This is a genomic window from Imperialibacter sp., assembly GCF_040222815.1.
In the GTDB taxonomy this organism is placed as follows: Bacteria; Bacteroidota; Bacteroidia; order Cytophagales; family Cyclobacteriaceae; genus Imperialibacter.
In genome coordinates this window covers 57,672-114,173 of record NZ_JAVKCH010000026.1, presented here as the reverse complement: position 1 = coordinate 114,173, position 56,502 = coordinate 57,672, and the positions used below count along the sequence as shown (strand labels likewise).

General features: G+C 46.6%; 59 protein-coding genes (2 of these 59 running past the window's edge). 20 read left to right on the top strand and 39 right to left on the bottom strand.

Features of this window, described 5'->3' with window-relative positions:
• Nucleotides 1–93, bottom strand: the 5' portion of a protein-coding gene (locus RIF36_RS14280; RefSeq protein WP_350122307.1) for a DUF4136 domain-containing protein. The gene continues 477 nt to the left of window position 1, outside the view; only the first 93 of its 570 coding nucleotides appear in the window; the start codon lies at nucleotides 91–93; its stop codon lies beyond the left edge, outside the window.
• 170 nt (nucleotides 94–263) lie between these two features.
• Between RIF36_RS14280 and RIF36_RS14275 the strand changes: the two genes are divergently transcribed.
• Entirely contained in the window at nucleotides 264–626 is a 363-nt protein-coding gene (locus RIF36_RS14275; protein ID WP_350122305.1) for a glutaredoxin family protein, read from the top strand.
• A 12-nt stretch (nucleotides 627–638) separates the two neighbouring features.
• Here RIF36_RS14275 and RIF36_RS14270 read toward each other — a convergent pair whose 3' ends face one another.
• From RIF36_RS14270 to RIF36_RS14255, 4 genes are all read right to left on the bottom strand, one after another.
• Entirely contained in the window at nucleotides 639–1,184 is a 546-nt protein-coding gene (locus tag RIF36_RS14270) for a hypothetical protein (protein WP_350122303.1), read from the bottom strand.
• Nucleotides 1,185–1,355: 171 nt separating this feature from the next.
• The gene (locus RIF36_RS14265) at nucleotides 1,356–1,892 is read right to left on the bottom strand and encodes a hypothetical protein (protein ID WP_350074000.1); all 537 of its coding nucleotides are present in this window, start codon (nucleotides 1,890–1,892) and stop codon (nucleotides 1,356–1,358) included.
• 160 nt (nucleotides 1,893–2,052) lie between these two features.
• Nucleotides 2,053–2,604, bottom strand: coding sequence for a hypothetical protein (locus RIF36_RS14260; RefSeq protein ID WP_350122301.1), 552 nt, complete (start codon nucleotides 2,602–2,604; stop codon nucleotides 2,053–2,055).
• A gap of 130 nt (nucleotides 2,605–2,734) precedes the next feature.
• Nucleotides 2,735–2,968, bottom strand: coding sequence for a DUF3820 family protein (locus tag RIF36_RS14255; protein ID WP_416865961.1), 234 nt, complete (start codon nucleotides 2,966–2,968; stop codon nucleotides 2,735–2,737).
• 33 nt (nucleotides 2,969–3,001) lie between these two features.
• Between RIF36_RS14255 and RIF36_RS14250 the strand changes: the two genes are divergently transcribed.
• Nucleotides 3,002–3,685 (top strand): MCP four helix bundle domain-containing protein, encoded by a 684-nt coding sequence (locus RIF36_RS14250; protein WP_350122299.1) that lies wholly within the window; start codon nucleotides 3,002–3,004, stop codon nucleotides 3,683–3,685.
• 2 nt (nucleotides 3,686–3,687) lie between these two features.
• Here the strand turns inward: RIF36_RS14250 and RIF36_RS14245 are convergent, their stop codons facing one another.
• Together RIF36_RS14245 and RIF36_RS14240 are read right to left on the bottom strand one after the other, a co-directional pair.
• Nucleotides 3,688–6,291 (bottom strand): M1 family metallopeptidase, encoded by a 2,604-nt coding sequence (locus RIF36_RS14245; protein ID WP_350122297.1) that lies wholly within the window; start codon nucleotides 6,289–6,291, stop codon nucleotides 3,688–3,690.
• A gap of 113 nt (nucleotides 6,292–6,404) precedes the next feature.
• On the bottom strand, nucleotides 6,405–7,766 hold the full coding sequence (locus tag RIF36_RS14240; RefSeq protein WP_350122295.1) for a PhoPQ-activated pathogenicity-related family protein: 1,362 nt from the start codon (nucleotides 7,764–7,766) through the stop codon (nucleotides 6,405–6,407).
• Between the two features lie 182 nt (nucleotides 7,767–7,948).
• Between RIF36_RS14240 and RIF36_RS14235 the strand changes: the two genes are divergently transcribed.
• Both RIF36_RS14235 and RIF36_RS14230 read left to right on the top strand, forming a co-directional pair.
• Nucleotides 7,949–9,325, top strand: coding sequence for a purple acid phosphatase family protein (locus RIF36_RS14235; protein WP_350122293.1), 1,377 nt, complete (start codon nucleotides 7,949–7,951; stop codon nucleotides 9,323–9,325).
• Between the two features lie 31 nt (nucleotides 9,326–9,356).
• The gene (locus RIF36_RS14230) at nucleotides 9,357–11,513 is read left to right on the top strand and encodes a hypothetical protein (protein ID WP_350122291.1); all 2,157 of its coding nucleotides are present in this window, start codon (nucleotides 9,357–9,359) and stop codon (nucleotides 11,511–11,513) included.
• Between the two features lie 67 nt (nucleotides 11,514–11,580).
• Here the strand turns inward: RIF36_RS14230 and RIF36_RS14225 are convergent, their stop codons facing one another.
• The 5 genes from RIF36_RS14225 to RIF36_RS14205 all read right to left on the bottom strand — a co-directional run bounded on the left by RIF36_RS14225 (nucleotide 11,581) and on the right by RIF36_RS14205 (nucleotide 14,660).
• Nucleotides 11,581–12,042, bottom strand: a complete 462-nt coding sequence (locus RIF36_RS14225) for a hemerythrin domain-containing protein (protein ID WP_350122289.1) — start codon at nucleotides 12,040–12,042, stop codon at nucleotides 11,581–11,583.
• Between the two features lie 117 nt (nucleotides 12,043–12,159).
• Nucleotides 12,160–12,882, bottom strand: a complete 723-nt coding sequence (gene ric / locus RIF36_RS14220; protein ID WP_350122287.1) for an iron-sulfur cluster repair di-iron protein — start codon at nucleotides 12,880–12,882, stop codon at nucleotides 12,160–12,162.
• An 18-nt stretch (nucleotides 12,883–12,900) separates the two neighbouring features.
• Complete coding sequence (locus RIF36_RS14215; RefSeq protein WP_350122285.1) at nucleotides 12,901–13,290, bottom strand: group III truncated hemoglobin; 390 nt, start codon at nucleotides 13,288–13,290, stop codon at nucleotides 12,901–12,903.
• A 145-nt stretch (nucleotides 13,291–13,435) separates the two neighbouring features.
• Nucleotides 13,436–13,870 (bottom strand): RrF2 family transcriptional regulator, encoded by a 435-nt coding sequence (locus RIF36_RS14210; protein WP_317492016.1) that lies wholly within the window; start codon nucleotides 13,868–13,870, stop codon nucleotides 13,436–13,438.
• A 148-nt stretch (nucleotides 13,871–14,018) separates the two neighbouring features.
• A complete protein-coding gene (locus RIF36_RS14205; protein ID WP_350122283.1) occupies nucleotides 14,019–14,660 on the bottom strand; it encodes an START domain-containing protein in 642 nt (213 codons plus the stop codon).
• Nucleotides 14,661–14,914: 254 nt separating this feature from the next.
• Here RIF36_RS14205 and RIF36_RS14200 point away from each other — a divergent pair, with 254 nt between their 5' ends.
• The 3 genes from RIF36_RS14200 to RIF36_RS14190 all read left to right on the top strand — a co-directional run bounded on the left by RIF36_RS14200 (nucleotide 14,915) and on the right by RIF36_RS14190 (nucleotide 16,807).
• The gene (locus RIF36_RS14200) at nucleotides 14,915–15,658 is read left to right on the top strand and encodes a helix-turn-helix transcriptional regulator (RefSeq protein WP_350122281.1); all 744 of its coding nucleotides are present in this window, start codon (nucleotides 14,915–14,917) and stop codon (nucleotides 15,656–15,658) included.
• A 79-nt stretch (nucleotides 15,659–15,737) separates the two neighbouring features.
• Complete coding sequence (locus RIF36_RS14195; RefSeq protein ID WP_350122279.1) at nucleotides 15,738–16,181, top strand: hypothetical protein; 444 nt, start codon at nucleotides 15,738–15,740, stop codon at nucleotides 16,179–16,181.
• A 98-nt stretch (nucleotides 16,182–16,279) separates the two neighbouring features.
• Entirely contained in the window at nucleotides 16,280–16,807 is a 528-nt protein-coding gene (locus RIF36_RS14190) for a DUF4442 domain-containing protein (RefSeq protein WP_350122277.1), read from the top strand.
• Nucleotides 16,808–16,882: 75 nt separating this feature from the next.
• On the opposite strand, the gene RIF36_RS14185 is transcribed toward RIF36_RS14190, so the two are convergent.
• A complete protein-coding gene (locus RIF36_RS14185; protein ID WP_350122275.1) occupies nucleotides 16,883–18,523 on the bottom strand; it encodes an ABC-F family ATP-binding cassette domain-containing protein in 1,641 nt (546 codons plus the stop codon).
• A 255-nt stretch (nucleotides 18,524–18,778) separates the two neighbouring features.
• Between RIF36_RS14185 and RIF36_RS14180 the strand changes: the two genes are divergently transcribed.
• The 9 genes from RIF36_RS14180 to RIF36_RS14140 all read left to right on the top strand — a co-directional run bounded on the left by RIF36_RS14180 (nucleotide 18,779) and on the right by RIF36_RS14140 (nucleotide 28,693).
• Nucleotides 18,779–22,720: an ATP-binding protein gene (locus tag RIF36_RS14180; RefSeq protein WP_350122273.1), complete on the top strand. Its 3,942-nt coding sequence runs from the start codon at nucleotides 18,779–18,781 to the stop codon at nucleotides 22,718–22,720.
• A gap of 267 nt (nucleotides 22,721–22,987) precedes the next feature.
• Complete coding sequence (locus RIF36_RS14175) at nucleotides 22,988–24,337, top strand: rhamnogalacturonidase (protein WP_350122271.1); 1,350 nt, start codon at nucleotides 22,988–22,990, stop codon at nucleotides 24,335–24,337.
• 212 nt (nucleotides 24,338–24,549) lie between these two features.
• Nucleotides 24,550–24,909 (top strand): VOC family protein, encoded by a 360-nt coding sequence (locus RIF36_RS14170; protein WP_350122269.1) that lies wholly within the window; start codon nucleotides 24,550–24,552, stop codon nucleotides 24,907–24,909.
• A gap of 4 nt (nucleotides 24,910–24,913) precedes the next feature.
• Nucleotides 24,914–25,375, top strand: coding sequence for an SRPBCC family protein (locus RIF36_RS14165; protein ID WP_151996859.1), 462 nt, complete (start codon nucleotides 24,914–24,916; stop codon nucleotides 25,373–25,375).
• Nucleotides 25,353–25,691, top strand: a complete 339-nt coding sequence (locus tag RIF36_RS14160) for an ArsR/SmtB family transcription factor (RefSeq protein WP_350122266.1) — start codon at nucleotides 25,353–25,355, stop codon at nucleotides 25,689–25,691. The genes RIF36_RS14165 and RIF36_RS14160 overlap by 23 nt, the downstream gene beginning before the upstream one ends.
• A 141-nt stretch (nucleotides 25,692–25,832) precedes the next feature.
• Entirely contained in the window at nucleotides 25,833–26,288 is a 456-nt protein-coding gene (locus RIF36_RS14155; RefSeq protein WP_350122264.1) for a hypothetical protein, read from the top strand.
• Between the two features lie 134 nt (nucleotides 26,289–26,422).
• Nucleotides 26,423–26,914: an RNA polymerase sigma factor gene (locus tag RIF36_RS14150; RefSeq protein WP_350122262.1), complete on the top strand. Its 492-nt coding sequence runs from the start codon at nucleotides 26,423–26,425 to the stop codon at nucleotides 26,912–26,914.
• Nucleotides 26,898–27,554: a hypothetical protein gene (locus tag RIF36_RS14145; protein WP_350122260.1), complete on the top strand. Its 657-nt coding sequence runs from the start codon at nucleotides 26,898–26,900 to the stop codon at nucleotides 27,552–27,554. The genes RIF36_RS14150 and RIF36_RS14145 overlap by 17 nt, the downstream gene beginning before the upstream one ends.
• A gap of 86 nt (nucleotides 27,555–27,640) precedes the next feature.
• Nucleotides 27,641–28,693 carry a glycoside hydrolase family 43 protein gene (locus RIF36_RS14140; RefSeq protein ID WP_350122258.1) on the top strand — a complete coding sequence of 351 codons (1,053 nt, stop codon included), beginning with the start codon at nucleotides 27,641–27,643 and terminating at the stop codon, nucleotides 28,691–28,693.
• Nucleotides 28,694–28,719: 26 nt separating this feature from the next.
• Here the strand turns inward: RIF36_RS14140 and RIF36_RS14135 are convergent, their stop codons facing one another.
• Genes RIF36_RS14135 through RIF36_RS14105 form a run of 7 tightly spaced genes read right to left on the bottom strand, consistent with a single transcriptional unit; the run spans nucleotide 28,720 to nucleotide 38,302 of the window.
• Entirely contained in the window at nucleotides 28,720–29,706 is a 987-nt protein-coding gene (locus tag RIF36_RS14135) for a C45 family autoproteolytic acyltransferase/hydrolase (protein WP_350122256.1), read from the bottom strand.
• 3 nt (nucleotides 29,707–29,709) lie between these two features.
• Nucleotides 29,710–31,233: a biotin carboxylase gene (locus RIF36_RS14130; protein WP_350122254.1), complete on the bottom strand. Its 1,524-nt coding sequence runs from the start codon at nucleotides 31,231–31,233 to the stop codon at nucleotides 29,710–29,712.
• Nucleotides 31,234–31,276: 43 nt separating this feature from the next.
• Complete coding sequence (locus tag RIF36_RS14125; RefSeq protein ID WP_350122252.1) at nucleotides 31,277–32,722, bottom strand: APC family permease; 1,446 nt, start codon at nucleotides 32,720–32,722, stop codon at nucleotides 31,277–31,279.
• Nucleotides 32,723–32,725: 3 nt separating this feature from the next.
• On the bottom strand, nucleotides 32,726–35,542 hold the full coding sequence (locus RIF36_RS14120) for an aminotransferase class I/II-fold pyridoxal phosphate-dependent enzyme (RefSeq protein WP_350122250.1): 2,817 nt from the start codon (nucleotides 35,540–35,542) through the stop codon (nucleotides 32,726–32,728).
• Between the two features lie 54 nt (nucleotides 35,543–35,596).
• Complete coding sequence (locus RIF36_RS14115; protein ID WP_350122248.1) at nucleotides 35,597–36,007, bottom strand: VOC family protein; 411 nt, start codon at nucleotides 36,005–36,007, stop codon at nucleotides 35,597–35,599.
• Between the two features lie 16 nt (nucleotides 36,008–36,023).
• Nucleotides 36,024–36,962, bottom strand: coding sequence for a carbon-nitrogen hydrolase family protein (locus RIF36_RS14110; RefSeq protein ID WP_350122246.1), 939 nt, complete (start codon nucleotides 36,960–36,962; stop codon nucleotides 36,024–36,026).
• Between the two features lie 2 nt (nucleotides 36,963–36,964).
• The gene (locus tag RIF36_RS14105; RefSeq protein ID WP_350122244.1) at nucleotides 36,965–38,302 is read right to left on the bottom strand and encodes an aspartate aminotransferase family protein; all 1,338 of its coding nucleotides are present in this window, start codon (nucleotides 38,300–38,302) and stop codon (nucleotides 36,965–36,967) included.
• A 507-nt stretch (nucleotides 38,303–38,809) separates the two neighbouring features.
• Between RIF36_RS14105 and RIF36_RS14100 the strand changes: the two genes are divergently transcribed.
• Nucleotides 38,810–40,165, top strand: a complete 1,356-nt coding sequence (locus tag RIF36_RS14100; protein ID WP_350122242.1) for an NAD-dependent succinate-semialdehyde dehydrogenase — start codon at nucleotides 38,810–38,812, stop codon at nucleotides 40,163–40,165.
• 185 nt (nucleotides 40,166–40,350) lie between these two features.
• Nucleotides 40,351–40,968 carry an MCP four helix bundle domain-containing protein gene (locus RIF36_RS14095; protein WP_350122240.1) on the top strand — a complete coding sequence of 206 codons (618 nt, stop codon included), beginning with the start codon at nucleotides 40,351–40,353 and terminating at the stop codon, nucleotides 40,966–40,968.
• A 51-nt stretch (nucleotides 40,969–41,019) separates the two neighbouring features.
• On the opposite strand, the gene RIF36_RS14090 is transcribed toward RIF36_RS14095, so the two are convergent.
• The 17 genes from RIF36_RS14090 to RIF36_RS14010 form a co-directional block, all read right to left on the bottom strand.
• Nucleotides 41,020–42,294, bottom strand: a complete 1,275-nt coding sequence (locus RIF36_RS14090) for a serine hydrolase domain-containing protein (protein WP_350122238.1) — start codon at nucleotides 42,292–42,294, stop codon at nucleotides 41,020–41,022.
• 115 nt (nucleotides 42,295–42,409) lie between these two features.
• Entirely contained in the window at nucleotides 42,410–42,859 is a 450-nt protein-coding gene (locus tag RIF36_RS14085) for a hypothetical protein (protein WP_350122236.1), read from the bottom strand.
• 91 nt (nucleotides 42,860–42,950) lie between these two features.
• Nucleotides 42,951–43,904: a sugar phosphate isomerase/epimerase family protein gene (locus RIF36_RS14080; protein ID WP_350122234.1), complete on the bottom strand. Its 954-nt coding sequence runs from the start codon at nucleotides 43,902–43,904 to the stop codon at nucleotides 42,951–42,953.
• Between the two features lie 162 nt (nucleotides 43,905–44,066).
• Nucleotides 44,067–44,282: a ribbon-helix-helix domain-containing protein gene (locus RIF36_RS14075; RefSeq protein ID WP_350122232.1), complete on the bottom strand. Its 216-nt coding sequence runs from the start codon at nucleotides 44,280–44,282 to the stop codon at nucleotides 44,067–44,069.
• 104 nt (nucleotides 44,283–44,386) lie between these two features.
• Nucleotides 44,387–44,941: a hypothetical protein gene (locus tag RIF36_RS14070; protein WP_350122230.1), complete on the bottom strand. Its 555-nt coding sequence runs from the start codon at nucleotides 44,939–44,941 to the stop codon at nucleotides 44,387–44,389.
• A 32-nt stretch (nucleotides 44,942–44,973) separates the two neighbouring features.
• Complete coding sequence (locus RIF36_RS14065) at nucleotides 44,974–45,369, bottom strand: HigA family addiction module antitoxin (RefSeq protein WP_350122228.1); 396 nt, start codon at nucleotides 45,367–45,369, stop codon at nucleotides 44,974–44,976.
• Entirely contained in the window at nucleotides 45,347–45,700 is a 354-nt protein-coding gene (locus tag RIF36_RS14060) for a helix-turn-helix domain-containing protein (protein WP_350122226.1), read from the bottom strand. Before RIF36_RS14060 ends, RIF36_RS14065 begins: the two co-directional genes overlap by 23 nt.
• An 11-nt stretch (nucleotides 45,701–45,711) precedes the next feature.
• Nucleotides 45,712–46,008 carry a type II toxin-antitoxin system HigB family toxin gene (locus RIF36_RS14055; RefSeq protein WP_350122224.1) on the bottom strand — a complete coding sequence of 99 codons (297 nt, stop codon included), beginning with the start codon at nucleotides 46,006–46,008 and terminating at the stop codon, nucleotides 45,712–45,714.
• 93 nt (nucleotides 46,009–46,101) lie between these two features.
• Nucleotides 46,102–47,484, bottom strand: a complete 1,383-nt coding sequence (gene mnmE, locus RIF36_RS14050) for a tRNA uridine-5-carboxymethylaminomethyl(34) synthesis GTPase MnmE (protein WP_350122222.1) — start codon at nucleotides 47,482–47,484, stop codon at nucleotides 46,102–46,104.
• A 179-nt stretch (nucleotides 47,485–47,663) separates the two neighbouring features.
• Nucleotides 47,664–48,113 carry a thioredoxin family protein gene (locus RIF36_RS14045; RefSeq protein WP_350122220.1) on the bottom strand — a complete coding sequence of 150 codons (450 nt, stop codon included), beginning with the start codon at nucleotides 48,111–48,113 and terminating at the stop codon, nucleotides 47,664–47,666.
• Nucleotides 48,110–49,006 (bottom strand): metal ABC transporter permease, encoded by an 897-nt coding sequence (locus RIF36_RS14040; RefSeq protein ID WP_350122218.1) that lies wholly within the window; start codon nucleotides 49,004–49,006, stop codon nucleotides 48,110–48,112. The genes RIF36_RS14045 and RIF36_RS14040 overlap by 4 nt, the downstream gene beginning before the upstream one ends.
• Before the next feature lie 3 nt (nucleotides 49,007–49,009).
• On the bottom strand, nucleotides 49,010–50,299 hold the full coding sequence (locus RIF36_RS14035) for a metal ABC transporter permease (protein ID WP_350122216.1): 1,290 nt from the start codon (nucleotides 50,297–50,299) through the stop codon (nucleotides 49,010–49,012).
• Between the two features lie 21 nt (nucleotides 50,300–50,320).
• Nucleotides 50,321–51,115, bottom strand: a complete 795-nt coding sequence (locus RIF36_RS14030) for a metal ABC transporter ATP-binding protein (RefSeq protein WP_317491972.1) — start codon at nucleotides 51,113–51,115, stop codon at nucleotides 50,321–50,323.
• 9 nt (nucleotides 51,116–51,124) lie between these two features.
• Nucleotides 51,125–52,057, bottom strand: a complete 933-nt coding sequence (locus RIF36_RS14025) for a metal ABC transporter solute-binding protein, Zn/Mn family (RefSeq protein WP_350122214.1) — start codon at nucleotides 52,055–52,057, stop codon at nucleotides 51,125–51,127.
• 2 nt (nucleotides 52,058–52,059) lie between these two features.
• Entirely contained in the window at nucleotides 52,060–52,716 is a 657-nt protein-coding gene (locus RIF36_RS14020; RefSeq protein WP_350073907.1) for a metal-dependent transcriptional regulator, read from the bottom strand.
• A gap of 129 nt (nucleotides 52,717–52,845) precedes the next feature.
• Nucleotides 52,846–53,073, bottom strand: a complete 228-nt coding sequence (locus tag RIF36_RS14015) for a hypothetical protein (protein ID WP_350149365.1) — start codon at nucleotides 53,071–53,073, stop codon at nucleotides 52,846–52,848.
• Nucleotides 53,052–53,633 (bottom strand): glycosyltransferase family protein, encoded by a 582-nt coding sequence (locus tag RIF36_RS14010; RefSeq protein WP_350149364.1) that lies wholly within the window; start codon nucleotides 53,631–53,633, stop codon nucleotides 53,052–53,054. Before RIF36_RS14010 ends, RIF36_RS14015 begins: the two co-directional genes overlap by 22 nt.
• A gap of 381 nt (nucleotides 53,634–54,014) precedes the next feature.
• Here RIF36_RS14010 and RIF36_RS14005 point away from each other — a divergent pair, with 381 nt between their 5' ends.
• Nucleotides 54,015–54,827 carry a 2,3,4,5-tetrahydropyridine-2,6-dicarboxylate N-succinyltransferase gene (locus RIF36_RS14005; protein ID WP_350122210.1) on the top strand — a complete coding sequence of 271 codons (813 nt, stop codon included), beginning with the start codon at nucleotides 54,015–54,017 and terminating at the stop codon, nucleotides 54,825–54,827.
• A gap of 94 nt (nucleotides 54,828–54,921) precedes the next feature.
• Complete coding sequence (locus tag RIF36_RS14000; protein WP_350122208.1) at nucleotides 54,922–55,527, top strand: tetratricopeptide repeat protein; 606 nt, start codon at nucleotides 54,922–54,924, stop codon at nucleotides 55,525–55,527.
• Nucleotides 55,528–55,533: 6 nt separating this feature from the next.
• Here the strand turns inward: RIF36_RS14000 and RIF36_RS13995 are convergent, their stop codons facing one another.
• Both RIF36_RS13995 and RIF36_RS13990 read right to left on the bottom strand, forming a co-directional pair.
• A complete protein-coding gene (locus RIF36_RS13995; protein ID WP_350122206.1) occupies nucleotides 55,534–56,247 on the bottom strand; it encodes a tetratricopeptide repeat protein in 714 nt (237 codons plus the stop codon).
• Nucleotides 56,244–56,502: the 3' portion of a DNA/RNA non-specific endonuclease gene (locus RIF36_RS13990; RefSeq protein WP_350122204.1), read on the bottom strand. The gene runs 776 nt beyond the window's last position; the window shows 259 of its 1,035 coding nt (coding positions 777–1,035); the start codon falls outside the window, past its right edge — the gene reads right to left on this strand; the stop codon is at nucleotides 56,244–56,246. The genes RIF36_RS13995 and RIF36_RS13990 overlap by 4 nt, the downstream gene beginning before the upstream one ends.

Sequence of the window (56,502 nt, the reverse complement as noted above, 5' to 3'; positions counted from 1 at the left end):
GTTTGTTCTGGGGTTCTCGAAAGACACCACCTTTACCGAGCAACTGAAGTAAATGGCAGATAGTAAAAGAAACAGACTGATCTTTTGCATCATTTTGATTGTATCGTCAGCGTTAATATACAAGGACTTTACCGGGCATTGCAAATGAATAATGAAATGATGACACGTGTTGACCAAAACGAGTTGTAACCCATCGTGTAATGCTCTCCTTACTATGTACAAAACCAGTATGGATAAAGATAAAAAATCCGTAAGATTGGGCTATGAAAAATAACATTACAGCGATTTCCATCCTTTCGGTATTTGTCTTATTGCTTTCGTGCGGACCAGTTACGAAGGATACTTCTGAAAACAAGGCAGCTGAAAGCGATACACAAAAGCAAATGATTGTGTATGGAGTTAATACATGTGATCATTGTATTAATTTCCGAAAGAAGATGGATTCACTCAACATAAAGTATACTTTTTATGATGTGGATGCGGACCAGGATAAGGCAGATGAGATGCTGAGAAAGCTTGAAGCAGCCAGATTCATGGGAAATATCTCATTGCCGGTAGTCGACATTGAAGGCAGGGTACTAGTTAGCCCCGAGCTGCCACAGGTACTGGCGTTCGTGAAGCGATAGAGGAAGGACTACTCAATCAATGTGCAAGTGGTGGATGTGATCATTAATATGGTCCATCAGTTTCGTAATATTTTTTACATACTTGTCGAGAGTAGCCTCCAGCAAAATTACCTGACTGTCGTACGAGTTCATGCCGATGTCGTTTCTTAGCTCATCTGAATTCTTCTCAAGAGACCTTTGATCGGAGCATTCCTCCGAGAGTGTTTTTGAAAAGTTGGCAGCTTTGTACTTGGTTTCAAATGCCTCAATTTGATGAATTACTTTCTTGATCTCATGGTTGTTGCTGAACCTGGCCTTTACAGCTAGTCTTTCGTATAAAAGGCTGTCGTAATGGTGGATGCCATTGAGGGTCTCTGCTACATTCCTTCTAAAGGAGTGATCTGCGCAATACTTCTTAAGCCCGTCGTATGTCCTGAGGTCGTAAGAGATCAAAGCCCACTGGTTGGTAAGGTCGTTGAATTTACTGACCAGAAGGGCACTTTCATTTTGGTCACCAGTGGCGTATGTACTTCCAGCCAAAAAGAGGCAAGAAATTGCAAGAGCTAGACGTCTGAGCATAGTATATGTTTAGTTGTGGTAATGGCAATGCCTTTGTAAACAAACTAGTACAGAACATGTGGTAGTGTTGCAGGAATACAACAAATGTAGGGAACGGAATTGGTGACCAAATATTGGCGAGCTGACAATTTTGGAAAATTACGTATTTCCCACATCGGATTCCTGCCCCACCTAATCTGCGTTGAGGTGATGGAAGTGGTCTTCTATGTTTTCCATGATTTTGTTGATCCGGTCAACGTGCTTTTTTAAGAAGACTTCTGTAACTACAATCTGGTTGTCGAAGGAGTGAGCGCCAAAATAGTTTTTTACCTTTTTGTACTCTCTTTCGAGCTGTCTTTGGTTGTGGCACTCACTGTACAACGTCTTCGACAGCGAGAGGGCATTTAGCTTGTGTTCCAAATGGCCGATTTGTCTCAAAGTCTTTTTCAACTCCTTGCTCGGTTCCTCCTTTATCATCGAAGATACACGAATATAAAGGGCGCTATCGTAGGCGTGAATCTCTTTTAATACACTTTTCACTTCATCTTGAAAAGTGGGATCGCCGCAGTATTTTGACAATCCTCTGTAAGTTACAAGCTTATCTGAGACGAAATACCACTTGTGGGTTAGCTCTTTAAAGTCTTTGAAAATCCCGTTTTCACCGTTGTTTGCCCGCAACGGTAGTATGGGAACTGCCGCAGTAATAAGTACAAGCAAATATTTTTTCATCTATGTCTAGTTTTAAAACAGCCCTGGGTTCGCTGGGTGAATTAACTAGAACAGGCTTCGGTTGGAAGGATGCAGGAATATACAAATATACGACAGGCAGGGCGTCAGGTTGACCGAAAAAGGGCCGGATTTCAGAAATTACGTATTTGCCACATGGCGGCTATTCAAGATGCAAATGGTGGATATGCTCCTCAATATGATCCATTAACTTGGTGATGTGTTGGATATACTTATTAAGATCCGCTTCCAGAACAAGCACTTGCCCATCGTAGGAGTTCATGCCGATGTCATTTCTGGTTTCTTTGTAGTCTTTCTCTATTTCTCTGCGGCCCACACATTCATCATGAAGTTTTTTCAAAAAGCTGGGTCCTTTGAACTCAGTTTCAAACTCTTCTATTTGTTTGAGTGTCTTTTTGAGTTCTGAACTCTTGTCGTACCGTGCTTTCTTTGCAAGCGTTTGGTAGAGCAGTGTATCATAATGGTGAATTTCTTCAAGCGTCTTGATTACATTGTCCTGGAAGGGCTTATCAGTGCAGTACTTGTCCAGGCCTTCGTATTTGCCAAGCTCAACGGCTAATAAATCCCACTTTAAAACCAATTCATCAAACTTCTTGACGATGCTCACACTGTCCGTAGATTGTGCCGACAGTCCGGTAATACAGGCAGATGCGAGAATTGATATCAGGGTTAATTGAACAATTCTTAATTTCATACACAAAAATAATTTACACACCTAACGCAATTATTAAGCCAATTGGCATAGTAAATATAAGAAATCTTGGTTGTTTTTGTATTTACATAAGTGCAACGGTGCCGTTCGGGGGTTTAACGGCCTCTGTAACCTATGGGTTTCTGTGGATTTTTTTTAGTTGACTGAGCAGGTCGGTCAGCCCATTGAGCCGAATTTCATACATAGTAGAAAGCATCATACCAAGCCTCCCCTGCGGAAAGCCGGCACTCTTGAACCACTCAAGGTAGTTTTCGGGTAGGTCACATATTAAAACATTCTTGTATTTGCCGAACGGCATTTTTGTCTTAACTATGTCAGTCAGGATGCTGGGATCAGGTGAATTCACGTTAATAGCATTTTTTAAAAAAAAAACTATGTGATGAGGTGGGCTTTCAAAATAGGCAATCAGATGCGAGTTTCTGTCATTTTAGCAATAATAGTTGCCTTGCTTGTGATAAGCAACCTGGTAATGCAAAGAGACATAGACAGCATGGACAGGTCATTCACCTCCATTTATAATGACAGGCTTATGCCAGCGACTGAGTTTTTTTATATCACGGAAACTCTTTATCAAAAGCGGTTGCTCCTTGAAAAGAATGTATTGGCGCCGAGTATTGAGAAAACGGATTTAAGCGACAAGCTCGACACCTATGACAGCAGAATTGATTCACTGGTGACTGAAATTGAAAAAACCTATTTTGTACTGGATGAGGCGAATCTTTTAAGTGAGTTTAAGGAAAGAAGGGAGGCATACGACCAACTCGAGAACAAGGTGATAAACCTGGCGTATGCAAATGATTCAAGGCAGGCACTGGCAATGCTGGAAAACGAAGGAGGGGATCGCTTCAATGCTATGCTAAGTGACCTGCACCAATTAACAGAAATTCAATCGAACAATGGCAGGGAGTTGCTCAACGATTCTCACCATATTAAAGCGAGTGTTCATATGCTCACATTTTTAGAGGTAGGCGTGGCTATTGTGCTCAGCTTGCTTGTTCACGTGATTCTATTAACAACAAGAACAGTGCAAAGAAAGAGCAATCAGCCCTTTCATCTTAATTAAGATCAGAGATTTGATTGACTCTTCAGCAGCCTGCTGGCCCTGTTCAGGTCGTCGGTTGCTTGCAATATCTTTCCTTTCAGTTTCAGAGGATAATTAGGGCGGGCCAAAAGAAAGCTGTTGACGATTGATGCTGCTTCGTCGCTTTGGTAGGCTCCGAAAGTAGCGCTTAGCCATGCAGTCGGGAAAAATATATCACCAGTAGCCTGTATGTCAGAAAGCAACTCAAGGCTCTCCTTCAAGTAGCCGATAGAGACATGCTGCCTTTCCGGATGATGCAGGTAAGATACTGCGGTGCTCACCCACGATTCTTTTTCCCTGTTTTCGGCTAGTTTCAAGCCTTCAAAAAAAGCATTGCGGGTTGCTGTGTCGCTTGATAGTGCGGGAAGAAGAAATTCCCAGCGTTTTTTCCGATCACCATTTTTAATTCTCGCTAGCTGTTGCTGTTGAATTTCGACAGATTTTGGGTGACTCAGCAGGCTTAGCGTGGCTGCCAGGCCAGTGTAGTCGTCCTCAGATAGTCTAACATCCTTTGGTGGCGTTTCCGACTTCCAAATGCCATACAGCTTTTCCAATGCTTTTTCTGAGGTGGCAATCTCCTGGAATGCTCCGAATAGCATCTTTTTGATGCTGGCTGAGGGGGCTTGTTCCATAGCTGCCCAAACATCGCTTTCCAATGATTGGCTGAGCAGCTTCCTGTTTGATGGGGTAATAAACTGCCAATAGGTCGCAATTAGCTGACTGGTAAGTTGTCGAACCGAAAGCTCCTCTGTTTCCTGAGAGAGCAGAGCAGTATTCAGTGCTAGCAGCTCGGTGGGTGTAATGCCGTCGCCATTGAGCATGTTTTCGTAATTGTTGATATAGGCTGATGCTCTCGCAACCGGATCGTTCCATGTGCCTATGTAAGGAAGCATGGTGGAGTCGATTGGGAACACACCGTACCCTTCGCCAGAGGTGTTGAAAACGATATAATTTGGCTTAGGCCTGCCTGTAGCCTGGCTGACGTCCGCTACCGAACGATAGCAAAGCGCAGGCACCTGAATGAGGCTGTCCCCATGGCTCAGGCCAACTTTGAAGTATTGCGACCAAACTTTATCACCGGAGGATGTGGTAGTCGTTTTTTCTTCCTTTTGAGAGATGGTCAAGGCCGTTATCAAGCCCTCATCGTTCTTCATATCATAACTAAAAACGGGTCTGAATGGCTCTTCTACCCACACTTTATTCCATGCCAGCAGATCTTCATCGGTTAGTTGATCCAGTATATTAATCAAGTCAGTCCAGGTTGCATTTGAAAACGCAAACTCGGACAGGTACTGCTGCAGACCTTGTTGGAAGTCCTGTTTTCCCATCAGCATTTCCAGCTGTTTCATCACAATGGGTGCTTTATGATAGATGATGGCTCCGTACATGCTGCCAGCGTCCTTCAGATTATCAAGCTGCTGGCGTACCGGGTTAGCACCAGGCGTACGGTCAACTGCATAGGCTGCGGGGTAGTGAGCCAGCAGAAATTTGAGGTCGCTGCCTGTGTCTGGGAAGGTTACCTCTGATACCTTGTCGGCCATGAAGTTGGCAAACACCTCTTTCATCCACACATCGTTGAACCAGTCCATGGTGACCAGGTCACCAAACCACATATGAGCCGTTTCGTGCGCAATGAGATTGGCTCTGCCAATCTTGCGGCTCTGCGTAGCGGTTTTATCAAGAAAAAGAGAGGAAGCACGGTACTGAATGGCTCCTACATGCTCCATGCCACCATACTGAAAGTCGGGAATGGCAACGAAGTCGAACTTTTTGAATGGGTAGGGGATGGCCGTATACTCTTCGAGAAAATCGAGGGCTTTGTCGTGCAGGTAAAATATTGTGTCAATGCTTTCGGAGATCTTTTCCTCGTCGGTTTCACGGTGAAAGAGGCTCATGGTGCGGCCATCGACGGTTCGGGTTACCTTTTGAAATTTACCTGCCGCAAAAGCAAACAAATAGGTGCTGATGGTATCAGAAGGCATGAAGTTAAATGTCTTTCGCTCTCCGGAAATCACCGAATCGGCCAGGGGGCCGTTGGAAAGTGCCTGCCAGTGGCCAAGCATGGTGAGACTCAGTTGATAAGAAGCCTTCAGGTTGGGTTGATCGAAACAGGGGAAGACCGTGCGGGCTCTGTCAGGCACTAACAGTGTATAAAGATATTCGTCGTTGCGGTTAAGAGACAGGTTGCCTGCAACGAAAGTGATTTTGATGCTATTGGAGCCTGTCCTCAATGCGCTTTTCGGAACGATGATATGCTCCTCCCGGTGGTCTACAGCAATAGTCGTGCTGTTAACAACTACTTCTAAAACATGATCGGAATCCTCTTTGAAGTCTATCTGGAGATCAGCGTCGTTCTTGCTTAATTTGAAAGTGATCACCTCCGAGGCGGGGATGTCTTCTGATTTGTCGTCCGGGATGTCGAATGATAGCTGGTAGGCAAGTGCGCTGATGACCGTTTTTCGATAGTTGGCCAGCTCGAGCGATACGCCGGTTTCGACAACTGGCGGTGTGTCAGTGGTGCTGGCACATCCGTACCAAAGTAAGGAGGAAATGAACAGCACTGCTGGAGCGAGACTTCGCTTGGTCATGGTTGAGTCTTTTAAGTAAGTAATATTACTAAAAGCCCGCAGAGAGGTGAGAACCTTTGGTGTAAATGCCAGGTTGCTCTTGCGAAGAGTATGAGTCGTGGATACTACAGGCGTCAGTCGATAAACACTTTTTGAGGGTTTGCAACAAACATCCGGGTGCTCTCGGTGAATTCATTTCCCGCTGTGTCTAAATACTTCAGGTCAACGTAAAATGCTTTGAAACCGGAAGCAGGGTAGGCCTCTTTTACTACTACTTCCTTTGCCTTTGATGCATTCAGGCTTTTCCCCACCCATACTTCATCCCTGAAGTCCCGGTCATTGGATGTTGCCTGCCAAAGCGTGGCATCGACCAGTTTTTTTGGTGAAGGAGTGACTGTCAGCACGATTTCTTTCTCTTTGATATCGATGTCCCAATCACACGCAGGATACGATTTTCCATTAGCTGTCAAGCCGAAAAATGCATTTAATGCTTTAAAAGTCTGTGGGTGATCGTCAATATCGTGGCCGGCATTGGGCACATAGTGGATGAAATTTTGCCCAGGAATGCTGTCGATATAGTGCTTGACAGCATCCACTGGCCAATAGGGGTCGTTGGTGCCAATGAAGATCATCTTGGGCTTGTTAAGCTTTCCCCTGTAGGAGTACGGATCAACCATCGCATTGATTTTTTGCCCTGATTCTGTAGCGGATGCCTGTGGAATACCCAGGCTCACGTAGTCATTTATTTCCGGGCTGTATTCGTTCCACGCTTCCAGGTGGTATTGCAGGCTTACCGGCATGTTAAGCACGTCAATCACCATAGGAGCGATGGCAATTACCCGGTCGTCGTTGGCTCCGGTGAGCCAGGTTGTCCAGCCACGTTTGGAAAGCCCCGACAACACAAATTCATTTACCGGCTGGCGCAGTTGGTCTTTTGAGAACTCCTGTACTGCCCGCATTCCCTTCACCACGCTCTTTACCATAGGAAACAGCAGGGGCCATGTATAGTCGCCCGTCTCGGTGAAGTTGTGCAGGGTGTAGGAGATAAGCACGTCCTCTGTCTTGTCGCCGTAGAGCGGCTGATTAGGCACCTGGCGGATAAGAGACACGATGGCGCTATTGGTGGACGCAATATGCGCCAGGGCTTTGCTGAGTTCGTCCTGATTGCTTCTCGGGTTGGGCTGGCTGTCTTTGTTTGAACCGCCGGAGATAAACAGGAGGCTTTCGGTTTGGGTAGCCTTCTCCGGAACAAATACTGTTAACTGGTGCTTCCAGGTATATTCCCTCCATTTTTGAGAGGTTAAAATGAGCTGGTATCCCTTTACCCCCTCAGTTTCGAAGGTATCGGTCACCACCCATTCATAAGTTTGGTCGCCATTGTTCAAATAACTCTCCAGCGCATTGTCGGCAGAAGGGTTACTTTGGGCAACTGCCGTAGTGGATAAGCCAACAGCGAATAGCAGGAAAAGGATAAGGAATGGACGTTTCGGTGTCATTTTTTTGAGGGGTGGCGGTTAAAACAATGGCAAAACTTAGCTATTTAATCTGGAATTTCTTGCGACAACTTCTACTGCTTCTCTTCCTGTTAACAAATCTTCATATTCGCAGGAGGAAAAAATAGTTACTTTAGGACAGGAAAAAGACAAAGGAATTACCTTCAACTAACGACAACATCACAATGATCTTAAGTAAATTGATTCGGTTCGGCCCACTCGGTATTATGACGCTAGTCGCTGTGGTTGTGCTTTTCAGCTGCCAGCAAAACAGCGCTGAAGACCACCACGCCCACGAGCATAGTCATCAACACAGCCTAGCTGATAGCCTCCCGAATGCGAAACTGCTTTTTCCTGGCAACGAACCTGACCGGGTCATTCTTAATCTGACCGAAGACCCAATTCATTCGGTAGCTGTTAATTGGCGCACCTCCACCAAAATCTCCCAAGGTACTGTGGAGGTGGCCGTTGCTTCTGATGGCCCGGAGTTCAAAGACAGTGTTAGAACCATAGCCGCTGCCACGGAACCTCTGACAGTCTCACGGGAAGAAGAACCCGAAATATCAGCCAACTACCATTCAGCTATTATTAGTGAGTTGCTGCCGGGAGGTAAATATGTGTACCGGGTGGGCTCCGAACCTTATTGGTCGGAATGGTACCAGATCGAGATGCCGCAAGAAAATGGCCCGGTTTCTTTTATCTATTTCGGGGATGCCCAAAATGACGTGAAGTCGATGTGGTCGAGGGTGATAAGGGAGGCTTACCACACCCTGCCAGACGTCGACTTTATGTTGCACGCCGGAGACCTGATCAACAGGCACGACAGAGATGTTGAATGGGGGGAGTGGTTTCATGCCGGGGGTTTTATTCATGCTATGGTGCCGGCGGTGATGACGCCCGGCAACCACGAGTATAAAGACGTGGTGCTTTCGCCGCAATGGCGCCCCCAGTTTAACCTGCCAAAAAATGGCCCTGTCGGCCTGGAGGAAACCTGCTATGTAATTGATTTTCCGCAGATGAAGGTAGTTTCTCTCGATGCCGAACAGATTGACGAATCGGAACACTTCAGAGCCTTGCAGGCGCAATGGCTGGATTCTGTACTCACCAATAACCCAAAAAAGTGGACGGTGATCACCTTTCACTATCCGGTATTTTCTACCAAACCCGATAGAGATAACCTGACCCTGAGAGAAAGTTTCAAACCGTTGTTTGACAAGCACCACGTGGATCTCGTGCTGCAGGGCCATGACCATGCCTATGGCCGGGGAATGGTGAACAACATAGCCACAGGTGCCAGCGTGAGGGAGGATCGCTCTGGTACGATGTATGTGGTTTCCGTGAGCGGCCCGAAAATGTACGACATTAGCGATGATAAATGGATGGAGCGAAAGGCTGCCAATACGCAGTTGTTTCAGGTGATAAAAGTGGGAGAAGATACAGCGACGTATAATGCGTTTACAGCGAAGGGTGAGTTGTATGATGCCTTTGATTTGGTGAAGAAAGCTGGTAAGCCAAATGTACTGATCAACAAGATTCCCAATACTCCGGAAAGGACTGAGTAGCGAACGCTAACACCCTATTAATACTGTTATTATGAAGAATAGATGCTGTTTTTTCGTTCTGGTGGCGGCTTTCAGCACCTGGCAGGCAGCCGCACAAGTGGCTGACGAGCCCTATATCCAATTGGTTGGGCATCAATACTTGGTACCAATTGGTTTTAATGAAAGCCGGCCAAAAAAGGTGATAGTTGACTACAACAACATCGTGCATGTTCTAACTGACAAGGGTCTTTATAGAGACTTTCCCGAGTATCAGCTAGCCCCTGATCGCACCTGTCGGTCGCTGGCCGATAAGGTGCCGGTTGACATCACCACGCAAGAGAGCACTGGCATCCTTTTCTATCTGTACAAAGACAAGTTTCTCACCAATGGATACGCAGGTACGCTGGATACAAAGCTAGAGCCAGAGCTGTACAGCCGCATCAGCGTTAGCAAAGACCTGAAGGTGTTGCTGATGGGTGAGAAGAAGGCCGCTCTTTTTGATGGAAATAAGAAAATAACCGATTTGACAGTGCCGAAAGAAGCAGTAATTGATCTCTATGTTGCCAAAGAACAATTCTTAGCGCTCACAGCCAAAGCTATTTACAAACTCGAAGGAAAGGCATGGAAGGTGATGCATGAAGGGCTTGACATGACGTCTTTGGTGTTTAGTGAAAGCGGAATCACTGTCGGGACAAAAAATGGCTACTACACAACTGATGGCCAGGGAAAAAGGGTAACAGACACCAATTCAAGACTGCCGGTGCCCGCCATAAGAAAGATGTTGCTGACCGGAAACAACGAGCTTTGGTTTTCAACTGCCGACGGAGCTTTTAGAAAAGAGAGTGATAGGTATCGATATTTTGCTTCTAAACGATGGCTGGATGTTAACGAAGTGATCGACATGGCAGCGGATGCCAGTGGCAATATCTATCTGCTCACACCCACGGGGCTCAATATGATTGAACAAATGCCCTTTACGCTCGCTGGAAAGACGGAATTTTTTCAGGACCGCATTCGCAAATACCACATGCGGTACGGCTTTGTCTGTGCGCCACAGTTGCCTGTAGCTTACGATTTAACCTCCGAGGAAATCATAGACCACGACAATGATGGCCTGTGGACGTCCTTTTACCTGGGCAGTCAGGTGTTTCGTTATGCTGTTACTGGCGAAGAGGCGGCCAAGCGATATGTTTGGGAATCGTTTGAAGCTTTCGAACGGCTTTTGACTGTCAATCAGTTGAAGGGCTTCCCCTCCAGAACCTTTGAGCGGGAGGGCTATAAAGTGAATGACCCCGACCGGTGGCGGAAGTCACCAGAAGAAGGCTGGGAGTGGAAGGGCACCACCAGCTCCGATGAATACATCGCCTATCTGTTTGTAGCGTCACTGATGGATCAGTTTATTGCCAAAGCGCCGGAGGAGAAGAAAAGGGTGGCCGACTTTATTGATGCCATCATGACCCATATTCTTGACAACGACTACTACTTCGTAGACCTGGATGGTAAACCCACCACCTGGGGGCGTTGGAATTCTGAATATGTGAACATGTACCCCTCAGAAGTGTATGATAGAAAGCTCAACAGTATGCACCTTGTGGCAGGTCTGCAGTTGGCCTATGCACTCACCAAAAAGGAGCGCTACAAAACTGAGATGTTCAAAGTGATGAACGAGTTTGGCTATTTCAAAAACATGCTTCCCAGTATGTACGATATGAAAGAGCACATTGTGATGTACGATGGACACACCATGGGCGACAGTTGGAACCATTCCGATGACGAAATGGCCTTTCTTACTTACTGGCCTCTTTATCATTATGCACTCAACGACACCCTGAAGCAGCATTATACAGACATTATCACCGACCATTGGAAGATTGAATTGCCAGAAAGGAATGCGCTTTGGAATCTGCTAACTTACGGAACAGCTGGTGATATCAATTTGGAAGATGTGCGCTGGCATTTGCAGGAGTTTGGCCTCGATCAGATGTCGTATGCAGTAAAGAACTCCCATCGTCAAGACCTGGAACTGCTAGACCCCAACTTTCGTGGCCAAACAACAAAGGTGCTGCTAACCCCCGGCGAGCGCCGGACGCACCGGCACAACGCCAATCCCTTTGAGTTGGATGGTGGGAGTGAGGGCAACTCGGTATTAGCCGGGGACGAATATTTGTTGCCGTATTGGATGGCGAGGTACCTGGGCGTGCTGAAGTGACCTGGTGGGTAATTCCGGGTGGGGCTGGGGCATGTTCCGTTGGCAGGCAATGAGGTTTTTATCCTCTTTACTTCCAGAATTCATCATCCTTCAGGTCAACAAAACTATGTTCTTCATGCAGGGAGCTGATTAGCGCCAGTTGCTCCTCCGATGCCTTTTGCTGGATTTCGTTGAAAAGAACCCTTTCTTCAAATCGGATATGTTTTTCCAGCTCTTCTTCGATCAAACTCAGGGACTTTTCAGCCTCGTCGTCATTGAATAGCCTGGTAAGCCTTCGATGCTCCATTAATGCCTTTTTCACCAGCTCGTTTTCACTGCCAAGTATCGGAAAGATATAACTCTCTTCGGCCACGAAATGCGGTAGAATGTGATTTTCAAAGAACCAGTCTGCATATTTTTTAATGCGCTCAGGTGCTATATCCTTAGCGAAGCCTTTTCTAATCTTCCAACACAACAGCAAGGTATGATGATGATCACGGCTCAGGGGCTGAAGCTGCTTAGCTCTTTTTATGGGTGTGCGCTCTTTCATGGATGACAGTTTTGAGTTGTGGTGTGTTTCACCGTTTCGGGTGTAAGATAGTCAGCTCACGAACACATTTTCACCTGATCGTGAGCTGTTTTTTATAGAATCAGTGCATTTGCCAGTTCAACTGAGCTGCTTCTCCAATGCTATGGATTTAGGAAACAATATATTGTTCTCCAGATGAATGTGAAGGTGTAAATCTTCCTCAAACTCCTTTAACATGGCATAGGTGACCCGGTAGGTGTTGCAGGCATCGTCCGGCAGGGAGTAGTGATTGCTCAACTCGCTGATTTGCTGGAAGCGATCTCCCTCAGTTTCATGCTCCTCCATCATCATTTTAACGGGGCTTTCCACCGTGTCAAACTGTGCGTAGGTTATCTTTTCGCCACTTTTTTTCACTCTTTCCATTTTGCGCACAAAAGGAAACAGGATAAATTCTTCCTTTTTCATGTGCATGGCCAGTTCTCCTGCGGAGGCAGTGAACAGCCTGGTTATCTCAAATAGTTCTGGGTGACTTTTCCCATGCACCTGGCACAGCTTCTCCAGATATTGTTTGAGAACCGGCATTTTCTCCTCAACATAGTGGTGGTGCTTTTGCTCTATATGATCAGCCAGCTTATCCAGTGGCCACGACTGGTAGTCGTAGGAGGCAGTTTCGCCTTTGTTCAATATGGCTTCAACCTCCGCTGTGAGCTTTGCCTGATCAATATTGGCTTTGGTGCAAGCTTCCTGAATGCTGCGGTTGCCTTTGCAGCAGAAGTCAATGCCATGGTTCCCGAATACCTCTGCTGTGCGGTAGTCTTCGGCTACTATTTCTCCGATTGTTTTGTCTATAAGATTATTCATGATAATTGAAGTTTAAATTCATACTAAGGGTTTTGTTCCGCTGGTTTTGAAGTACTCGATTTTGTAAAGAAACATTTCAGCCATTTTCTCCGACCTCCATTTGGCTTCCAGGGCTCTTTCTCCTTCGAAATGCTCATCAAGGGTTTGATGGAATAACTCGATCCACCTCTCGAAATGGGCTTTGTTTACCGGTAAATGTGCGTGAGGGGCGAAGGGGCTGCCATAGTAGGTGTGCTCTTCCAAAAGGACGGTTTGCCAGAATTTGTACATCTTTTCCAGGTGCACAGGCCATCTGTCCTGTATCACGCCATTGAAGATGTCTTTGAGCAATTCATCCTCCCTTACTTTTGAGTAGAAGTCGTTGACCAGCAGTTTTATGTCATCTTTGTTTTGAATGTCTTTGTTCATCAGAATGAAGATTTGTAAAGTTTAACCTGCCGATCTGCCAGAGGAGTGCTGGAAGCAAGGCAAATGAATAGGGGTAATGACAGCTGCTTGAATTTCATTATAAAGAATTTAAGACCTTTTTATCTTTTTAAGGATCAAATTTTTTTTACCGTTTCAGAAAAGTGAGGCCCACATCAAGCCCTTTTGTTAACTCATACAGGCTGGTTGTTTCCAGCATTTCCTTCAAATCGTTACGTATCAACACAAACTTTTCGTGTAAAGGGCAGGGCTCCAGCGCATTGCACTCTTTGAGACCCAGGCCGCATCCCCGATAGATACTGTCACCATCTATCGCAAATACAATTTGGCTCAGTTTGATAGACGCTATTTTATCCTTCTGGATTTCAAAACCACCAACAGGCCCTTTCACTGAATCGATGATGTTGTTGCGGGCGAGTTGTTGCAAAATCTTGGCTGTGAAGGCAACCGGAGAGTCGATGTCTCTGGCGATATCCTTCAGGCTTACCCTCACGCCATCCATCGACAAAAGAGCGATGTGCAAGGTGGCTCTGATTCCATATTCACAGGCTTTTGAGAACATTGTGGTTTGTTTGTGTCAAAGATATAAAACAATTTTTTAATTCGGATAAATTTATCCGAATTAAAAAATGCAGAGAAAAAACTAATCGTTGCGATAAGCACCATAGAGTAAAATGCTACCTGACAATAGAAGCTAAAAAGAGGTGTGGTCAGTCTTCGCTGCTTTCAAACACCCTGGCAAGCTCAGTAAACCTCTGCATTGTTTCAAGAGGGCCCCTGGTAATGAGCATATTGACAAGCCAAACAGGTATCTCTCCTCCTGGGTTAGCCAAGGCAGTGTAAACAATATCCACCCTGCCATCGTTTCGTGGTCTTATTTCCCATTTCGATTCAAATTCTGTGACCCGGACAATTCCCTTTTTTTCAGGAACAGCGTTGGCAGCAGCGACTGAGTGAGAGTGGTAGACACCGGTTTCTTTGTTCCACCATTGCGTCGAGTGGATCGACAAGTCCCTGTTGCTGAAAGGGTAGGGAAGGGCCGTCTCAACGTAGTAGTGAAAGTCGTTAGCTGACGTCGTCTTGATCCTTTTGGCATCATTGCACTTATATACCCAAGCCTTGTAGTTGGGGACATCGCTGAGCAGGTCGGTCACCCTCTGCATAGTGCTTTCAATGGTAGTGACGATCTGAATTTCCTTGATCAATGATCCGTCGGATGCTCTGATGTAAATGCTTAATTCTTTTTCACTGCTCACAAGCTCCCAGCTAGCTTTTTCTATTTTTTGTGCAGTGAGAGGCAGCACCGAAAAGGCGAAGAGGGCGACAATAACCTGGTAAATGCGCAGGAGCATAGGTGGAAAACAAGGAAAATTCTTGCGTCAATTTACGACCTGATTCTGTAGAGATTTTGAATTAGTACTCTTTTATTTTTGAACAAAGGGTATGTTCCATAATTAGCTTACAGTGTTACTTTTTTTCAAAACCGAAAAATCGGCTAGATTGTCAGCCTGGTGGCACACATATTCGGTAAAATGGCCATTGAAAAATGAAAGTCTTTCGAAATATTCTCCCCGCATTGAAAGAAAAAACCAAATGTTCCTCCTGAATGGCGAAGAGAAGTTTTAAGATAGGGTTTTCAGACATTGGAGGCATTTTTATAGGAAAGAACATCCAGTCTGATTTTCATAAGCACTACGCAGTCACAGTGATTATTTCATTTGGTGAGACTTTCAGTATTAAGCTAGCAGGGCATAAAGAGAGCGTCTATAGTGCTGCCTTAGTGCAGAAGAATGTTAGCTATAGTCTTAAGAGCGGAAAAACGGACTACCTGGCGTTTATTCATATCGTACCCTACACGAGCGAAGGCTTGAAATTGTCGGACGGCGAATGTGCTATCAGAGCACTGGATATTGCTGATTTCGACTCAGTGCTCAGGAAAATAAAAAACTGGTTCCGGCAGGATGGACATGATCCGCAAAAAATTAAAGAGTTGTTGCAAGCAGTTTCATCGATTCCCAGGTTGCACTGTGACAGTATTGAGATTGATAGCAGGGTGATGGCGAGTTTTGAACTGATTATGCAGAACGATGGACAGAAACTATCTGTAGGTGACGTTGCACCCCAGGTTTGTTTGTCTGTAAGTCATTTTAACCGATTGTTCAAGAAAGAAACAGGGCTTACATTTCGAAAGTTTGTCCTCCACAGCAAGCTGATAAAGTCCATTTTTGCTATGTATGAGCAAAACAGCCTAACACAGGCAGCATTCATTGGCGGGTTTGCAGACCAACCACACCTCACCAGAACGTTCAAGGACAATTTTGGAATAAAGCCTTCGACAAGTTTGAAATAGTCCGTTTGTTCAAGTTTTCCACTCGCCGAGAAGTGAGCTTTGCAGTCATATATTTTACAGCTTACTAACTGATATGACTATGAATGAGATTTCAACAAAGAGCAATGGAAAAACACTGAAGTGGTTTATTGCTTCTACACTATTAACCGGACTTGGCATGTGGGTAGTAGGGGGGCTCTACCACAATTTGATATTGCCAACCGTTAACAAGGACATGCATCCGCACCACGAAGGGCTGGGTACCACCTTGATCGCTTATTTTATTTTGGCTTTTTTAATGACCTATATTTATTCAACTACGGAAGGGAAAAACTCCTGGGCAAAAGGGATAAGGCATGGCTGCATCATTGGGGTTTTATGGGTGTTTCCACATGGCTTGGCAATGGCAGCCACACACGAGACATCGATACTTTATGAGGTGAAAAACACGATATATCACGTTGTCGAACAAGGTATCGGAGGGGCTATTATTTTTTACGTAAGTAGATATTTCATGAAAATGCAGGTGCGGGTAAGGAAATAATAGAGCCTGCCAGCTACAACGATTGCTCGGAAGTATATCTGAGATAAGGGCTGTTACGTATATTGAGCTGATTGGCGAGAATTAAAAAAAGGCTGAGCATGTCTATATATCAAACAATCGCAAAAATTGGCTCCAGGTACGTGGGGAAGCCCAGACTCTTCAAATATGGATTTAATCTATCGCCCATGTATAGGAGAAGCACCGCTAAGATAGTTCATGTTTCAAATGATCTATTGGAAGTGAGTATCAAGCTGCCCATTAGCTACAAAAACCGAAACTATGTGAACTCCATTTTTGGAGGAAGTATGTTTGCGGCAGTGGATCCGATTCCGATGGTGCAGTTGATGAACCTCATCGGTGACGACTTTGTGGTCTGGGACAAATCGGCACAAATTTTCTTCAAGCGCCCGGCCCGGGAAAACATCTACGCCGATTTCACCTACTCATTGGAAGAGGTCGATGAAATCAGAAATAAAGTGGGGCTGCAAAATGAAATTGAAATCGTAAAAACCACATCACTTACCAACAGAGACAAGACCATAGTCTATTGTGAGGTGAAAAAGACCATTTATGTAGCCGACAAAGCGTATTTCAAAGAGAAAAGAGAAAAGTCAAAAAAGCGCTAGCGAAGTCAGGTTAGGCGTGTCCAGGATTAAAGAGTTTACTCTGTGCAGTGCCGCACAGAGTAAACTCTTTAATTTCTACTTCGTTGCTCTCTCTATCTCCTTCAAATTCTCCATCTTCTTGTTCCGCAGGAAGCCATTGATGTCTTCGAAGTGCTCTTTTACCCGCTTGTTGCCAAACTCAAATACTTTCGCCGCCAGGCCGTCGAGGAAATCACGGTCGTGAGAAACGAGGATAAGCGTGCCTTCGAACGCTTTTAGCGCATCTTTCAGGATGTCCTTGGTTTTGATGTCGAGGTGGTTGGTAGGCTCATCGAGGATAAGCAGGTTTACCGGCTGTAGCAGCAGCTTGATCATCGCCAGTCGGGTGCGCTCACCACCTGAGAGCACTTTCACCTTCTTGTCGATGGTGTCGCCGCTGAACATGAAAGCCCCGAGCAGGTCTTTGATCTTTGACCGGATATCGCCTTTGGCGATTTCATCCACTGTTTCGAAGACGGTCAACTTTTCATCGAGCAGCGAAGCCTGGTTTTGAGCGAAGTAGCCAATCTCACTGTTATGGCCTACCTGCAAAGTGCCGTCGACTGGAATCTCGCCCATAATGGCCTTCACCAGGGTCGACTTTCCTTCACCATTTTTGCCAACAAAGGCAACCTTCTCTCCACGGGCAATGGTCAGTGTGACATCTTTGAACACGACATGGTCGCCATACGACTTGCCAAGATCGGTGGCGATCACCGGATAATTGCCCGACCGTGTGGCAGGAGGGAACTTGATGTTCAGCGCTGAAGTATCCACTTCATCCACCTCCACTATTTCAATCTTCTCCAGCATTTTCACCCGGGACTGCACCTGCAAAGTCTTTGAGTAAGTGCCTTTGAAGCGGTCGATGAAGCCCTGGATGTCGGCAATTTGCTTCGCCTGGTCGTCGAACTGGCGCTGCTGCTGCTCCCGGCGTTCTTTGCGCAGCTCCAAATAGTGCGTGTAGTTGGTTTTGTAGTCGTAAATACGGCCACGGGTGATTTCGATGGTGCGGTTGGTCAGGTTGTCCACAAAGGCTTTGTCGTGGCTGATGACCATCACTCCACCTGCGCTGTTTTTGAGGAAGTCTTCCAGCCACTGCACCGACTCTATGTCGAGGTGGTTGGTGGGCTCATCGAGCAGGATGAGGTCGGGCTTTTGAAGCAGAATCTTGGCCAACTCGATGCGCATGCGCCACCCCCCGCTGAACTCGCTGGTCGAGCGGGTGAAGTCACTCCGTACGAAGCCTAGCCCCAGCAATGTCTTTTCTACTTCCGCATCAATATTGATCTCTTCAATGCTGTAGTACTTTTCGCTCAGCTCCGACACCTCTTCTATAATCTTGCTGTAGGCATCTGATTCGTAGTCGGTGCGGGTTTCCAACTGGTGATTCAGCTCTTCCATCCTGTTTTTCATGTCCAGGATTTTGGAAAACGCTTTTGATGTTTCTTCAAACACCGTGCATTCGTCGGCCGTGAGCAGGTGCTGCGGCAGGTAAGCGATGACTGCCTCTTTTGGTGCCGTTACCTTGCCTTGGGTGGGTTTGCTTTCTCCGGCGATGATTTTGAGGAGGGTAGACTTGCCGGCGCCGTTTTTACCCATGAGGGCAATGCGGTCGGTGGGATTGACATTGAAAGTGATATTGCTAAAAAGGGTAGTGCCGCTAAATTCGACGCCCACCGCATCAACTGAGATCATATTTTACCGAATTAGGCCGCAAAGGTATTAATAAGTTTGGTAGAAGGGAGGGGGGGTGTTGATTTTGATAAAGAACTTGCCAGTTCTGCATCTATCAAGTCATTCGAAGAAAGCATCGCAGGAAGGCTGCTGCAAGCAATATGCTCTGCACCAGGTACACTGAGTAGTAGGGGTTCCAAAGTTGGTCATATCAACCATCCTGGTGAATGATACTTTTTCAACGATAATCCGAAATTGCTGTCTATATTGAGTTTGATGTTCAAATGCAACATTTTACTTTTTGTTCTACTACTCTCTTGCTCTTGTTACGGACAGATTGATCCTGTGTACAACAACTATGTGCATTACGAGGTAGAAGACGGGCTGCCGCAGAATTATGTGTCTTACCTGGCCCAGGATAGTGACGGGTTTATCTGGCTGGCTACGCTGAATGGGCTTGCCCGGTTCGATGGGCACCAATTTCTCCAGTTCAATAGCAATTCGCCTGACCCCGCCCGACTGTCTACCTCTCAAATTCTCGATCTTATTATCGACGACGCCAACAATCTTTGGATACTGAACTTTAATTACAAGGTTGATCTGATGAACCCCAGGACTTTCGAAGTACAAAGGGACGTACAGCCCTTCATGAGATCCGATGACCTGCACTTCAAGTTTAACATGGGGCCAAAAGCTGCCCGGTTTGTCTATTTTGTCAGTGACAATGCAAAGAAAAACTGGTTCGTAAAGAATGGTACTGAGTACTACCATATTGACTCCACGCTGACACAGGTAAGTGATATTTTCGCTTCGAAGGATAGCACGGAGTTTGGGTATGGATTTGACATCGATGAAAAGGGTCGCTTTTGGTACATGACGGATAGGGGCCTTGCTGTGGCGAAAACCACAAAAGATCCTTTGACACTGATTCCTATTCCGGCTGATTTCAACTACGAACCCGGAATAAGAAACAAATGTCCCGTTGTGTGCTTGCCCGACAGCAAAGTCTTGTTTGCCTACGAAAATAGAATGTTCATGTACCATGAAACGACCAATAGGTATCAAGAACTTTCTGTGCCAAATGTGCCGGTAATAAATAATTCGAAGATTTTCAATTTGACAACCGACCTTCAGCAAAGGCCGGTTTTTCAATATCAGGGGTATATTTTCAGAGTGGAGAAGGACGACCGCATCACGGTGCTGTGGGCTTACCCTGAGCGGGAAAAATTTGTCGTAACAGGCCTTTTGGTTGATCGGTCAAATACGCTGTGGGTTGGAATTAATACCGGAGGATTGTACAAAGTGAACCTGCTTACCCCTTCTTTTCACTCCACTGAATATAAGGTAAATTTTGTGGCCGATATTCTCATGGGAGAAATTGGAGTTCCGGCCGAGAAATTGCCGGCTAGCTGGAAAGCCAATGAATGGGCGTATGATTTCCGATACTTTTCTTCCAGAAAAGGACAGATGTATTTGAAGTACGACTACTACAACTACGACGGTCCCAGGCAATTATTTAAGCTGAATAACAAGAAGTTAGAACCGGTTGAAACCGGGGAGAACAGCATTGAATACTTTGTCGGGCTTGGTGAAAGCAGCGATAAACGCTGGGCACTCGGAAAGTATGGTTGGATGTACAGTTGGGTCAATGACCTCTCACCTCCGGAACAAGCTAGAATGAAGGAAATCAACAGTCTGGCTGAGGAAGTACTTTCGGATATGATCGTCGACAATGATTTTCAGTGGGTGATCTCGGTGAACAACACCCTCTACCAGGTCAAAGATGGAGAAATCATTCAGCGTTTTTCCCCGGCAAGTGACAATGCAAGCCTCATCGACATTGTTCAAGACCCCGATCAATCCGATATCCTATGGATTGCTACGCTAGGAGATGGCCTCGTGAAATGGGATAAGTCGACAAAGAAAACAAGCTACGTTTATAATGCCAAAGATGGGCTCTCAGACAACAGTGTGGGGGCAGTTGTGCCGGACAGTTTGGGCAACTTATGGATGGCCACTTTTAATGGCATCAGCAGATTAAATAAAAAGACAGGAGTGATTACTGCCTATTATAAGCAAGATGGGCTGATAGAGAGTGAATTTAACCGTCACCATTCGTTTACACTGCCGGATGGGAGAATTGCCCTTGGCGGCACGCTGGGCTATTCTGTTTTTGATCCAAACGAATTTGTGGAGGATGATTTTGAACCTGAGCTGAAGATCACCAGCCTTTCAATCAACAACCAGATACAGTCTTATTCCAAAGACCATCCGATTCTTACCGCTCCATTGAACGAGTTACAAAAGCTTCAGCTTGGCTATCAGGAGAATTCGCTTTTGCTGGAAATGGCTGCCATGCAATTCAATGGCCCCAAAAAGAACCAGTATCGTTATAAACTGAGTGGTTATAACCAGGACTGGGTTTACAACGGTACCGACAGAAAAATAAAATTCGACAAGCTACGGAGTGGGACTTATACCCTCGCCATGAATGCTTCCAACACCAATGGAACTTGGAGTACCAATGTCAGGGAACTGACGATCAAAGTACTTCCGCCGCCCTGGCTGAGTTGGTGGGCTTTTACACTATATGGCCTTGCTCTTTCTTCGTTGGTTTACATCTACTGGAGGGGCTACCGAAAAAAGATTATAAAGCAGCAGGAAGAGGAGTTTAACAGGCGGGAGAATATTCGTTTGAAAGAGGTTGACGACATGAAAACGAGATTTTTTTCAAATATCACACATGAGTTTCGCACTCCTCTCACACTGATCCTCTCACCTTTGGAGAAACAACTGCGAGACAAAAATTTCCCCAAAGAGGTCCAATCCATTCTGGAAAATAACTATCGCCACGGGAGCCACCTTTTGAAGCTTGTGAATGAATTGCTTGATATCTCCAAACTGGAATCAGGATTTATGCAATCTCATCCTTCTACCGGGCGATTGGACACGTTCGTGAAATCTTGTGTCGACCAGTTTCAGGAAATTGCACAAACAAAAAACATTGAGCTTGCAGCTGAATCCAAAAACCTTGATGGCTTCTATCAGTTTGATAAAACTCATTTAGAGACAGTGTTGCAAAACCTGCTAAGCAATGCCATCAAGTTTACTGAACCTCATGGTCAGGTTCACCTTGCGGTGGAGGTAGGACAGGGGGATCAACTCAGAATAGAGGTGAGGGACACAGGAATTGGCATCCCTGAAGAGCAGTTGCCCAGGTTATTTGATCGTTTTTATCAGGTAGACGAAACATCCACCCGGGTGCATAGTGGCACGGGCATCGGGCTGTCACTGGTAAACGAGCTGGTCAGCCTGATGGGTGGCGAGGTAACTGTAGAAAGTGTTGTTGGACAAGGGTCTTGCTTCACGGTGTATATGCCGGTGATAAAAATGCCTCAGCATGATGTGGAACAACACGACATTAGCTTTACTCCGGCAGAATCAGGGGAAAATGTCCCGCTGGTACTGGTTGTTGAGGATAATGATGAGCTCCGGGCCTTCATTGTGGAAAGCCTCTCGGAGAATAACGTTGTCATTTCTGCAAGGAATGGAAAGGAGGGGTGGGAGATACTTTTGGACAGGCTGCCTGATGTGGTTATTTCAGACATAATGATGCCCGAAATGAATGGCTATGAATTATGCAGGCAATCCAAGCAAGATCTTCGCACCTCCCACATATATTTTATCCTGCTCACGGCCAAAACGGCACAGGAATCAAAAGTTGAGGGACTGGAAGCTGGCGCTGATGGCTACATTGCCAAGCCTTTTCACCTTTACGAATTAGAATTGCGTATCCAAAATGCAATGATTCAACAACGCAATTTGATTAGTCATTATCAGCAACAACTCCTGGCTGCTGAACTACCGACACCAGCATTGAGCGTTGGCGACGCCTTTATTGATAAGTTCTATCGTTTTCTGGATAGAAGTTTGCATGACACTTCTCTGAAAGTTGAAACAGTGGCAAGGGAGATGGCGATGAGCAATAGCACGCTCAATCGAAAAGTAAAATCGCTATTAGGCATTACAACAAATGAGCTGATAAAGCGCTATCGACTACAAAAAGCTGCGGAGTTGATTCGGGCGGGTGAAAGTATTGCCACGGTAGCGTTCAACGTTGGTTTTGAAACCCACTCTTATTTTTCGCAAAGTTTTAAAGAAGTGTATCAGGTGACGCCCACAGAATACCGTGAACAAGTGAACAGTGCTCAGGAATAGTCCAGAAAAAACAACTTTGCTCCGAACCCGACGGCTATTTACAGGGTATGAACAGCGAAGGGAAAGTCCTTTCGCAGTGCTGCTGGGGAGAATGATCATAGCAACAATGACGAGTTCGGCTACAGAATTGGTCACATAGCAGCGGAAATGGAGCTGGATACGTATTGTGATTGACTGTCCACTTTCCCCATAAGGGGCGATGCGAGCAGGTTCAATGCCTTTAAAAAGCACGAGATTTCTTATATTCCCACACAACATACGAAAACCATGAAGACTCGTCTAGCCAACATTCAAGCCCTTCTTTTACTCCTCATCGGTGTTGCAGCATTTTTCGGCTGCACTTCACCGGAATCAAAGCAAGTCAATCTTTGGCCTGACGGCACTGAAATACCCGAGTGGTTTTCGGATACCACCAAGGTGAAATTGGCTGACCTCGGAACGCCCTATACCATTACCGACTATGGAGTGGTTAATGACAGCACTGTTTTACAAACTGAAGTCATTCAACGAACCATCGACGAAGCCAGCAGTAATGGCGGAGGCGTTATAATCATCCCGAAAGGTACTTTTCTAAGCGGAGCGCTGTTTTTTAAGCCCCAAACACATTTGTATGTGTCTGAAGGTGCTATCCTCAAAGGCTCTGACAATATTGCTTACTATCCTAAAATGGCCTCCAGAATGGAAGGCCAAAACCTCGACTACTTTCCAGCGCTGGTGAATGCCTACGGTGTTGATGGTTTCACGATATCCGGTAAAGGCACTATTGATGGTAATGGACTGAAATACTGGGAAGCGTTCTGGAAACGCAGAGAGGAAGACCCTAACTGCACCAATTTAGAGGTGTCACGGCCACGCCTGGTGTTTATTTGGGGCAGCGACAATGTGCAGGTGCAGGACGTCAGTCTGCACAACTCGGGCTTTTGGACCAGCCATTACTACCAGTGCAACAATGTGAAAATCCTTGACCTGCACATTTCTTCTCCACATGCGCCGGTGAAAGCGCCCAGCACCGATGCCATTGATCTGGATGTCTGCTCCAACGTACTCATCAAAGGTTGCTACATGTCGGTGAACGACGATGCCATTGCCCTCAAGGGAGGAAAGGGGCCATTTGCTGACACTGATGCCAATAATGGAGAGAACACCAATATCCTCATTGAAGACTGCGAGTTTGGCTTTTGCCACTCAGCGCTGACCTTTGGCAGTGAGTCTATCCACGACAAGAACGTTGTGCTGCGCAATAGCCACGTAAATGAAGCCAGGAGGTTGCTATGGCTCAAAATGCGGCCTGATACACCTCAGAAGTATGAGTATGTGACCGTTGAGAATATTACCGGCAATGCCTACAGCTTTATCTATGTAAAGCCCTGGACGCAGTTTTTTGACCTGAAGGGCAGGGAAGAGGTGCCATTGTCGTACTCAGATCACATTACCATGCGCAATATCGACCTCGACTGCGAGATCTTTTTCGATGTGGCCATTACCGAGCACGACCGGCTGTCTAATTTCACTTTCCAAAACCTGACGATCAAGGCTGTCAACCCAGCTTTTGACAAGAGCCTGGTTAAGGATTTCACGTTGGAGAATGTGAAGGTGAATGCGGACATCCTGCGGTAAGGCGAATACTCTGGCATCCCTTCATACGAATCAAGGAAAGTTTATCGGAAGTTTATATCAATCACTACCACTGCGATAAAGCTTCGCTGGTGACTGATTGTGCCTTGAACCCCAACCAGGTATAAAAAAACTAAAAAAAAATTGCGTGAATCAAAAGTTACATATATAATTGCGTAACTTTTGATTCACATAACATAAAAACGCATAGCAGTATGAACAGGATCGACTTACTATCAGTGCCGGTGTCAGACCAGCAGCGAGCAAAGGAATTCTATTTGAAAATGGGACTTCATATAGTGGTAGAAGCGCCATTTCAGGGTGACCAGCTGTGGATACAGATGGGTTTTCCCAAAGGAGAAACGAGCATCACATTGGTGACCTGGTTTCCGAAAATGCCTGTGGGCAGCCTTCAGGCGGTGGTGATTAACACCGACGATATCGCAGGCGACGTTAAAAAGTTGGCTGCCAATGGCATCGAAGTTGGTAAGATTGACGACACACCCTGGGGTAAGTTTGCTTCGATTGAAGACCCCGACGGCAACACATGGAGTTTGAACCAGAAAAACGCATAATGCAATGAAAAAGGAAATACACTTAAAATGGTTTTATCCGCATTCCATCGATACTATTTGGGAATACCTGACCGACGCAGATTTGTTGAAACAGTGGAGTACTATTCATAGAGACGAGCCTTTTCAGGCGGAGCCAGGGTTTCAATGGACATCAACCCAAAAAGCCCGCCGGGGCTGGGACGGCATTATGTACCTGGAGGTGCTTGAAGTAGTGCCAAAAGAGAAATTGGCTTACGCTCTCAAGGGTGGCCCACGACCTGGCGAGCTGTCGCTGGATACTGTTGTTACTTACAAACTGGTGGAGAAGAACGGCGGCGTGGAGCTTCAGCTTTCTCATACAGGCTTCCAGGGACTTAAAGGGGCCTTTACTGCCTTTATCATGGAAAAAGGCTGGGGTAAATTCTTCAGCAAGCGCCTGATGAAAGCGCTTAACGAAATACAACATGACACACACACAGTACGATAGTTTTCTGGCCCTTGCAGACAAAAATCGCAGGGAGATACTGATGTTGCTTACGCAAGAGAAAAGCAGCATCAATACCCTGGCGGATGCTTTTGAGATAAGCCGACCAGCAGTGTCAAAGCACATCAAAGTGCTGGTAGATACGGGCTTCATCAATATCGAAGAAAGGGGTAGGGAACGGCTTTGCAGCCTCAATGCTAAGGGTTTCGAAGAGGTTCAGAGTTGGATAGGCCACTTTGAGAAGTACTGGACGCAACACCTGAGTAGCCTGGATGAGTTGTTGAAGAAGGGAGAGAAAAAGTCTGAACATGGCAAATAGCAAGTCGGTTGCCTGCAGGTAAATTGCATTTATATCAAGAGCGGGGCTTATGGCAATATGGTAATCGAACCTTCAATTTGAAAAAAGATTCAAAGAGGTGTAAGGTTTTTGTGCGCTGGCCACTAACCAGAGAAAACGATTATGAAAATAGCTGAAGCCGTTGAACTGCTCAAGACAGAAAAAGCCAGGGCCGAGAAAAAATCTGAGATAAAGATTTTACAAAACATGATTGGTATCCTGTTGGACTTGCAAACCCGACAATTGTCCTCAGAGGATCTAGCCGCAGTAGAAAGCGAGCTGGACGTCATGGAATTGGATGCCTACCAGGAAAACAGAAAAAGACACATAAGAAAGAAGCTGGCTAAGTTTCAGCAGTTTTTGAAGGACAAATTTTCCTTTATCGCAAAAGGCCACTATACAGCACTGGGGATTGCCTTTGGCGTGGCTTTTGGTGGCATGTTTGGAATGATGATTGACAGAACGCTCGGCAGCTCTCTCGGGATTAGTTTTGGAATCACTTTTGGTTTGGTTGTTGGGAGGTATCTCGACGCTCAGGCGGAAGCACAGAATCGGGTATTAAATGTTGAATTTAAATAACTGAGCACAAACGCCTCTTGTCGACGCTGTGACCAATAACAGTTGATTCTACTTCCGCTCCTCAAAAAACATCAAAAAGGGAATGCCCCGGGTGTAATAATCCCCAACTTTGGCCACCAACCAAGGTAAAAGATTTGAGCAGCGACTTTTATACGTCCATGATTTTGCCGTTTTCGGGCATCATCATCAAGATTTGCCGGGCATATACCAATACTCAGGAAGATTTTGAAGATTACTATCAGGAGGTGTGCCTGCAGATTTGGAGGAGTCATGCCAACTTCAGAGAGGAGTCGCAGTGGTCGACCTGGGTGTACCGGGTTGCCTTGAATGTTTGCCTTACCTTATTGAAGAAAAGGAAAAACGACCCGCATCACTTTGCATCCGACTACCTGCCCGATGAGGCGACGGAAGACAGCCGGGCATTTGCCAACGAGTCGCTCAACGAGTTATACGCTGCTATCAAACAGCTTTCTGAGGTTGATAGAGGAGTGGTTTTGCTCTACCTCGACGAAAGGAGCTATCAGGAAATCGCCGAGATAACCGGCACCAATGCCAATAATATTGGTGTGCGGATTAAACGAATCAAGGATCGACTAAAAGTAATATTAGATGGAAAGGTCAATTGAAGCTATTTGGAAGGAAGGGTTTTTAGTGAGCGATGCTTTGGTGGCACCGAAGATCAACCGGTTATACAGCCAAAAGTCGAAGCATATTGTTGATAAGTTTAAAAGGATGTTTGAGATTAATCTGATTGCCATCCTCATTTTTTCTGTTGTGTTGTTGCCGGTAAGTTTTTTGTTCGGCATGGCTTATATGGGGGTACCCATGTTTTTGCTTCTCAATGCGGTGGCAGTCGTTAACAAACGGCTTTCGAATGGATTAAAGAAAATTGATAAAAGCGTAAGCAGCTATCAATACCTCAAAGCATTCGATACCTGGATGCAGAAGCAAATTTCCATCAACACAAAAATGTCAGCATTTAACTACCCCTGGGCGTTTCTTTCTCTTCTGGCTGGTTTTTGGTTTTTTGATGTGGATGGAAGGACGCTGGGTGAGGCACTAATGAATAAACTAATGATCCATTATCCTCAAACCTATTTGGTTGGCGGGCTTCCCTTCCTCGGGATTATTGGCGTAATGCTGGTAGTTGTCATTCTGGCTTTCTTTGGTGGCCGCCTTTACAAGTTTGAGCTTAAGCTGGTTTATGGGAACGTGATGAAAAGGCTACAGGAGATGTTAGCTGACATGGAGGAGTTGAGAGCTTGAGGCATTGCTTATAGTTTTTGCTTCATTATCCGGTTTAAATTTTAGCTGTTAACTTAGGCAGCTAAAGAAAATTGTCCAAGACTCCAATGATGAGACAAAGCATTTTTAGCCTATTTGCAGTTTTTCTGGTAGCATGTAATAGTCAGCCAAAAGAGACAGATGCATCTTTTGAGGAAATTGTAACCAACCCTATTGTCGACGCTGGAGCTGATCCATGGATCATCCGGCAGGACAGCACGTTTCACTATTGCTACGCCAAAGGTGGAGGCATTTATGTGAAATCGGTTCAGAAGTTCTCCAACTTGAATGGCGCCGAAGAACACATGGTTTGGCAAGCACCTGATACTGGCATGTATTCAAAAGAGGTGTGGGCTCCTGAGTTGCACAGGTTGGATGGGAAATGGTATATCTACTTTGCGGCTGATGATGGAGACAATGCCAATCACCGGATGTATGTGCTTTCGTCTGAGGCGAAGCTGCCTCAATCGCCTTTTGTCTTCGAGGGTAAAATCTCTGACGAGACAGACAAGTGGGCCATTGATGGCACTGTGTTTACTCTTAATGGTAAAATGTACTTTGTTTGGTCAGGCTGGGAGGGCGATGTCAACGAAGCTCAGCACTTGTACATTGCTGAGATGAGCAGCCCGACGCATATAAGCTCGGAAAGAGTGAAAATATCCAGCCCGGAGTTTGAATGGGAAAAGAGGGGCTCCAGCGACGAATTGCCTACCATCAACGAAGGCCCCCAAGTTTTGCAGAAAGGTGGTCGCATGTTTATTGTCTATTCCGCCAGTGGCAGCTGGTCCGACAGTTATTGTTTGGGTTTGCTTGAACTGAAAGGAGGAGATCCTATGCTCCCTGAGTCGTGGGTCAAAGGCGAAAACCCTGTCTTTTCTGGAACAGAACAAGTGATCAGTCCAGGGCATGCGTCATTCGTAGAAAGCGGTGGGCAGGACTATATCGTTTACCATGCCATGCCGGTGAAAGGAGGCGGCTGGGCTAGTCGGCAGGTGAGGATTCAGCCCTTTTCCTGGAAGAATGGAGAGCCTGATTTTGGCTCGCCTGTCAGCAACGAGGTAGAAGTGAAGATTGAGTATTTCACCAACCAGTTAACGCCAGGCCAACAAGCTCAGAGATAGTACCGTGTTCGGCAAGTATTCCCTAGTCAACTGCCTTCACTAACCCCTTGAAATGAAAAAGGCTCCACACGTTCTTCCCTGAAGTTTTCGAAAGACTGCTTCTGGCTCACACCCGGCCAATGCACCTCCAATTCGCCGCTCTGCACCTTGTATATGATGGTGTAAAGCGTGCCAAAAGCCTTGTCGAAATTGGTGTTGTACAAAGGTGGCTGCATAAATTTGGTGAGGACGGAAGCCTCTGTTTCGTCAGCGGAGGCTACCAGTTCTTCCAATAGCCTCTTTCTCTCGATAGTGCCGGTGAGGGAGGCATAGTCTGTCCACTCGACTTCCAACTGATGATTGGTAGCCACGGGAACATGCAACACAACGGGCGCCCTGTCGGGCGAAAGGTATACCGTGGCATACAGTCCCGACTTATCCACAACAGTCACATTGTAAGCCATGTGAACAGGCACCCGTGAGAGGATCTTCACCGCATCATCCACATTTTTGGCCACTTCAAGCACATAGCGCAGCACCAGTGGAATACCGAATCCGTCACCAGTTACCCTACGCCCACCGAAAGTAAGAGAGGCGGCAAGGCCCGAAGCGTTCATGCCATCGAGCAGCCCCCAGGTGCAGTCGCTCACGCCGATCACCGGCTGCAGCCAGCTGGTGTACAGCATGGTGCCTTCATACATTTTGAAGGTGTAGTCGTAGTTTCGGATCAGCGATACACTACCACGGGTCCACGCTACCTGCGAGCAGGCTGTCATGTAAGCAGGAGGGCAGTACATAGACAAGAACCGGCCCTCAAGGTCTCCATCGCCAGCCAGAGGAAGCAATTGTTGATACACTGGCATAAGCTCCGGCATGTGATAGGCTAGCTGGCTGGCTGAAGTTAGGTATCCTTTTCTTGCCAGGTAGCCTTCTGAAAGAAACCAGGTTTTGTAATAGGGCCAGGTTCTATCAAACAAAGCCTTCCACTTTTCTCCCGGTTTTTCCTCCTGAAGGCAATTGAACGATAGGGGCATAGTTTACATCATTTTAAAGCCACCAATTTCTGCAGCTTGTGGTTTGGCTGGCGTGGGTATATAATCAACAGCTTTGTACATGCTTTTGATAGCTTTGATCCATTTTTCTGCACGTGGCCTGAGTTTGAAATCGTCGGTCATCAGCCGCCCTCTCATCACCAGAATACCCATATCAGCTCCTTCGTAAAAGTAGTCGTCGTTTCGGCTAATGCGAAGAAAAAAGGCCTCACTTTCAGTTTCCACTGCCCGACGGTGGGTGTCCATCCTTGAAAACTTAATTGTTCCATCGTCATTCATTTTATAAATCCCTGAACGTGGTGCCTCTGTGATCACCTGGATCTTTTTGTCTGTGTATTTAATCACCAGTTGTCCCCACGAGTCAATGTTTTCCGGATTGAACCAACGCCTGTTGATGGCGTTCACGCTTATTTTGTAGGGCTGATTCATCCATTCAAGCAGGTGAAACATAAACAGAGGCATGTCGGACAGGGCGAAGACGGCGTGGTTCGTGATTGAGCTGGCACCGGTAATTCTTGGGTTCAACTCACCCAGGTAAAGCTGTTGGTCGTCCTGATCGATCAGGAAGTCAAGCTCAAAATATCCTTTGTAACCCTCTTTGCGAAGCTGGTTGCCGAATTGCTCGGTATATTTCTTCGCTTTTCTTCGGATGGCGGGGGTGAAGGCATCTGCAAATATTTCGTTTCCACACCAGCCTCCTTTGTAAGGGGTAAGCTCTTTGAAGCCAACCAGTTCGGTCATCAGCGGAGCCACTATGGTGCCATGCTGTGTTACGCAGGCTTCAATAGCTGATCCACGACAATTGATCCGCTTCATTATTTTTACTTCCTTTTCTTTCACTATTTCCTCTTCATATTTTTGAAACTCCTGCTCATTGGAAATAAAGAAAGTAGTATGACCGGAGTCGCCAAAGGGGGTTTGAACCACAAGGTCAGTGCCCAGCTTTTTCTTGCTGATTGACGTCATGTGCTCGTAGCTTTTCACATTCGACAAAATATAGGGTACGCAAGGAACACCGGCTTTTTCAGCTATTCTGTTGGTGTTGACTTTGTTGTCCATGAAAGTCCTCATTTTGGCAGGAGGGAAGCAGACTTCAAGGCCAAGCTGTTTCGATAACTTCTCGGTGTTCTCATCAAACATCAGAAACAGCGCCTTTCCTCCGTTGCCACGAGACTTGATATAATCCACTACCTCCTTGTGCTCCAGCAGGTAATTGTTGATGTCTTCAATACTCTGGAATTCTTCATGCGGCATTTCCTCTTTGGGAGAAAAAACGCTGGGATGCAGGCCATCGAAGCACTCTATGTAGCAAATAAACTTAAATCCCTTTACCCATTCATCGGCACCCAACAGGTTGAAGTTGGTGGCACTGATGAAGTAGATAGGCGTTTCGTTGCGATAAAAGAATCGTCGGATGTCAGATATGCCATTTAGTACGCTTGGACTTTTTGATTTCGCTGCCCTGGGTGTAGCTTTCTTTGCGGCTACTGTTCCTGTTTCTTTCTTCATGGTTGTTTATGTTTTGATTTTTCGTTCGGTTTATTGGCTTGGCTCATTTGAACCTTTCCAGTATTAGATAATCTCGTTCCTCAAGGGAGGTTGCTTCCCTGCTTTGTTTCGACACCGTCCAGAAAATGGTACCCAATATTGAGAGAGCCAAAAGTATGGCCCACTCCAGTGGCCACTTGAGTGCAGCGGGACTATTGGGCAGCGTAATGGCTAACAATATCAATAGGGATCCCACCATGGCAATGTAGCCAGTTAGTTTTCCTCCTGGCGCAAGAAATGGTCTCGATTGATGAGGAAACGCTGTTTTCAACCTAAGGTATGATAACGACACGCCCAGAAAGGCAGCGGCGATGCACAAAGACCCCACGTCTACAAAGGCAATCATAGCGCCCCGGCCAAGCAGCGCCGAAATGAAGGTAATAATGCCACTAAAAAGCACCGCATTGTATGGTGTTTTGTACTTCTCATGAGACTTTCCCATGGCGGGTGCGATGATCTTGCCTCTTCCCATGGCAAAGAGCACCCTGGAGCCTGCTAGAAAAAAACCGTTCCAGCTAGTAAGCAGGCCAATGAGAATGGCGACAAGAATGCCATTGACCAGGAATTTGGATTGAAAAGCCAACTCAAACGCCTTGGCGGTAAACAGATCCGATCCAACTATCGATGGCCAGTCGGTAACCATGGAGGTGCTGAAGATGAGCAGTATGTAGAACAGTACTGCCGCAACGATGGAAACCAAAATGAGGATACCTATCATTCGTGGGGTTACACTGTCTTTTGCTTCTTCTGCTCCCTGCGGGATCGTATCGAAGCCGACCAACCAAAAAGGTACTGTAGCAAATACGGCTATGATGCCGCCAATGACGGTGTTGTCAGCACCTTGGGCAAACAAGGGTTGAAGGTTGCTAACCTGCCCCTCCCAAAAACCTATTGCTCCGACCGAGACCACAATGAGTAAAAAAACTATCGTCAGATAAACCTGGAACCTAATGGAGTTTTGAACACCCACGTAGTTGATCCAGGTAATGAGGGCCACAAATACAAAGGCCAGTAGGAGGTGAGAGCCGAAAATTGTTTCTCCATTGATGGCATAAAGCGGCCATTTGTCGATTGCCGGGAAAAGGTAACTAAGGATTTTTCCAACAGAAATGGCCTCGAAGGCTGATACCGATAAATAGCCAAAGGAAAGGAACCAACCAACCAGGAATGACTTGGACGTGCCAAACGCCTTGTAGGCATAGGCCACCTCTCCTCCGGACACTGGTAGCATCGCTGTTACTTCGGCGTAGCAAAAACCTATAAATAGCATCAGCAGACCGCCAATAGCAAAGGCTATCGCCGCACCCATTGGGCCAGCGGTCTGTAGCCAGGGTCCCATGGCCGTTACCCAGCCCACGCCTATCATAGCACCAAAGGCAAGGCAGAAAAAGCCTGCCCGGCCAATACCTTTCCTCAGTGCTGCCCGGTTAATTGTTGAGGAACTGCTCATCGATTACTTTTTTGCTGAAATGGCTTTTTTGACTCTACCATTGCCGCCCATACCCACCAGGCCACTCATGGCAGCCGATGCACCCATCAGTGAGCTTCCTGACTGATGTCGATTCAGGGCGGCTTCCGTAAATATCCGTAAACCTAAATCTGCCCGGTACCCATGGATTTCCTTTACGTCAAGAGCCTGAAGGAAATCGAGTATCTCCATCGTCATTACCTGGCCAGGCACTAATACAGGGAACCCTGGTGGATACGGGATGATAAAGGCCGAAGAAACGACCTCACGGCCCTGCTGCATTAGCTCTTTGCAAGACGACAGCTTGACGTATTCACACTTTTCTTCCTTATAGGCCAGAAAGTAAGCTTCTCGCATTTTGCCCCCCGGGATACCAGCTACCGCCCTGAACGAGTCGTGGAAATGGCTGAAGTCAGGAAGTGGCGGCGCCTGCTCAGTGAGTGAGTAAATTTTGTCCTGTAGAATCCTGTTTTCTTCGGGATTCAGCGAGTCAAACTGAACATCGATTTGCTCGGCTATCTTTACCAACGCACTTATCAGGTAGCTCACCGAGCTTCTGGTAGTGCCAATATTGGTCATAAACAGCACAGAGTTTCTGGAGGTTTTGTTGATCTGGATATGGAATTGATCCATCAGGTACTTGTTTTTGAAAGTGTCTCCATCCACACCGGTAGCACCAATGTGCATATTGATTTTCGTTGGGTCAAGCACAAAATCATCCTCTGCCCAGGCGGTTTCAAGCCTTTGCCAGCCTTTTTCGGTGTTGTAGTATTCCGACAGCCCCGACTCACGATACTGGTCGGGAATGATGTCTTTAACCGTTAAGATTTTGAAATACTTTTTGAGCTTGGGATGGTCACTGATTTTTGCCCGAAGCAACATGGCCATTTCGATGCTTTTTTCCACCAGCTCATATCCTTCAAAGCTTACTTGTCGCCTGCCTACATCTAAAGAAGCCAATATTTGGTAGTTGGCCGAGGTGGAGGTGTGGGTCATGTAGGCCTCGTGAAACGACGTTTCTGCCTTGCGCTCAAATTCCTCATCGTAGATGTGGATCATTGATCCCTGACGAAAAGACGACAGCGTTTTGTGGGTGGATTGCGTAGAATACACCCTGATCTTGACCAATTCCGGATTGGGCATCGTCGGCGTTTGGTCTCCCCCTTTCTTTTTAAGATCGGCCAGGTGCTGCTTGTACTGCTCTTTGTATGCGGCGGTTTTATACTTCTTACACAGCTTGTTGGCCACGTACATAGCCGTTCTTTGCCTGTAAGTGGGAGTAAAGGCAGCAAAGCCAAACCAGGCCTCGTCCCACAGAAAAATCATATCAGGCTTTATCGCCAGCACTTGCTCCATTACCCGCTCTACATTGTAAACCAAACCATCGAAGGTGCAGTTGGTAAGCAGAAGCATTTTCACGTTGTCCAATCGTCCGGCCTCCTTCAGTGTGAGCAGCCGCTCTGTGATCTCGGACAGAGGCACTGCGCCATACATAGAGTATCGCTGGAGAGGGTAGGAGTCGAGGTAGGTAACGTAGGCGCCTGCCAGCACCATGCCGTAGTGGTGCGATTTGTGGCAGTCCCTATCTATAAGCACCACGTCGCCCGGCTCCACCAGGGCCTGAAGGACGATCTTGTTCGAAGTGGATGTTCCATTCGTAGCGAAATAGGTGCGTTTTGAACCAAAAGCTTTTGAAGCAAGCTCCTGCGCTTCTTTCAGTGGGCCGGTCGGTTGCAACAGCGAATCGAGGCCGCCGGTGGTCGAGGAGGTTTCGGCCAGGAATAAATTCCTTCCGTAAAACTCGCCGAAATCATCAATCCAGTTCGACTTGAATATCGAGTTTCCACGGGAGATGGGCATGGCATGAAAGACGCCCGTTGGCTTTTGGCTGTATTCTTTGAGGGCGGTGTAAAAAGGTGTCTTGTACCTATCCTTGATGCCCCTGATGATACTCAAATGCAACTCCTGGGTATCCTCGCTTCTGTAAAATATGCGTTGAAACGTCTTTAGCGCTGCGTCTGGCAGGTTGTTGACTGCATTGTCAGTCACATAGTAAATATCAAGCTCTGGCCGCAGGTTCCGGATGGCCTGTCCCAAAAGAATGCCAAGGTCGTAGTCGTGATGTTCTTCGTAGCTTTCAGCAAACAGGCTGGCTAAGAAGGGTTTTAGTATTCCGTTGGTGTTTTTCGACTTGTAGGGGATTTCGTAGCGGATGACGCAAGCCTGAATGTTTGGGTTTGCCACGAGGGCGATCAAGGTGTCCTGAAACGATTTGACGAAGACAAGTTGGTAGACAAATACATCCCTCTCATCACGTACATCATCAAGCTTCTTCGAAATGGAGTTTTCTTCTTTAGATGATAGGTTGTCGACCACGAGCACCTCGAAGTATTTCTTCTTTGACTTTTGCGAGTTGCCTTGCTTGTTTTCCTTTTCCTTTAAAAGAGTGCCCAGTGAAAACGTTTCTGGATTGTGGCGATAGTCTTCACTCACCAATAGTCTCAAAACCTCTTTCACTGAGTTTTTCAGAATCTGAAGCTCATCTTTTTTCAAGAAATCGATCAGCACATTTAGCGTATTGTTGCCAGGGAAGGCAAAGTACTGTTCGATCTCACGAAGTTTTTTGATCAATTTGACAATCTCAGCTTTGTCATTATCCAGCTCGGCCCTATTGCGCTTTCTTGCAAGGCTATACACTTTTTCTTTCAGCTCGGTCCATAGCTCAGTCCGAAGCTGGCCCGTATTGTAATAGTGGCCGGCGCTGGAGATAGACTTTTCTTCAGGTATACTCACGAGTTTCATAGGTTTTGTTTTAAGTGGGACAAAGAACGGCAGCAACCAGGAGGTGGGCGCAGGTCACGCCTTCGAGTGCAATGCCAACCTGTTTCCTTCCGTATCCATGAATAAGGCAAAATACCCAACAGCCTCATTTATCAAGGTTTTAGCCATAATCACCCTTCCACCTGCCTCCTCTACTTTGGAAAGAACAACGTTAAGGTCTTTACCTCCGTTGAGGTACAAAAGGGGCCCTGTGGTATTGGGAACACAGCCTTCACCCACCACAATGGCACCACCGATCCCACCTTTTGCAGGAAAGAATGCCATGGAGTACCCATTTGCCTCGGTGCTGTCCATTTTTATGCCGTAAATGTGGCTGTAGAAACCAACCGCTCTCCCAAAACTATAGGCAGGTATCTCAAACCAATTGATGTAATGTTTCAGATTCAGGGGCTTTTCTTTCTTCACATGTCTTACTGCTGTCTTCATGTTGGGTGGTTTTAGTTTAAGGTTTTAATTTATTCATCCAGGATTGCAGCACAGTAGGTGCTTCCTGAATGGGGACGTCGGTCTCCAGTGCTTCCTTGATTTGGTTGAGCCTGGTTGGTTTGTTCAGTTGACCTAGTGTGCCCAAGTAGGGAGTTTTAGCGCCCTCTTTATATATATCGAAGCTTACATTACGATCCCGGAAACTTTTCAGTGGCTGACCTAACCTCAGCACACCCATTTCCCTGCTTCTTTTTACTCTTTCTATGTCAATCTCAATTGGTATGAGCTCTTCACCGGTACTTGCCTGGTGAAGTACCCTGCCGTCGGGGCCGCAAATGATGGACCGGCCCGTGCCGCCGTCGCCAAGGCCATTGATGTCGAATATGAAGCACTGGTTGGTTGCCGCCGTCGCTTGTACAATAGCTAATTCAATGTCACGGTCAATAGTAGCTGTTAGCGTGGGGTGCAGGATTACTTCTACGCCATTGACAGCAAGGGTGCGTGAGGTTTCCGGAAACCACATGTCGTAGCAAATGGTAAGGCCAAATCGCCCCACTTTTGGCACGTCAAAAATCAGGAATTCATCGCCGCCTGTTACACCCACCTCGTAAGGGTAAAAAGGAAACATCTTATTGTACCTTCCCACCACTTCTCCCTGCGGATTGATCACGCTGGCAGTGTTGAAAATTTTGTCTTCTTTTTTCTGAAACATTGTGCCAGGCACCAGCCAGATGCCGTGTTTTTTGGCGATTTCACAAAACTCTTTCTCTGAGTCGTTGGGAAATTCCTGGGCGTGGTAGGTAAGTGGGCCGAATGGAGCCAACTCACTGAAGATGATCATTTCTACCCATGGGTACACCGACATCATTACTTCAATCTTATGCTTCATCACCGGCAGGTTGCTATAGCTCGCTGAAACATGCATTTGTATGCCTGCTATTGAGAATGGCGTCATATTTAATTGGTTATTTTTAGTAGTTCTTCTTCAATAATGTCCAGCCCCTGGTTAAGCTGCTTGTGGGAAATAACAAGTGGACTGAGTACACGCACTACATTTTTGTTGGTGCCGGCAGTTAACAGAATCAGGCCTCTTTTCAGGCATGCTTTGGTAAGGTCTGCTGCGGTGTCGGCATCGGGCTGGTTAGGGTCGCCGTTCTCCACAAACTCAATGGCCTGCATGGCACCAAGTCCTCTGACATCTCCAATAGCCGGGCACTTTTCCTTTAGCTTCAGGAAGCGATTATTTACGATCTCAGCCACCTGCAGGGCCTTCTCGTTCAAATTGATCTCTTCCATGTACCTGATGGTGGCGATAGCTGCGGCACAACAAACGGGATTGCCCAGATAGGTGCCACCTATAGTGCCAACAGCCGCTGCGTCCATTACTTCCTGTCTGCCAATTACGGCTCCTATCGGCATTCCAGAGCCCATCGATTTTGCCCAGGTGGAAATGTCAGGTGTAACGCCGTAGTGCTCATAAGCGCCCCATTTCCCGGTTCTTCCAAATCCACTCTGCACCTCGTCAAATATGAGCATGATGCCATATTCATCACAGAATGCACGTAAGCCCTCTACATAGGCTTTCGGAGCTATATTAAAGCCTCCTTCGCCCTGTACAAGCTCGATAATGATAGCAGCCACGCTGTTTGGGTCGACGAGGGTATGTGTGGAGTCGTAAAGCTGCTGAAGCTCCCGCTCCGCAAAATCATCTTCACTGAGCCCCTGCCCATCGTGGTAGAAATTGGGAAAGGGCAAGCGGTACACTTCTGGAGCAAAGGGGCCGCAATCAGTTTTATAGTTAATTTTGGAAGTGAGCGTCATGGCCATCATTGTGCGACCATGAAAAGCTTCGCTGAAACACAGCACTGCAGGCCGTTTGGTCGCCTGGCGAGCAATTTTGATAGCATTCTCCACCGATTCAGCCCCGGTGTTCGTCAGCATCACTTTTGTGCTGTCGCCGTGAGGGAAAAGCGCCGCCAATTTTTCGCTAAGTTCGAGGTAAGGCTCATACGTGGAAATGTTGAAGCAGGCATGGATCAGCTTTTCCGCCTGTTGCTGAATAGCCTTCACTACTGGCGGCGGGCAATGGCCGGCGTTGGTTACGCCGATTCCACCTGCAAAATCAATCAACTCATTTCCGTTCGCATCAACAATGGTGGCACCATGGGCTTCCATGGCCGAGGAAGGCACGAAAACGCTTACTCCATTGGCAACGACAGCTTTTCTTCTTCTGATTAATTCCTGAGTTTTCTCAAAACTCAGCTCTTTTGGTCTCTGATAAGTCTCAGTACTCATACATTTAATTATAATTATTTATTGTTTTTAGGTAAGTGAAGACCGCTTCAAACCTCCGGAACAGGAGAGGTTGGTTAAGACTGGGACAGAGTAAGCCCGGCCCTGGGAAAGGGTCATTTTTCTATTTTAAAAGTGCTATTGTTCCGTGGATATGCGAAACGGTACGCCCAAAAGAAATCATGGGGTGATTGGTCACGGAATACACAATATAGGCTATTTTGTTGACAAATCCCAGTTTTATGCCTGTTTATCATAAAATACCTGGTAATTTATTTTCAATCAAAATTGTCAGTGCGCCTGGGATCGGCTTAAAAGCTGTTAAGTATATTTTTTTTGAAAACCCGGAGTATTTTTAGCTAATTTTAGAAAAACAAAGGTACAGACCACATCATTTGCTTCCCCAAGCTGAAATTGTACAGAATTGAGATGGATGGAACGTACTCAAGTCGATTCCACAGTTAGTGGGCATCGGTCGATCTAATAATTTTATCATCTAAAGATTTGAAAATGGAATTCAAGAGCATTAACCCTTATAACGGACAGGTAATAGGAACTTACGAAGAGCAAACCACGTCACAAGTCGACTTGATGATTGAAAAGGCTCAGAGTGCTTTCGATAAATGGAGAAAGGTACCTGTGGCTGAACGTGCCCGTTTGATGGCAAAGGCGGGCGCTGTGCTGCGGGATAATGTGGAGGAGTATGCAAAAATGATCACGCTGGAAATGGGTAAACCAATTTCTGAGTCAAGAGGAGAGGTGAACAAATGTGCATGGGTTTGCGATTACTACGCTGAGAATGCCGCTGACTTCCTGGCTGATGAAGTGATAAAGACGGAGGCACAAAAAAGCTTCGTGCGACACGATCCCATGGGATGTATCCTTTCCATCATGCCGTGGAATTTCCCTTTCTGGCAGGTGTTTCGATTCGCTGCACCTTCACTTTCGGCTGGCAATGTCGCCTTGCTCAAACATGCGCCTAATGTATTCGGCTGCGCTGAACAAATAGCTGGAGTATTTAAAAAGGCGGGTTTTCCTGAGGGAGTGTTCCAAAACCTAATCATTCATCATACGAAAATAGAAGCCGTTATCGCCCATGATACAGTAAAGGCAGTAACGCTTACTGGCAGCGAAGGTGCAGGTAAGTCGGTGGCTCAAACAGCTGGAAAGTACTTGAAAAAGGCCGTTCTTGAGCTGGGAGGAAGCAACGCCTTTATCGTGCTGGAGGATGCCGACATGGAAAAAACCATTCAGACGGCACTCACGGCAAGAATGATGAATTGCGGGCAAAGCTGCATTGCCGCCAAGCGGTTTATCGTTGTTGAAGCTGTGTTCGACGAGTTTGTCGCAAAGTATGTGGAGGCCGTCGGCAAACTGAAAGCTGGTGACACGATGGATGATACCACTCAGATAGGCACGCTGGCTCGAAGGGATTTGGCAGATCAGCTTCAGCGGCAGGTGCAGGAGTCGATCAAGGCCGGGGCGAAGCTCTTGCTCGGCGGAAAGCAAAACGAATGCTTTCACGAGCCTACCATTTTAACGAATGTTACCCCAGGCATGCCTGCCTTTGACGAGGAAACATTTGGACCGCTGGCGCCAATGATCAAAGCCAAAGATGAAAAGCATGCCTTTGCTTTGGCTGAGCAGTCAAATTTCGGCTTGGGTACCTCGGTTTGTACGACCGACATTGAAAAGGCCCTTAGTCATGCGGAGAACATCAGCGACGGCGCTTATTTTGTCAACGAGCTGGTGAAGTCGGATCCACGATTGCCCTTCGGCGGCACTAAAAGTTCGGGCTATGGCCGTGAACTGGCCAAAAATGGCATAATGGAGTTCGTGAATGTGAAAACGGTGTATGTAAAGTAGACACTGTAGAGACCAATGCACAAAGACAGAAAAACTAAAGATCAGAAGGAAGGTTTCGAAAAATGCCCACGTGAACTATAGAATAGCATGATACAATACCGCTTGCAAGACAGACGTAGCTGTTGATCAGAGAAAACTAACCCACACGGTAGAGTTCACGTAACTCTTGTGAAAACTGACCCGATATGATACGTAAACTGACTCATTTCCAAAAGATCAAGATTGTTGCGGCGTTGCTTGTGGTGTTTTTGCTTGTGCTGGCCACAAACATCATGGACAATAATCATTTTGCCATTGTGCAGCGTTCGCTGGAAACCGTTTACGACGACCGGCTTGTTGCCAAGGACTATATTTATAAAATTTCCCGCCAGTTGCAGTATAAGAATAAGTCGCTTTATACCGACGACTTGGAGGGAATAGCGAAGGCCAACCAAAGTGCCAACGACTCAATACAAAGCCTTATTGAGAAATACAACACTACGGAGCTTACCCCGAAAGAGGCGCAGTACTTTGAGTCGCTTCAGGCCAACCTGGAAAGGCTATTGAAGGCCGAAAAGCAATTGTTTGGCAAGTCTCCCTCCGAACAAAAAGGATATATTGAGAATATACAAGCTCAGTTTGATAGGGTCAACAACGATTTGGACGTGCTATCGGAGATACAGCTAGCCGAGGGGATCAGGCAAATTCACTACTCAAACCGGGCAATAAAGAATAGCGATATGATCGCCAAGCTGGAAATTGCTGTGCTTATCGTGATCGGGGTGATCATTCAAATTTTCATTTTCTTTAAGCCTTCGGAGTAGCCCTGATTTATTTTATAACTACCTTCAATTAATCTGCTTTTCCGGACACACTCAATCAACCAGTGCCTGGTAAGCCAGCACTTTAAAGGTGTTGCCAGTCGTGTTGGTATGAGAACCCCACATTTGCTGATAGAAAAGGATCACCATTTTTTCTTTGGGATCAACCCAATAACTGGTGGAGAATGCTCCACCCCAACTGTAGGTGCCCTCATTGGATGGGGATTTGCCACTTCCTGCTGCTGAAACGACCTCGAATCCTAACCCGAATTTGTTCACCCCAAATGTCACGTCTCCAATTTGATTCATTGTCATCATGCGCACAGTATTGCGGGAAAGCAGTCTCACTCCGTCGTACTCACCACCATTTAACAGCATCTGTAGAAAAATAGCGTAGTCGTAAATGGTAGACGACAATCCACCGCCACCGGAGAAATAGCTTTTTTTACGAAGCGGGAAGTTCATATCGCCACCCAGGGCTTGTTCACTTTTTTTCAAACCGGTGGAGTCCTCCAAAAAGAAATTCACCAAACGGTCAGCCTTCACTTCAGGGATATTGAAATAGGTGTCTTCCATCCCCAGTGGTTTGAAAATGCGGGCGTTGAAGAATTCCTCCAAAGTCATCCCGGACCAGATCTCCACAAGACGGCCTGCTAAGTCAGTATTGAGCCCATACGTCCATCGCTCGCCTGGTTGATGCACAAGAGGCAGGCTGCCCAGTTTGTCCATTGCCTCCGCCAGGGTTCCCTCAGACACGTCCAACCCGGCAGTGATATTGTTTTTAGCATAAATTGCCTGCGCCTCCTGGCTGCCTATTTGTGCATAGTCTATGCCGGAGGTGTGAGTAAGAATATCCCGTATGGTAATCGCCCTGTTCGCCGGAACGGTGGTGTAAGTGGTGTCGTCCGGGTTGAACGTATCCAAAACCTGAGCATTTTTGAAGGAGGATATGTAGTTCGCCACCGGGTCATCCAGCAGAAATTTTCCTTCCTCGTACAGCATCATGGCGGCCACGCTGGTGATAGCTTTGGTTTGAGAGGCGATTCTGAAAATGCCCTCTTTGTCCAACACCTCTTTCGTTTCAATGTCGTTGTAACCAACGCCCTTGTAATAAACAATTTTACCATTTCGTGCGATCAGGCCAACTGCCCCATTTATCCAGCCTTTGTCTACCCAGTCCTGCAGAGAGGCGTCGATCCTGGCAAGCCGGGTGGGAGAGAACCCGGCAGCCTTCGGGGTGCCAATAGTAAGTGCAGAGGAGCCGGGGTCTTGGAGGGGCTGGCAGGTGAGGAGAATTCCTGCCAGGAAAATGAGGAGTAATCGTTTCATAGGTATAGGTTTACACCTCAATTTAACTGAATATTTGGGAATACGCTATGGTGATGTCTGATGGTTTAGGGCGTCTATTTGAGGCACATCAGAATCAAAGAATTGGTAGCGACGTTTACTCATCGTTTTCGTCAAAAGGCCCAATTCCGGGAGGATTAAACAAGCCCCATTGGTCGACGATATAGTTATCTGTGTCAAATCCTGCCACCCAATCGATGAAGAGCAGCCGATACTCTTCTATCAGGTTGCGTACCAGTTGGTAGTATCGAACTTCTTTAAACCCGTGCATGTCGAGACTGTGGTTTTGCACCATTAAGTCTCTGGCTGCTTTTCGGATAATGGCCGCTGCTTCCATTCTGATGTCGTAAAGGTCGCCAGCTTCTGCGCCAGCTACTTTTACTGTGAGCAGTGCAGCATCCGACAGCATATGGCCCTTGATATCTTGTAACATCTCGTCATCCTCAGGAATCAGATTTCCAATAAGCCGGACAGTTTCGAGTATTTCTTGTCCTTTTTTGAAGATGGGCAGCTGTCTCGGGTCGTTATCGTTTTCTTCGTAGGACATAATTTTTATTCACAGAGATTTCTCGCTATTGACCCCGGTTTGCCTTTTGTTCTTAAATTCAGTTAGTTGTTCTTTACTCTTAGAGGCATGTCTACATACCCACCAGCGCCAGCGATTTTTTCATGGCGGTCATGTTGGTAGCAAGAGCCTCGTCGTTCTCGAGCTCGTTGAGTGCCTGGTTAAACGGTTCGGTTCTTACCGGCCCGTCGTAGCCGATGTCGATCAATCCCTGTAGGAAGTCTTTCATGTTGATCACGCCGGTGGCAAGCGGCAGCTCCCTTTTTCCGTCCTGCTGCTCCTCTCGTTTGAAGCCAGCTCTGGCATCGTTAATGTCGGCTGTAATGATATCGGAAGGGGTGAGGGTTTTGATGTCCTCCAGAGTATCGTTGGCGCAATACCAGTGGAAGCTGTCCAGCACAAAACCAACATTTCCGGTTCCTATGGCAGCAATGAGCTCTTTGCCTTCCTTCATGGAGCTGATAAATGTATAGCGGTTCCCCGCCACCAAAGTTCGCATGCCGAGGTACTCAAGACCAAGCCTGATGCCATAGTGATTCATTATTTTGGCGCATTCACCTAGCCGACTGGCATGCTGGCGCATATTTTCATTGTAGGTAAGGGTGCCGTGAGAAGAAATGATCCAAGTGTTGATCCGGGTTGCCCCTTGCTTTTGCATTGCCTCGCAGAACTTGGGAAGGTCTTTTAAATCCTCTTTGAACTTAGCCTCGTCACGACGGAACTCCACCGGAATATTGGTGGAGTCGTAGCTGATCTTATTTGCTTTCATCTTCGCCATGATTTCGTTCAGCTGAGCCGACGAGTAGTCTTTCATCACTTCTTGCGTAAACGGGCTAATGGCCTCGTAGCCATACTGTATGGCGTAATCCAAGGTTTGTGCAAAATTGGCCTTCACCCCGATAATACCCGGATTAAGGGCCAGTTTGAACTTTCTCTGCGCTTTAGTAGCGGAAAATGAGGGGAATGACGGGCTACTTGCGACAGCGATTGCCATAGCGGACGACTGGATGAATTTTCTTCTGTGCATAATCTTGTGGGTGATAATTATCTAAGATAGGGCATTGGTGATGATTTCGGAAAGGAAGAGGGGATAGGCGGCACACACAAAAAAAAGAAGTTTTGCCGATTACCGTGTGTTTGGCGTGGCGTTAGGAGCTCGCTTTCCGATGCGGAATGCAAAGCATGCTGGTTAGTCGATAATTTCTTTCGGCGGGATCAGGTCTTTTCTCAGGTCATCCACTGAAGGAAATTCAGTATCAGGCTCTATATGATTGATCCAATCTCCCCATTTGCTTTTCTTTTCCTGATTCAGTAACAACTCAACTGCTTTTCGAATAGCAGCATTTGTAGTCAACCCTTTGTTTTTGACGTAGGAATCGAAACGACTCTTAAGGTTATCAGGCAAGTAGACAGATATGTTCGTATGTACTATATTATAACATATTACAAGTATAATGAAGTTTCTGTTTTCCACATTGTGTTAAACATGCTGCGTCACGGGCAGGCTGATTAATAACATATCTTATCCGGCAAGTTGTAAATCACGTCATTGTGGGAAGCCACGGCCTTGAGTCTCTGTATATATCCATTGATTTTATCCTCAAAGTCCATTCTGTAGTCTGCATGAATTTTCCTGGTAACAATTGTGACTACTTTAGATACCGCTTGCGCTACTCTAAAATCAAAAACTGTCCAGCAAGTGCCGAGTTCATTGCCGAACTCCGTAAAAATGATCTCCAGCATATGCATGATCAGTTCGCCCTCTTTTTCCGGCCGCCGATCAATTGCTTTATAACGGTTGATTGCCTGAGTAGCCTTTTGGATGCCTTTGGCCAGGTTCTTTTGTAAGGTGCCATAATTGATATAAACATTCATGGCGCCTTCTATTTCAGCTTTTACATCCGCAAATAGATCTTCAAGGTCATCTTTTGAAGCCACCTTCTGAAAGTAAATAGCCTCTAGCTCGGCCCGGTTTTTTGCCAGCAGCCGGGCAATCAACTTATCTTTTTCTTTCTCGTTGAGGCTATCTAAATATGGTTTGATGTCTGCAATCTCGATTTTCATTTCCCGATACAGAAAGTTTTTTTGATTATCAGTTAGTTACTCAGATCAAGGTACAGCAGGGGTACAAGGATCGTTTTGTTTTTGGCTAGGTTCCTTTGTTTTCGCTGGAAAATTGACTTCTCCACAGCCTTTTTGTTCTTGATCCGGGTCTTATCGATCTCACAGGCAACCTGGTATTTCATCGAAAATTCCGCTTTAATGCCAAGGGCATCTTCCAGACGCACGGCCAGCTCTGGCGTGATGTTGCGCCAACCTCCAATGATCTCAGACATTACATTCTTGGCGATGCCGAGTTCTTTTGCCAATTCAATCTGCTTCATTTCCCTGGCTTCCAGCTCATCTTTTAAAAGCTCCCCGGGATGCATGGCCGATCCTGGCACTAGGTCGTTTGCCGACATTCTTTCTTTACTGGAGAATAATGTCAGCATCGATGTTCAGCTTTTTATGTATAGTCTTAGCCATGTCCAGGGTAATGTCACGCTTGCCTTTTAGGTATTCACTGATCCGGCTGGCGGATGTTCCAAGGAGTTCAGCAAGCTCCTTTTGGCTTAGGCCCATCTCAGACATGCGTAACCGGATCACATCGATCAGCCCGGGCGTAGCTACCGGCAGGTGAGCTTCCTCGTACTCGGCAACGAGGTCAGATATTTCATCAAGTTCGACAAATGTTGGGTCTTCCGGAGAGGTATCATTGCCCACAACCGTAAGGAGCTCTTCGATCCGTGCCAGGTACTTTTTATATTCCTTTTCTTTGATCATATCCGTATTCTTTAGATACTTGAATAGTCCTGAATGTCGTCATATTCAGAATGTGAACCGATAAACCGGATATACACTTTTTGTGAAGCAAAAATCACTATAGCAATCAGCCGGAACTTAATTCCTTTGATGTTGAAAACATATCGGTTGTTTCGGGCATTGTCCACACTATTAAAGGTCCGCCTCATGTCCCGGAAATTCTCCCAATTGGCTTTGCTGGTTTTGTGATACCACTCTTCCAGGGCTGTTTTAGCCTCCGGTACCTTCTCGGTGTATTCCCTGATCCTTCGGAACGTTACAATCCTCATTACTTCAAATGTAAGTGTAAAGTTACATAAAATGTAATTTATTTCGCCACCCGATTCACAGCCGCATACTTTTTCATTGCTGGTGATCCTTATTTACTTCCCGATACAAAATTTACTAAAAATATTTGCCAGTAAATCATCATTTGTTACCTCACCGGTAATCTCACCGAGGTGGTGGAGGGCCTGACGGATGTCCAGCGCCAGGAAGTCGCCGGTGACGTTGGAGCCAATGCCCGTGAGCACGTCGTCAAGGGCCTGACTGGTTTTCAGCAGGCTTTCAAAATGCCGGGCGTTGGTTACAATGGTGTCGCTGCTCCGAACGTTTTTCAGGTTGACCTGATCGAGGATCTTGTCTTTCAGCTCTTCCAGGTATTGCTGCTGTGAGGCAGAGATAAAGATAAACCTGTCATCTTCCTTCAATTGAGCCACCAAAGCTTCCGGCGCTTTGTCTATCTTATTGCCGATAGGGATAAACGGCTTGCCCAGGTTCTCCAGTTTGTTGATTTCTTTGTTGATGTCGGTGATATTGTCGTTCACCAGGTCAAATAGGTAAAGGATCAGCGAGGCCTCCTTCATTTTGCTGTGCGTTCTTTCCACACCCAGCGCCTCGATGATGTCGGTCGTTTCTCTGATGCCGGCTGTGTCGATGAACCTGAAGGCGACTCCCTCGATGTTTATTTCATCTTCAATGGAGTCACGGGTGGTGCCGGCGATGTCCGACACAATGGCCTTTTCTTCTTTGAGCAAAGCATTGAGCAGGGTAGACTTGCCTGCATTGGGCTTTCCTGCTATCACTGTAGGTACGCCGTTTTTGATCACGTTGCCCAGGTCGAAACTCTTGATCAACTGGTTGATGATGGTTTTCAAGTCATTGACCAGCTTGGCCAGGTCGTGACGATCGGCAAACTCAACGTCTTCCTCTCCAAAATCCAGCTCCAGCTCAATCATGCTGGCAAAGTGGATGAGCTGCTCCCGCAGTTGCTTGATGTCTTTTGAAAAGCCACCCCGCATTTGCGACATAGCCGCCTGGTGGGCAGCTTCGGAATCGGAGCTGATCACATCGGCTACTGCTTCGGCCTGTGCCAGATCAAATTGCCCATTGAGAAATGCCCTTTTGGTGAATTCGCCTGGTTTGGCCAGTCGGGCTCCTTTGCTGACTACGAGGTTGATGATGCGCTTGATAATGTATGAAGAGCCATGACAGGAAATCTCCACCACGTTTTCTTTGGTAAACGACCTGGGGGCTATGAAGACCGACATCAACACCTCATCGATGATCTCTTTGCCTTCTCTGATGGTACCAAAATGGATGGTGTGTGAATCGACTGCGTTAAGATCTTTTCCATAAAAGACCGCATTGGCAATACTTATGGCCTGAGGCCCGGAGAGGCGAACAACGCCAATGGCGCCAATGCCCTGAGGGGTAGCAAGCGCCACAATGGTATCGTCGAACTGAGAGTAGGAGAGAGCACCCAAACTAAAAAGGGGATTAATTGTCTGAAAATATTTTTGTCGAAATCACAAAGAACAAAGCCCAAATATCAAATAAGTTCCAAATATCAATCTCGAAGTGCCAAACCGTTTCGAATTTGAATTTTACGTCATCGGTGCTTATTTGTGTTTTTGTAATTTGCCTTTTGTGTTTTTTTGATGGGCTACTTCTTTGCCAGTTTGGTGATGATCCTTTTAAGCTGCGGCGAAGTCTTGTAACCTGAAACGATTTCAAGTCTGTCCTGGTCGTTGTCTACCAAAATGAAGGTAGGGTATCCTTGTATCCCCAACGCCTTCACCATCTCCCTGCCACTGGTTTCCTTACCCAAAAAGGTAAACTTATCTGTTGTTTCTCCATTTATTTTGACCACATAAACCGATTCGTTCAAAAGCGAGACAACCTCCGGGTCGGTAAAAGTGGTTTTGTCCATCTTCTTACACCAGCCACACCAGTTGGCGTACATCTCCACAATCACCGGCCTGGGTTCTTTTTTCAGCTTTTCAGCCAACTGGTCAATAGATGTCCATTCCGTAGCCGTTGGTTCAGCCGGAGTAGCAGCCGTAGCCACAATGGCGAGTATTGCCACTGACAGTAGTCCAATCAATTGTTTCATATCGGTTCCTCTTTTAAAGTCATGGAAAGTTTCGATCTTCGATTTCTGAACACTACTCCTTGCGTAGGAGAGAACAAAAATACAACCAAAAAGATTAAACCCGCCACCGTCGACATAGCACCGGCGATAGATCCGTCAATATAAGACGCAAGATAATACCCCAGCACCGAGACAATTACGCCGATGATACAAGTGAAAATAAGCATTTTCTTGAAATCCTCTGTGAGCAGGTAGGCCGTTGCTGGTGGAGCGATAAGCAAAGCCACCACCAAAATAGCCCCCACCGATTCGAAAGATGCCACCGTTGTAAGCGACACAGCTCCCATGAGCAAGTAGTGCCATAGGGTGGTGTTAATGCCAATGATGGCGGCGTAGGAGGGGTCGAACGTGGTGAGGAACAACTCTTTGTATCCGATGAAGATGAAAGCAATGACCACCAGCAGCACTGATCCGGAGATGTACAGTACTCTTGGCCCCATGATGGTGCCGGTGTCGGTGATCCAAAGGTCAATGGGCACGTAAGCAATTTCACCGTAAAGCACGCAGTCTTGGTCGAGGTCAACCTTGCCTGCGAAAGCGGAAATCAGAATAACACCGAGAGCGAACAGCCAGGTGAACGTGACACCGATGGAGGCGTCCGTTTGGAGGTTGCCCTTCTTGTGAAAGAACTCGATAAGAAATGTGGTAATGATGCCTAGTGTACCTGCTCCCAAAAGCATGGGCAGGGAGTCCCGGCTGCCAGAAATGAAAAACGCAATCACAATACCCGGCAACACAGCATGAGAAATGGCATCGGCCACCATGGCCATTTTTCGAAGGATGAGGTAACTCCCCACCAGACCGCACGAAACGGCCACCAAAGAACCTGCTAATATGATATATATCGCTTCCATGGCTTATCTGTAAGGGATTGTTTCGTTGTGAGGATCAACCGACGGATAGTTGAGTTTTTTCTCCAGCCTGGCCTCTATTTCCGGCGTTATGATATGCTCGATGGTTTCGGCCTCATCGTGCACATGGTCGGGCGCTATTCGCAAGTACTCGGTAAGGTAAAGCTCCCAAAGCCGGTGAAGCTTCACTATGCGTTGCCCTTTGTTTTTGCCCTCTTCGGTAAGTACCCAGCCTTCACGATCTTGCTTCAGGAAACCGCTTCTCACTAGTTTTTGTAGGCCGCCTTTCAATCGTCCTTTTACGAATCGCCTTTGGGAGATCAGGTCGCTTATCTTTCGGTGTCCATAGTATTGTTCATCGGCCTCACCCAGGTGGAAAAATGCCTTGAGGATGTTTTCCTCCAGGATCTGCTTTTGATACTTTCTTTGCTGGAATTGCTTATACAGAATGCCCTTCCTTGGAGCAATGAAGAACGAGCTCATGGCGATGAAGGAAATCACCAGCACAATCCACGGCCCGGTAGGCATGGCCGGGGCCACAAAGGAAATGTAGGCACCTGAAACACCGGAGATCGCCCCAAAGAGTGCTGCCAGGAACACCATTGTCGTCAGCTTGTCGGTCCAGAACCGGGCCGCCGCTGCAGGCGTAATAAGCATGGCTGCCATGAGCACCACACCCACAGCCTGAATACCTGTAACTACAGCCAGCACTGTGAGGGTTGTCAAAACGAGCTCCAGCCCCTTCACAGGCATGCCAATGGCTTTTCCAAACTGTTCGTCAAAGGCAAGAAGGGTAAGCTCTTTGAAGAGAAGGCCAACAACAAGAAGCAAAATGACACTGACAGAGCCGAACACGATCAGATCCTGGCCAACAAGAGAAGCTGCTTTGCCAAACAGGAACTGATCCAGCCCGCTTTGATTGGCGTTGCCGGAATGCTGGATAGCCGTAAGGATCAGAATGCCAAGGCCGAAAAAGACCGACAGGGTAAGACCAATCGCTGTGTCTTCTTTTAGTTTGGAGTACCTGACGATCATGTCGATAAACCGGAGGGAGAGCCAGCCGGTAATGAACGCTCCAATAATCAGGTAAATGGGGTTCTTGGTACCTGTAACAACGAAGGCCAGGCACACACCAGGTAATACTGAATGCGCAACGGCGTCTCCAATGAGTGCTCTTTTCTTGAGAAAAGTAAAACAACCCACAATGGCCGCACTGATAGCCAGTAGCACCGAACCCACCACCACGTACCTGATGTTGGGATCCTGAAAAGAAAAGAAATAGAGAAAGTCTTCCATAATAAGGGTCGCCTGGTTTGCCTACACTGTTTTCTCTCTGCTGGGGAAGCGCCCTTTAGTAAGCAAGTCTCCCACTTCCGACAGAATGGTGAGCTTGCCTCCATACGCTTCCTGCAAAAGCTCTTCTTTGAACACATCGACTGTTGGCCCTGATGCTACCAGACGCATATTCAGCAAAATGAGCCAATCGAAATACTTGGCCACGGATTGTAAGTCGTGGTGCACCACCACTACCGTTTTACCTTCTTTCGACATTCTTCTCAGCAGCTCTACAATTGCTTTTTCAGTGGCCGCATCCACACCTGCAAATGGCTCATCCATAAAATAGACCTCTGCCTGCTGCGCCAGCGCCCGGGCCAGAAACACCCGTTGCTGCTGTCCACCTGATAGCTGTGAAATCTGCCTGTTTTTGAATGCTTCCATTCCCACCAAGCGCATGCTCTCCTGCACCACCTCCCTGTCGGCTTGCCGTGGCCTTTTGAAAAGCCCCAGCTTTCCGTAACGGCCCATCATTACCACATCATGAACCGACGCTGGAAAGTCCCAGTCGACGGACTCCCGCTGCGGCACGTAGCTGATCTTTTCTCTCACGTTGTCAAGCTGGGTGTCAAATAGCTTCACGTAACCGCTACTAAGCGGCACGAGATCCATAATGGCCTTGATGAGGGTTGACTTGCCGGCGCCGTTGGGCCCCACAATGCCTACCAGGCTGCCCTTGGGAAGAGAGAGATCGATACCCCACAGCACCGGCTTTTGACTGTAGCTGACCGTGAGATCGTGCACTTCAATGATCGGATCTTCTGCATGTATGTTCATCTTACCAGATTATTTTAAAGAGGATACTATTGTGTTTACATTCGCCGTAACCATGCCTATATACGTGCCGTCTTGTGTGCCAAATTCGCCCATTGCGTCGGAATAGAGTTTGCCACCAATCACTACCTCATGTCCACGCTGCCTGCAGCCGTCTACCACCGCATTGATGGCTCTTTCGGATACTGATGTCTCAACAAAAACAGCTTTGACATTTCTGTCAACAATGAGATTCACCAGATCGGCCACGTCTTTGAGGCCAAACTCCGATTGCGTGGAGATGCCCTGAAGCCCGTTTACTTCAATATTGTAAGCATCGCCAAAGTAGCCGAATGCATCATGGGCTGTAACCAGAATTCTCTGAGTTTCAGGAATTGTGGCTATTTCAGCCTTCACCCAACTGTGAAGTGAATCAAGCCGCTGTAAATAGACGTCCAGGTTTTTTTGGTAGTAGGCTGCGTTCGCTGTGTCTTTTTCCTTCAGCGTCTTGCCAACCTCAAGCACAGCGTTTTTCCACAGGGCCACATTGAACCAAATGTGTGGGTCATAGTTTCCTGCGAAAACGGGAGTGTCCCTGAGTCTTTCTTTCGGTATTTCTTCCGAAACTGCCACCACTGGTTTCAGCCGCCCAAGCTTCTCCAGTACTTCGCCCATCTTGCCCTCAAGGTGCAGCCCATTATAAAAAACAACGTTCGCCGCCGAAAGTCGCTGAAGGTCTCCCTGGGTTGCCTTATAGAGGTGAGGATCAACACCCGGGCCCATCAGGGCGTCCGCTTCGACAGAGTCCTTTGCGATATTCAATACTGCGTCGTAGATCATTCCCGTCGTCGCCAGCACTTTGAGCTTGGTGTCTTTCTGCCTTTTTTGACTGGTTTGGGTGCAGCCAAAGAACAGCATGTTGATGATTGCAACTGACAGGGTTATTCTCAACATCAATTTTTTCATATTTAATCTGTGATCAAAATGTTTTGTGATACCTCTCTGGAAATAAATACCTTTTGCTTATTATCTATTAGTATCTCCATTGAACCATCAAAGTCGACTCGCTCAGTTACTTCCAGCTTGGCACCGAGGTAGATACCGATTTTATCGAGGTATTGTAAAAAGGAAGAGCCTTCGTCGTTCACCGCAACAATTTTTCCTTTGACTCCCACCTCAACTTTGTCCAGAGGTGTTTTTTTTGCAACGGCCATGTCACCGTTTTCGTCAGGAATAGGGTCGCCATGAGGATCTACTTTAGGGTAGTCGAGGAATTCGTCCAGGCGCTGGATAAGGAGACCGGATCTGATGTGCTCCAGCTGCTCGGCCACTTCATGCACCTCATCCCAATTGAATTTTAGTTTATCAACCAGAAACACTTCCCAAAGCCGGTGTTTCCGAATAACCTGTAAAGCCATCACTTTTCCTTTCCTGGAAATATTGACACCATAATACTTTTTGTACGTGACCATCCCTTTTTCGTCAAGCTTCCTGATCATGTCGCTCACGGACGCAGGCTTCGTGTTCATGTGGTCAGAAATCGCATTGGTGGATACCTCAGTAGCTCCACTGTCGGACAAATGAAAAATTGCTTTCAGGTAGTTTTCTTCCGCAAAGCTTAGCATTAGCAATTATTTTGAGTCAAAGGTAAAAATATTTTAGAGTTATCTAAAAATATTTTTCATTCGATGTTATAACGGAAAAACAGGATGGTACGTTCACGCCTTAGTCAAAGAGGCCTGAACAGGTGGCTACTAATCCGACACAAGAGTGTTCATTAACTGGATAAGCTTTTGTTCCTCACCAGTCCAATAGATGTCGCTGTAGTCGATAGAGGCAGGGTAGAAGGTGCTATTCAGCAAGGACAATAGTTCTCTAGTCGAAGCTTGCCCGGATTTAAGAATAACAGCAGCCTTTTTTTCCAGACAGTAGTTGGTCCACGTCCTATCTTCTTGAATGATTATCGGCAGCCGATGCGACATGTACTCCCAAATTTTTGTTGGGAAGCATTCGTTGATGGCCGGATTGTTGGGATAAAAAACCAGACCAAAGTCGGCTTGGGCAATGGCAGATTGTATGGTCTCGTAGGGACCCCATCGGAGCCTCCCGTCAGCGTGACATAGAGATGACTGCTGATCGTTTCAGCAATAAATTGATTCGACTTTTTATCCGGCACCTTGCCACATAGGTGGAGCTGGCTTCCGGGAATAGTTTCGTGAATTTTGAGAAAAGCATCGATGGCTTCCCGAACCCCATAGGTGAGAGACAGCGTGCCAGTCACGAGAAATACGGGAGCGTTGAGGTTTGCTTTTTGGGCGGTGCGGACTGCAAGGGGCAGCGCTTTGTTTTGAAGAACGGTCCAACGGGTGCCGATAAAAGGAAGGGCAGTGTAACTGTTTTCTGCCAGAGTAAAATGAGAAATGAAAGGGGCGCTTATTGTTTCAGACAGTCTGACCCATGCGGCTGCAAGAGGTTTTAGAAAGGTGGGAAGAGGGGATAGGTATTTGATGTTCAGTTGATAATTTTCCTGAATATCATACACAATCCGGGTGCCAAATATTATTTGGTATAGACAACTAACAATCAGAAATTCAGATGTATTAACTATGATTAGTTCAGGCTTTAATTTAACTAACTTTAGGAAGAACCTGGCGGGAGCGAAAAGTCTCCCAAATGAGATTCTTTTGAAGTAAAAGAGAGGGGTAAATATAATATCGGGATGTGCCGAGTGATTTTTCGAATTGAATCCTATGATATTAAAACCATATTTATTTGTTTTCGTCATTGATAGGGCAAGCTTGTGATAGTGACGTATGTCATCCACAGGTTTCAATACCGAACCAATCACAATTTGTTTTTTTAACATGGTGCTAAGGAAAGTCGATTCCTTTGGCCGAAGATAATTTAATAGAATTTCTACTGAATGGAATTAAGAGAATTAATAGAGAATGCGTGGGACGACCGGGCAACTTTGCAGGACAAGGAAACGGCAATTGCCATCAAAACAATTGTCGATGACCTTGACAAAGGGATTCGTCGTGTGGCCGAAAAAGTGGGAGACGATTGGGTTGTGAACGAGTGGATCAAGAAAGCGGTAATTCTCTATTTTCCTCTGATGAAAATGCAGGCCATTGAGGTAGGGCCATTCTCGTATCACGACAAGATTAAGCTAAAGACTGGCTACGATAAACTGGGCGTGAGGGTGGTGCCAAATGCTGTGGCTCGATACGGATCCTATTTAAGCGCAGGCGTGGTGATGATGCCAAGCTATGTGAATATCGGAGCCTATGTCGACGAGGGAACTATGGTCGATACCTGGGCAACTGTGGGAAGCTGTGCGCAGATTGGAAAGAACGTTCACCTGAGTGGAGGCGTCGGAATCGGTGGTGTACTTGAGCCCGTTCAGGCGGCCCCGGTTATCGTGGAAGACAATGCATTTATTGGCTCACGCTGCATCATCGTGGAGGGCATCCGAATTGGCAGAGAGGCTGTGCTTGGTGCTAACGTGGTGCTGACCGGAAGCTCTAAAATCATAGACGTTTCGGGTAGTGAGCCAGTGGAGTATAAAGGGTATGTGCCCGAGCGCTCGGTAGTGATACCAGGAACAATTCCCAAGAAGTTTCCGGCAGGTACGTTCCAGGTGCCCTGTGCCTTGATCATAGGAAAGAGAAAAGAAAGCACAGATAAAAAGACGTCGCTGAATAGTGCTTTGCGTGAGAACGACGTTGCGGTGTAACATACAATCAATTCTGCCTACTTAATTATTTTCACTTTATTTGCACCTTCATTTTGCTTGGGTGCGACCAATTTTATTATCTCAAAGTTGTCAGATGAGTTTGAATAGAAATTTCCTCAAGGGATTTTTAGTAGTGATGGTGTTTCTGGTTTCGTGCAAAGACGAAGCTGTGGTGAAGGGCGATCTGCTTTATGAAAAGGGGCAGTACAAGGAGGCCATTGAGGCCTACGACCAGTATCTGTCACTCAATCCGACGCATGTAAAGTCTGTATACAACAAGGGGCGATCTTATGAGGAGCTGGGGCAGTATGATAAGGCTCTGGAGTCCTTCAGAAGAACCCTTGAACTTGACGGCAAGAATGTGCCGGCACTTTTGAGCATTGGTCAGTACTATTACAGAGGCGGCCAGTATGACAATGCGGCTTTCAATTTTGGAAAAGCTGTTGAAATTGACGGCTCCAATTCACAGGCTTATTTCCTGCTGGGGCGAAGCTACCACCTGCAAGGCATGATGAAAGAGGCGATGGGGGCATACAACAATGCCATTAGCCTTAATAATGACCTTGGAGAGGCTTACTTGTACAGAGGTGCTTTGAAAGTTAATCTTAAGCAGGGGAACAATGCTTGCAATGATTTTAAAACGGCAAAATCACTGGGAGCGAAGGACGCAGACGAGGCACTGTCTCAGTATTGTAAATAAGCGATCCTAATTCTTTATTTGGGTCATTGAGGGGATAATGAAGTGCTCTTTGTGATTGCAGAGCACGTCCGATCCACTTCTTCCCAGCCCGTTACAACGGGGGCAGTCCTGCACCACATGCTTTTCACCCCGACATTGTGTGCAGGTTTCTTTGCCTTTTCCAGTGCAAACATCACATGTTTTATATACATTTTCTCCAAACTGGTTTTTGGAAATCTGAACGCCTTCGCCAAGGCATTTGTGGCACGTTATCTCTCCGAATCCATGACATAGCGGGCACTTGTCATCCACATGCCCTGAGCCATCACACTGGCTACATGTGATCAACCTGAAGCCATCGTTATCACAATATTCACAGGCCTCTATCTCCCTTGCCAGCACGTCAAGCCGGTTTTGCAGCATTTTGGCTTCGTTGAAATACTCGCCAGACTTGCCCGTAAGGTCTGTGTACTTATTCAGGAAATTGCGGCTGCTTTGAAGTTGGTGGTTTTTTTCCAGAGTGAAAGCGAAAAAGTACAACGCCTCGGTAGGCACTACTTCGTTGAGAGAGAGAATCTGGCGGAATTTTTTGTCAGCAGCCCTATAATCTTCTTTGGCCATATACCCTTTGGCCTCTTCGAGCAATGCTTTGGCACGGCCCTGACCAGTTTGAGCCCATCCACCATACGATGAGATGATCAATAGGCAGAATACCATGCTTTTCATTGTCCAACTTCTCATTTCCAGAGGTTTTTATTAATTGTGCTCTCCAATTTCTTTTCTAATTCATCGGGAATCATTGGAAAGAAATCCAGCCCTGTGATCTTTTCGATGGAGTCAATAGTCACGGTACATTCCATTATTCCAAGGGTTGAGGCCTTATTCTCCATCACAAAACCAATTGCCTTCAGCTCAGGTTCAGAAATGTCCAGTACAATTTTGTAAAACTTTTGAGGAACAGCCACTTTATTCTTTCCTATTTTCTTGGCACCACCT

Coding starts and splice junctions, on each gene's coding strand:
- RIF36_RS14275 (WP_350122305.1), top strand. CDS start 264: ATGAAAAATAACATTACAGCGATTTCCATCCTTTCGGTATTTGTCTTA.
- RIF36_RS14270 (WP_350122303.1), bottom strand. CDS start 1,184: ATGCTCAGACGTCTAGCTCTTGCAATTTCTTGCCTCTTTTTGGCTGGA.
- RIF36_RS14265 (WP_350074000.1), bottom strand. CDS start 1,892: ATGAAAAAATATTTGCTTGTACTTATTACTGCGGCAGTTCCCATACTA.
- RIF36_RS14260 (WP_350122301.1), bottom strand. CDS start 2,604: ATGAAATTAAGAATTGTTCAATTAACCCTGATATCAATTCTCGCATCT.
- RIF36_RS14250 (WP_350122299.1), top strand. CDS start 3,002: ATGAGGTGGGCTTTCAAAATAGGCAATCAGATGCGAGTTTCTGTCATT.
- RIF36_RS14245 (WP_350122297.1), bottom strand. CDS start 6,291: ATGACCAAGCGAAGTCTCGCTCCAGCAGTGCTGTTCATTTCCTCCTTA.
- RIF36_RS14240 (WP_350122295.1), bottom strand. CDS start 7,766: ATGACACCGAAACGTCCATTCCTTATCCTTTTCCTGCTATTCGCTGTT.
- RIF36_RS14235 (WP_350122293.1), top strand. CDS start 7,949: ATGATCTTAAGTAAATTGATTCGGTTCGGCCCACTCGGTATTATGACG.
- RIF36_RS14230 (WP_350122291.1), top strand. CDS start 9,357: ATGAAGAATAGATGCTGTTTTTTCGTTCTGGTGGCGGCTTTCAGCACC.
- RIF36_RS14225 (WP_350122289.1), bottom strand. CDS start 12,042: ATGAAAGAGCGCACACCCATAAAAAGAGCTAAGCAGCTTCAGCCCCTG.
- ric (WP_350122287.1), bottom strand. CDS start 12,882: ATGAATAATCTTATAGACAAAACAATCGGAGAAATAGTAGCCGAAGAC.
- RIF36_RS14215 (WP_350122285.1), bottom strand. CDS start 13,290: ATGAACAAAGACATTCAAAACAAAGATGACATAAAACTGCTGGTCAAC.
- RIF36_RS14210 (WP_317492016.1), bottom strand. CDS start 13,870: ATGTTCTCAAAAGCCTGTGAATATGGAATCAGAGCCACCTTGCACATC.
- RIF36_RS14205 (WP_350122283.1), bottom strand. CDS start 14,660: ATGCTCCTGCGCATTTACCAGGTTATTGTCGCCCTCTTCGCCTTTTCG.
- RIF36_RS14200 (WP_350122281.1), top strand. CDS start 14,915: ATGGCGAAGAGAAGTTTTAAGATAGGGTTTTCAGACATTGGAGGCATT.
- RIF36_RS14195 (WP_350122279.1), top strand. CDS start 15,738: ATGAATGAGATTTCAACAAAGAGCAATGGAAAAACACTGAAGTGGTTT.
- RIF36_RS14190 (WP_350122277.1), top strand. CDS start 16,280: ATGTCTATATATCAAACAATCGCAAAAATTGGCTCCAGGTACGTGGGG.
- RIF36_RS14185 (WP_350122275.1), bottom strand. CDS start 18,523: ATGATCTCAGTTGATGCGGTGGGCGTCGAATTTAGCGGCACTACCCTT.
- RIF36_RS14180 (WP_350122273.1), top strand. CDS start 18,779: ATGTTCAAATGCAACATTTTACTTTTTGTTCTACTACTCTCTTGCTCT.
- RIF36_RS14175 (WP_350122271.1), top strand. CDS start 22,988: ATGAAGACTCGTCTAGCCAACATTCAAGCCCTTCTTTTACTCCTCATC.
- RIF36_RS14170 (WP_350122269.1), top strand. CDS start 24,550: ATGAACAGGATCGACTTACTATCAGTGCCGGTGTCAGACCAGCAGCGA.
- RIF36_RS14165 (WP_151996859.1), top strand. CDS start 24,914: ATGAAAAAGGAAATACACTTAAAATGGTTTTATCCGCATTCCATCGAT.
- RIF36_RS14160 (WP_350122266.1), top strand. CDS start 25,353: ATGACACACACACAGTACGATAGTTTTCTGGCCCTTGCAGACAAAAAT.
- RIF36_RS14155 (WP_350122264.1), top strand. CDS start 25,833: ATGAAAATAGCTGAAGCCGTTGAACTGCTCAAGACAGAAAAAGCCAGG.
- RIF36_RS14145 (WP_350122260.1), top strand. CDS start 26,898: ATGGAAAGGTCAATTGAAGCTATTTGGAAGGAAGGGTTTTTAGTGAGC.
- RIF36_RS14140 (WP_350122258.1), top strand. CDS start 27,641: ATGATGAGACAAAGCATTTTTAGCCTATTTGCAGTTTTTCTGGTAGCA.
- RIF36_RS14135 (WP_350122256.1), bottom strand. CDS start 29,706: ATGCCCCTATCGTTCAATTGCCTTCAGGAGGAAAAACCGGGAGAAAAG.
- RIF36_RS14130 (WP_350122254.1), bottom strand. CDS start 31,233: ATGAAGAAAGAAACAGGAACAGTAGCCGCAAAGAAAGCTACACCCAGG.
- RIF36_RS14125 (WP_350122252.1), bottom strand. CDS start 32,722: ATGAGCAGTTCCTCAACAATTAACCGGGCAGCACTGAGGAAAGGTATT.
- RIF36_RS14120 (WP_350122250.1), bottom strand. CDS start 35,542: ATGAAACTCGTGAGTATACCTGAAGAAAAGTCTATCTCCAGCGCCGGC.
- RIF36_RS14115 (WP_350122248.1), bottom strand. CDS start 36,007: ATGAAGACAGCAGTAAGACATGTGAAGAAAGAAAAGCCCCTGAATCTG.
- RIF36_RS14110 (WP_350122246.1), bottom strand. CDS start 36,962: ATGACGCCATTCTCAATAGCAGGCATACAAATGCATGTTTCAGCGAGC.
- RIF36_RS14105 (WP_350122244.1), bottom strand. CDS start 38,302: ATGAGTACTGAGACTTATCAGAGACCAAAAGAGCTGAGTTTTGAGAAA.
- RIF36_RS14100 (WP_350122242.1), top strand. CDS start 38,810: ATGGAATTCAAGAGCATTAACCCTTATAACGGACAGGTAATAGGAACT.
- RIF36_RS14095 (WP_350122240.1), top strand. CDS start 40,351: ATGATACGTAAACTGACTCATTTCCAAAAGATCAAGATTGTTGCGGCG.
- RIF36_RS14090 (WP_350122238.1), bottom strand. CDS start 42,294: ATGAAACGATTACTCCTCATTTTCCTGGCAGGAATTCTCCTCACCTGC.
- RIF36_RS14085 (WP_350122236.1), bottom strand. CDS start 42,859: ATGTCCTACGAAGAAAACGATAACGACCCGAGACAGCTGCCCATCTTC.
- RIF36_RS14080 (WP_350122234.1), bottom strand. CDS start 43,904: ATGCACAGAAGAAAATTCATCCAGTCGTCCGCTATGGCAATCGCTGTC.
- RIF36_RS14070 (WP_350122230.1), bottom strand. CDS start 44,941: ATGAAAATCGAGATTGCAGACATCAAACCATATTTAGATAGCCTCAAC.
- RIF36_RS14065 (WP_350122228.1), bottom strand. CDS start 45,369: ATGCTGACATTATTCTCCAGTAAAGAAAGAATGTCGGCAAACGACCTA.
- RIF36_RS14060 (WP_350122226.1), bottom strand. CDS start 45,700: ATGATCAAAGAAAAGGAATATAAAAAGTACCTGGCACGGATCGAAGAG.
- RIF36_RS14055 (WP_350122224.1), bottom strand. CDS start 46,008: ATGAGGATTGTAACGTTCCGAAGGATCAGGGAATACACCGAGAAGGTA.
- RIF36_RS14045 (WP_350122220.1), bottom strand. CDS start 48,113: ATGAAACAATTGATTGGACTACTGTCAGTGGCAATACTCGCCATTGTG.
- RIF36_RS14040 (WP_350122218.1), bottom strand. CDS start 49,006: ATGGAAGCGATATATATCATATTAGCAGGTTCTTTGGTGGCCGTTTCG.
- RIF36_RS14035 (WP_350122216.1), bottom strand. CDS start 50,299: ATGGAAGACTTTCTCTATTTCTTTTCTTTTCAGGATCCCAACATCAGG.
- RIF36_RS14030 (WP_317491972.1), bottom strand. CDS start 51,115: ATGAACATACATGCAGAAGATCCGATCATTGAAGTGCACGATCTCACG.
- RIF36_RS14025 (WP_350122214.1), bottom strand. CDS start 52,057: ATGAAAAAATTGATGTTGAGAATAACCCTGTCAGTTGCAATCATCAAC.
- RIF36_RS14020 (WP_350073907.1), bottom strand. CDS start 52,716: ATGCTAAGCTTTGCGGAAGAAAACTACCTGAAAGCAATTTTTCATTTG.
- RIF36_RS14015 (WP_350149365.1), bottom strand. CDS start 53,073: ATGTCGCATCGGCTGCCGATAATCATTCAAGAAGATAGGACGTGGACC.
- RIF36_RS14005 (WP_350122210.1), top strand. CDS start 54,015: ATGGAATTAAGAGAATTAATAGAGAATGCGTGGGACGACCGGGCAACT.
- RIF36_RS14000 (WP_350122208.1), top strand. CDS start 54,922: ATGAGTTTGAATAGAAATTTCCTCAAGGGATTTTTAGTAGTGATGGTG.
- RIF36_RS13995 (WP_350122206.1), bottom strand. CDS start 56,247: ATGAGAAGTTGGACAATGAAAAGCATGGTATTCTGCCTATTGATCATC.